Below are 43,354 nucleotides of genomic sequence, written 5' to 3'. Positions count from 1 at the left end.
GGAACTGCTGCTCGCTTCGACGCCGTCGTTCTGGCTCGGCATCATGCTGCTGTTCGTGTTCAGCTTCACGCTCAAGCTCTTCCCCGTGGCCGGCGACCGCGGCTTCTCCTCGCTCGTGCTCCCGGCGCTCTCGCTGGGGCTCGCGCAAGGCGCGGTGATTGGCCGCGTATTGCGCAAGGGCATCGAGCACGCGCTCGACGAGCCGTACGCGCTGACCGTGCGCGCGTGGGGCATTGGCGGCTTCGCGCTGCGCCTGCGCCATGCGCTGCGGCACGCCGCGCTGCCGGCAGTCACGCTCGCCGGCTGGCTCGTGGGCGGCTTGTTGAGCGGCGCGGTCATCACCGAGCAGGTGTTCGGGCGCCCGGGGCTCGGCAAGGTGACCGTCGATGCCGTGCTCGCGAAGGACATGCCCGTGATCCTCGCGATCGCGATCCTCTCCGCAGCGATCTACGTCGTCCTGAGCACCGCCGTCGACCTGCTCTATCTCTTGATCGATCCGCGCCTGCGCGACCCGCGCGCGCGGCGCTGAACCGGAGGCTTCACGATGTCAGTTCCTCTCGACCTGCCATTGCGGGCGCGCGCGGGTTGGCGTGCCGCCAGCTGGATATGGCGTCATCCCGGCCTTGCGCTTGCGGCGCTCTGGCTCCTTCTCAACGTCATCGCCGTCGCCGCGCCCGAATGGCTGACCCGCTATGATCCACTCGCGGCGGACCCAGTCTCCGCGCAGCTCAGCGCCAGCGCCGAGCATTGGCTAGGCACCGACCAGCTGGGCCGCGACATCTTTGCGCGCGTCGTCTACGGCGCACGCTACTCGCTTTCGATCAGCGCGGCGGCGATTGCCATCGCGACGCTCGCAGGCACCGTGCTTGGGCTGATCGCCGGCCTCGCGCGCGGCTGGCTCGACGAACTGATCACGCGCTTTCTCGACGTGGTGTCCGCCTTTCCGGACCTCCTGCTTGCGCTCATGCTGATCTCGTTCACGGGCCCCGGCGCCGTCAATCTCGTCTTCGCGCTTGGCGTCGCCTCGATTCCGCGCTTTGCGCGCGTCGTGCGCGCGCAGACCTTCGTCGTCGCCGAATCGGGGTATGTGGAGCAGGCGCGCACGTTCGGTCTCGCGCCGGCCGTGCTGGTCTGGCGGCACGTGTTGCCGCACGCCATTGCCCAGGTGCCCGTGCTTGCCACGATCGGCCTCGGCACCGCGATCATCGGCACATCGGGCCTGAGCTTTCTCGGCATGGGGCCGCAGCCGCCTACGGCCGAGTGGGGACTGATGCTCGCCGAGGGCCGCAACTATCTGTACAACGCATGGTGGATCGCGGTCTGGCCCGGCGTGGCGATCACGGCCGCCGTCATTGCTGTGAACGCGCTCGGCGGCTACTGGCAGGCGCGTTTCGAACGCCGGGAGGTCGCATGACAGCCGCCGCCACTGCCAATCTCGCCGCCCGCGTGCGCGTTGGGTCCGCCACGGAAGGCAGCCCCTCAGCGCCGGTCCCGCTACCCGCCGTGATTCATCCGTTCACCGCGCCGCCGGGCGAACCGCTCGTGCGTATCAAAAACCTTAGCATCGCGTTTCATGAGCGGCACGCCGCGCGCGCCGCCGTCGAATCACTGAGCCTGAGCGTGCATGCGGGCGAGTGCGTCGCGCTCGTCGGCGAATCGGGCTCCGGCAAATCCGTCACCGCACGCAGCCTCGTCGGACTGAACGGCCCGAAGGCGCAAACACAGGCCGAGCGCTTCGAGATCGCGGGCGAGGACGCACGCCGCTACCGCGAGCGCGACTGGCGCGGCATACGCGGCCGCCGCATCGGCTACGTGCTCCAGGATGCGCTGGTCTCGCTCGATCCGCTGTGGCGCGTGCGCGACCTCGTCGCCGAATCGCTGCACAGCGTGCGCTCGCGCGACATCCACCAAGACAGCGTCGAGATCCTGCGGGCGGTAGGCATCGACGAACCTGAGCGCCGGCTGCCGCAATACCCGCATCAACTGTCGGGCGGCTTGCGGCAGCGCGTACTGATCGGCACGGCCATCGCGGGCGGCGCTTCGCTGCTGATCGCCGACGAGCCCACCACGGCGCTCGACATGACCGTGCAGCGTCAAATCCTCTCGCTGCTGCGCGCCCGCCGCGACGCCGGCGACGCGCTGCTCCTCATCAGCCACGATCTCGCCGTGGTCGCGGAACTGGCAGACCGCGTGCTCGTCATGCGCGCGGGCCGTATCGTCGAAGAAGGGCCGACGCGCGACGTGCTGGGGCGCCCCGCGCATCCCTATACGCGGCAGTTGCTCGCCGCGATCCCCGTGCCCGCGTCGCGAGGCTACCGGCTCTCGGGCGATGCGGGAGCTAGCGCCGCCACGGGCGACACGCGGGTTGCGCTGCCCGCGAAGCAGATCGTCGATGACGTCCGTGTGCTATCGGTCGAAGCGGTCACGAAGCGCTACGGCGGCGACGATACCGCGCCCCCCGCTGTCGACGACGTGTCGTTTTCGCTCGCCAAAGGCGAAACGCTCGGCATCGTCGGCGAATCCGGCTCGGGCAAGTCGACGGTCGCGCGCATCGTGCTGGGCCTGACCACTCCCGACAGCGGCCGCGTGACGCTCGACGGCCAGCCCTGGAGCGGCGTGCCCGAATCCGCTCGGCGACATCGGCGGGCCGGCCTGCAGCTCATTGCGCAGGACCCCTATAGCTCCTTCGACCCGCGTTATACGGTCGGCCAGCTCATCGGCGAGAGTCTCGACGCGGTCGGCATTCGCAGCGACGCGCGGCGACGCCGTGTGCTGCAACTGCTCGACGAGGTGCGGCTCGGGGCGGGCTGCTACGACCGCTACCCGCGCGAACTCTCCGGCGGCCAGCGCCAACGCGTGGCGATTGCGCGCGCATTCGCGCCGAACCCGGCGCTGCTAGTTGCCGACGAACCGGTGAGCGCGCTCGACGTATCGATCCAGGCGCAGGTGCTCGACCTGCTTGCCGACATGCAGTCCGAGCACGGCACGGCCATGCTGTTCATTTCGCACGACCTCGGCGTGGTTCATCACGTTGCCGACCGCGTGCTCGTGATGCGGCGCGGCCGCCTGGTCGAGAGCGGACCTGTCGGGCAGGTATTCACTGCGCCAACGCATGCCTATACCGCCTCGCTGCTCGATGCGCTGCCAAAGCTGCCCAAGTCCGCTCAGCAGGGCCAGCCGGCCACTTCCGCGTGACGTCCCACACGCCCTCTATCTTGCACACCATGAGCCAATCGACCACGAATCCCCAACGTCAGATTCACCTCGGCGCGATCATCCAGGGCGCTTCGGGCAACATGTCCGCATGGCGGCATCCCGATGCGATCGCCGATGCCAGCATCAACGTGAGCTTCGTTCGCGAGCTGGCGCGCGAGGCCGAGAACGCGAAATTCGATCTGCTGTTCGTCGCCGACGGGCTGCACATTAACGCGAAGTCGATCCCCCACTTCCTGAACCGCTTCGAGCCGCTCACGCTACTTTCGGCGCTCGCGTTCGCGACCACGCGCATCGGCCTCGTTGGCACGCTCTCGACTTCGTACAGCGATCCGTTCACCGTCGCGCGCCAGTTTTCGAGCCTCGATCACCTGAGCGACGGCCGCGCGGGCTGGAATGTGGTGACCTCGCCGCTGGAAGGCTCCGCGAAGAATTTCTCGCGTGACAAACACCCAGAACATGCACTGCGCTACCGGATCGCCTCCGAGTTTCTGGACGTGACGAAGGGGTTGTGGGATTCGTGGGAGGACGACGCCTTCGTTCGCGACAAGGCGAGCGGCGTGTTCTTCGATCCGGACAAGCTGCATGCACTCGATCACGTGGGCGAGTTCTTCTCGGTGGCCGGGCCGCTCAATATCGGCCGTTCGCGCCAGGGCCGCCCGATCCTGTTCCAGGCGGGCGCTTCCGACGACGGAAAGGCGGTTGCGGCGAGCCATGCGGACGCGATCTACACGCGCCAGGAAACGATCGGACTTGCACAGGCCTTCTATGGCGACGTCCAGAAGCGGCTCGCCGCCCACGGCCGCGCAGCCGGCAGCCTGAAGATCTTCCAGGGCATCAGCGTGATCGTGGCGGATTCGGCCGTGCAGGCCGAGGACCAGTATCGCGAAACCGCACGGCTCGTGACGATCGAGAATGCGCTCGACTACCTTGGCCGCTACTTCGATCACCACGATTTTTCGCAGTACCCGCTCGACACTCCATTTCCCGACATCGGCGAACTGGGCAGCAACCAGTTCCGCAGCACGACCGACGCGATCAAGCGCAACGCGGCCGAGCGCCGGCTGACGCTGCGCGAGGTCGCGTTGGAAGCCGCAACGCCCAGGCCCAGCTTTCTCGGTACGCCCGAACAGGTCGCCGATGGCTTGCAGGCCTGGGTCGAAGCGCGCGCGACCGACGGCTTCATCGTGCGCGGCGGTACACCGCTCGCGTTCACCGAATTCGCGCGTAAGGTGGTGCCGATCCTGCAGGAGCGTGGTGCCTACCGGCGCGACTATGCTGGCACGACGCTGCGCGAGCATCTTGGGCTCGACTATCCCGTGAACCGCTATGCGCTGACCGCATGAATAACCATATGAAGTTTCATTCTTTTCCAAAAGCGCGCGTGGTGACTAGCGTGAAAGAATCATGAGCGACGTTTCCTCTTCTCTTCCCGCTTCGGTCGCATGGATTGCCGGGGTGGGCGCGAGCGCCGGCCTGGGCGCGGCGCTCGGGCGACACTTCGCCCGAGCAGGTTACACGGTCGTGCTGACCGGACGCACGGCGCCGCGTGTGGAAGCGCTCGCCGCGGAAATACGCGCGCAAGGCGGCCGCGCCCACGCAGCACCCGGCGACGTGGCAAACGAGCAGGATCTCGCGCGCATCGCGCAACTTCTGACGAGTCACGGAATTCTGCGCAGCGCGATTTTCAACGCGGGCAACGCCGTACGCGCGCCAACGCTCGAACTCGAAGTCGCGCAGTTCGAGTCCGCATGGCGCACGAACGTGCTGGGTGGCTTCGTGTTTGCGCGCGCCGCCTTACCGCTTCTGCTGGACGCCCCGGACGCCGCGACCAACACCTCGGGCGCCGGCAGCCTCATCTTTACTGGCGCGACCGCCTCGCTGCGCGGGCGGCCGCCGTTCGCCGCGTTCGCAGCGGCGAAAGCGGGCTTGCGCTCGCTGGCCCAAAGTCTCGCGCGAGAATTCGGACCGCGAGGCGTGCACGTGGCCCACGTCGTCATCGACGGCGGCATCGACGGCGAACGGCTGCGCAGCGCCGCGCCCCAGCGTGCGCAAGACGCAGGGCCGGACGGTCTGCTGCAACCCGAAGCCATCGCCGAAAGCTATTGGCAGTTGCACCGCCAGGCCCGCAGCGCCTGGACACAAGAGCTGGATCTGCGCCCGTGGCGCGAACCGTTTTGATCAGGATGACTTATGAGCACAGTGCTATCGGCCCCCTCGCCTCTTTCGCGAACGTCCGCCGTCGAGGCGGAGCTCAACTATCTCGCGCCAGGCAACGCCCGCCCGGTCAACTACGCGTTCGAGCCGCCGGAGGGAACGCCATGGAGTTCGGGCACGCTCGACCCGCGCCGTGTGACGATACGCAACGCGCGTCCGCTTGCGGAGGCCGGCGAAATCTCGCTCGACCGCAATGGCTTTCAGCTCGTTTCGCATCGGAGCGCAGTGAGCGACTACAGCGACGAAAGCCTGATTCGCCTCGTGTATCGCCCCGAGGCCGAGGCGTTGCTGCGCGACATGACGGGAGCCGAAAAGGTCGTCATCTTCGACCACACGCTGCGTGACAGCGCGAGCGGCTCACGCGGCAACGCCACACTTCGCGAGCCTGTGCGGCGCGTGCATAACGATCAGACTTTCGTGTCCGGACCGCGCCGGGTGCGCGATCATCTCGATGCCGAAGAAGCGCAACGGCGGCTCGGGCATCGCTTTGCGATCGTCAACCTGTGGCGCCCGCTCAGCGTGGTGGAACAACTGCCGCTCGCGCTGTGCGACGCGCGCTCGATCGCGGCCGGAGATCTCGTGCCGACCGACCTTCTCTACCGCGACAAAACCGGCGAGACCTATTCGTTTCTCGCGAACCCGCAGCATCGCTGGTACTTCTTTCCCCGTCTGCGCCCCGACGAAGTACTACTGCTGAAAATCTACGATTCTCTGGAGGACGGCACGGCGCGGCTCACCGCTCACACCGCATTCGAGGACCCCACCAGTCGTGCGGACGCGGCGGCGCGGCGCAGTATCGAATTGCGCGCGCTTCTGTTCTGGCCCGCGGGCTCAGACACGCATTGACGAATGGCGCTGCGAGTCGCGCCATTCGTCTGCGGCCACCGAAGGCACGCGGCCGGCTCGCCACCCTCGCTAGTACCTATTGCAACGACACGCCGTCGAAACGGTGGCTGCCCAACGGCGAGAACACGAGCCCGTCAACGCGCTTCGAAGCTGGCAGCGAGACGATCGAGTGCGCGATCGGCGTAAATGGCACCTGTTCCTTGAAGACGACCTGGGCGCGCTCATAGAGCGCCGCACGCTCGCTCACATTCGCATCCGCACGCGCCTTCTCGATGAGCGAGTTGAACGACGGGTCGCACCACTTCGAGACGTTGCTGCCATGCACCGCATCGCAGCCGAGCAGCGCGCCTAGCCAATTGTCCGGGTCGCCGTTGTCACCCGACCAGCCGTAGAGCAACGCGTCGTGTTCGCCGTCCTGCTTGGCGCGGCGGTTGTACTCGCCCCACTCATAGCTCACGATCCGCGCATGAACGCCGATCTTCTCCCAGTCCTGCTGGATGAGCTGCGCCATCAGTTGGGCGTTCGGGTTATAGGGGCGCTGCACCGGCATGGCCCAAAGCGTAATCTCGAAGCCATTCGCCAGCCCTGCCTGCGCAAGCAGTGCGCGTGCCTTCGCAGGATCATACGGCGCGTCCTTGAGCGTATTGTTGTAGGACCATTGGGCAGGCGGCATCGGGTTCGTCGCAATCTTCGCATTGCCTGCGAACACGGCCTGAATAATGGCGGGCTTGTCGATCGCCATGTCGAGCGCCCTGCGCACTTCCACACGATCCAGTGGCGGATGCTGCGTGTTGTACGCCACAAAGCCCACGTTGAAGCCGACGCCGGAAACGACCTTGAGCGCCGGATTGCGCTTGACGACCTCCAGATCAGCCGGACGCGGAAACACCGATACCTGGCACTCGCCGCTCGCGAGCTTCTGGATGCGGGTCGCCGGATCGGGCGTGATGGCGAACACGAGGTGTGCGAGCTTGACGTCCTGCGTTCGCCAATAGTCGGGATTGGCGTCGTAGCGGATCAGTGCGTCCTTCTGGTACGAACGGAACGCGAACGGACCGGTCCCCACGGGCAACTGGTTGATATCGGCCTCGCGGTGCTGCGTACTCAGCTGCGCGGCGTACTCGGCCGAGAGGATCGACGCGAAGCTCATGGCAAGGTTGCGCACGAAGATCACGTCGGGCGTCTTGAGGTCGAAGCGCACTGTGTAATCATCGACTTTTTCGATGCGCGCGATATTCTTGTCGAACCCGAGATCGCTGAAATAGGGAAAACTCGTCGGATACGCCTTGCGAAACGGCAGCTGCGGATCGAGCATGCGCGTGAAGGTGAAAATCACATCATCCGCGTTGAAGTCCCGCGTGGGATGAAACCACGAGGTCGTCTGAAATTTCACACCGTGGCGCAAATGAAACGTGTAGGTGCGTTGATCCGCTGAACTCTCCCAGCTTATTGCGAGCGCGGGCTCGAGATCGAGTGTGCCGTTGCGGAACTGCACCAGCTCGTTGTAGACCGTATTCGTGCTCGCATCGAAATCAGTGCTGGTGGTGTGCTGCCCCGGGTCGAATCCCGCCGGGCTGCCTTCACTGCAGAAAACCAGTGTCCCTTTGGGCGTGGCTTGCGCCGCATGAGGCAAAAGGAGCAGCGCCGCGGCGTTGCAAAGCGATATGGCGAGAGCCAGCGCGTGGCGCCGCGTGCGCGAGGGGATGGCGGCAAAAAGACGAAGTGGCATGATGTTGTGTTGTTCGAACGCCGCTCAATGCACCTTGGGAAAGCCGTGCCGTTCGGCAAGCAGCGCGAGAATCCGGTTCGTGTCGGTCACGAAGTGACGGCCGTTCACCGTTTGCACGTCTTCGGGAACCGCATGCTCGTCGCCGAGCACGAGCACGGGCAGCCCCTGATGCGCCTCGTCAAGCACCTCGATCACCACCGCGCGCGGGCGCGCGAACGGCAGCCGCTTTACGTCGATGCGCGCGACGCGCTCGGGGTCGCTCGCAAGCAATCCTTCTATTGGCGCGCCGTGCGGACAGATGAAACGTTCGCCGGGATGGGCAGGGTCGGTAAAGCCAGGTTGCAGCAACAGCAGCAAGTCTCGACTCATGGTGTACTTACGCTCCGCATTTGAAAGGGAAAATGTCCAAGGGCTGTCGTGTTCGTCCGCGCGCGGCTGCCATCCATGAATCGAGCCAGCCGCGCCGTTGAGTCAGCGCGTCGAGGCGAGCGCGTAACGGCTAATCCGTCGCGGCAAGCCAAGGTGGTCTCGCAGCGTCTCCCCGCTCAGGCGCCGGCTGTATCGGCCACGTGCTTCGAGCACAGGAATCACGTGTCTGACAAAGTCGTCGAAGCCCTCCGCCTGCACCGGAAAACCGAGGATGAAGCCATCGGCGGCGCCGGCGTCCAGCCATCGGATCAGTTCGTCGGCAACCTGCTCGCCTGTGCCGAGGAAATGCGTCTTTGGCGTGGCGACGGCCAGCGCGACTTCGCGCAGCGTCGAGCCGTTGCGGCGTGCATCGGCCTTGATGCGGTCCGTGGTCGAGCGAAAGCTGTTCTTGCCGAGGTCGCCAAGCTCCGGAAACGGCGCATCGAGCGGGTATTGCGTGAAGTCGTGATGATCGAAGTAGCGGCCAAGGTAAGCGAGCGCCTCGTCGACGCTCAGCAAGTCGCGGATCAGGCGGTACTTCTCTTCGGCTTCGTCGTGCGTCGTGGCGACGATTGGGCCGATACCGGGAAAGATCTTCACATCGCTCGGGGCGCGCCCGTGGGCCACGGCGCTGCGGCGCACGCGCCCGGCGAACTCGCGTGTCTCTTCGAGCGAGGGCGAATGTGTGAACACGGCGTCGGCGTATTTGCCGGCGAGATCGATGCCGGCGTCCGACGAGCCGGCCTGAAAAATCACGGGCTGGCCCTGCGGCGAGCGCTGAATGTTGAGCGGCCCGGCCACTTCGAAGAAGCGGCCCTTGTGGTCGAGCGTGTGAAGTTTCTCGCGATCGAAAAAGCGCCCGGTTTCGCGCTCGCGCACGAATGCGTCGTCGTCCCAACTATCCCAGAGCCCCTGCACGACGTCCAGGTATTCGTCGGCAATCTCGTAGCGCAGCGCGTGATTGGGGTGCTCGCCGCCATAGTTCTTCGCCGAGCCCTCCAGCGGGGACGTCACCACATTCCAGCCCGCGCGGCCGCCGCTGATGAGGTCGAGCGAGGCGAGTTGCCGCGCCACCGTGAACGGATGGCTGTATGAAGTCGAGATCGTGCCTGCGAGCCCGATCTTCGATGTCGCAGTCGCCAGCGCCGAAAGCACGGAGATCGGCTCGAAGCGGTTCAGAAAATGGGGGATCGACTTTTCGTTGATGTAGAGGCCATCTGCCACGAAGGCGAACGCCAGGCCGTTGGCCTCGGCCTTCTGGGCAATTCCGGTAATGAAGTCGAGGTTGACACTGGCATCCACCGGATTACTTGGGTGCTTCCATGCGTTCATGTGGCCGCCGGGGCCATGCAGCATGATGCCGAAGGTGAGATTACGCTGGGTCATAGTCGTGTCCGGTCATCAGAGTGGCATGAAGCAGTCAGCACACGCGGCGTCGAACGAAGCGTGGCCGCCGCCCGCCGCGCAATCAACGATGCTCGCCTAGCGGTTCACGCGGGCGCAGGTCGTCGAGCGCATCCGTGGAAAACGGCTTCCGCAGGTCCTTGGCGAAGGGCAGACGCACGTGGACTTCTGGCGCAATCGAGCGATTGAACAAGGGGACGTAGCCTGAATCTATGTATAAGCCCCAGGCTTCCGGCTGCTTGAAGCCGGTGGTGAGATAAACACGGCGATACCCCTGGCTCAACGCGCGCGCCTCGAGTTCTTCGACGATGCGGCGTGCAAGACCCTGGCGGCGCTGGTCGGCGCGTGTCCAGACACGCTTGAACTCCGCTGTCTGAGCGTCGTAGCGCTTGAAGGCCCCGCCGCCAACGGTCTCGCCGTCGCGCACGAGCACGATGAAGGCACCCTCGGGCGGCGCGAACAGCGCGGCCGGATAACGCGCCAACTCCTGCGCAGCCGAAGCCTCGCTGTCGGCGCGGTGATCGCGGTAGCGTGTTGCATATTCCCATTGCAGGCCGTCGATCAGCGGCTTTGCAACGGCTTCGAGCGGCGAGGTATCGATAATGCGATAGGTCATCGTTGCGGCGTTCCCGTGGGACGGCAGATCCGGCTGCCAGATTACCCCCACCGCGTGCGCCATATAACCAAGCAATTCGAATATCGTTATCCAGATGAATTGCGCCTGTGAGGCATTTTCGTGCATCCAGCACAGACCCGTGCGTCTCGCCTCTCCGCTTCACGGCTCGTCGGGCTCGGCCAGATGAAAGAGGCAATCGCCGCGCTGCACTGAGGCAACCGCCCGTTGACACACCACCTCGCCCGAGGCCGCAAACGCCACCGTCAGCGGCTCGCGCAGAGGCGTTTCGGGAAAGTGAATACGCGCCGCAGGCTGCCCCGAGTACACGTGATCGCCGAGGTCCACGAGCGGCTCGTACACGCCGCGTTCATACGCGTAGACATAGTGCTGCGCAGCCACGCGATAAAACCGCGTTTGGCCTGGCGGTTGCGGCGGCACGAGCGGCCCGGCCAGCACGCCAATCGCGCCAAGCAGGTGCAGCAGCCCTTGCCGCGCTTCGTGCAGGAGGCCCCGCTGAACGACGCCGGCACCACCAAGCTCGGTGACGATCGACACGGCACCCTGGCGGCGTGCAGCCGTCGCCGAATGGACCGGATTGGGCGTGTGAAGAAAGGCGCGCGGCAAGCCAAATGCGCCAAGGAGTGCCCGCAACTGCCGGCCTTCTTCTTCGTCGCGCGGCTCGATCGCGAGCATATTCGCACCGTGATAGAGCAACGAACTACCGCCTGAATGCAGATCCACGAGATATTGCGCACGCGCGAGCAAGGTGTTCTCGATGTAGTCGGCGATCATCTCGGTCGGCGTACCTAGTGGATTGCCCGGGAACGTGCGGTTCAGGTTGCCGCCGTCTAGCGGCGACGTGCGTGTTCCAGCCTCGGCTGCTGGAAAGTTGGCCATAGGCAGGAAAATGAGTTGTCCATGTATCCATTGTGGGTCGATTTCGCGCAGCAATTGCGAAACGAGCACCTGTCCCTCGTACTCGTCCCCGTGATTGCCGGCCATGAGCAGCACGACGGGCCCTTCGCCGTTGCGCACGGAACCGATTGGTATCGGAATCCAGCCGTACGCCGAGCGATGAACAGAATGCGGCAGTCGCAGATAGCCAAAATGAAGGCCTTGCGCCTCGAGATCGATTTCGCTGCGAATTGGATTGACCATGCGTAATGCTCCGTGGCGCGTGGGCGAATGGACGTTATGGCGGCGACAACTTCACTCCGTGGAGGGCGGCAGATCCCATCTCCCGTCAGGAAGCACCCTTACACACGGTCGCGCTGGGGTCGCGCTTTCGTGAAAGATGTCGTCGAGATATTGCAGCAATTCATCCGCAGCGATGAAGGCTGGGATCTGGATGTCGGCTCGGCGACGTTTGCCTTCCTCTCCAATATCAAAGACCGTCCATACCTCAGCTTTGCGTGCGACGGCAATAGCCCGGCCAAAGACATCGAAGCGATATTCCTCGGGCATGATGAAATCTGTCTCCAAAAGCAACTGCGTTCGCCGGACTCCCGCGGCCAGCTAACGGAACTTTCCGGGCGATCGAGCAGCACGCGGCGCAGGCGAGCCCGGCGGGATCCTCGCAGTAGCGGGGGCGGTTGTAGCATATGCAGCAGACTCGTCGAGCCTGCCAGCATAGGAAACACAACCGCGATACGGAACCAAGAATCGCTCAGAACGTAAGAAGCGGAATAAATATTCTCGCGTTGCTCATTGGACGTTATCTGCGCAGTCGTCAAGCTTGTTCGCGAGCTCGTTCAGACATGACCGACAGCTCGCCGCCCCGGACGCAGCGCAAATGGACATCCCGGGTTGCGACCTGCCGTAGTCCTCGCATGAATCGCATAGGGGTTGTCGCGAAACGCCTTCTGCGTTTGTCCCTAATAGCGAATCCCCCGGATTGAAGGACGCGTCGAGCGCGACGCACCGCTTCGATGCACGGTCGGTAGCCCACATCGGCTCACCTCCCCTGCGAGTCAGATAGGCCGTGAAGGCGTTGCGCTAGATTGCCTTGTCATCCGCCAAAGTTCGAACACTCGCTTATGCGGGTAACCCGCACACTCCTCGAACGGGTGGGTGTGCGGTGTAGCGGCGCGCTACAGTAAATTTTGAGTGAACGAGCGCCCCTCGGTCTCCAAACCCATCGCGTCTGGATCCTGGGCGTGCCCCGCAGCGCAATGCACAATGCCAGCCCGCTCAAGCCAGGTGGGAGCGGCCCCAACGTGACAGGAGCAATCAGTGGCGGTTTGGCCCCTGGCGGTTATCGTGGAGTGTTGAGGAGTGCGACGATGGTAGTGCGTGGCCGTTTCCTGCCGCCCAGCCAGCCGGGTCGTTTTCCAAGTTCATTCCGGGTAGAAAGGCACCAGGCTGACAGGTATGCGATTCGCCCCCGCGCAAAGGACGCAGCAAAGTCGTCGCCATGAAAACGCCTGCCTCATGCTGCTTACGCCACCTTGCCGGGGGAGTCGACCTTGCAGCATTGCGCGGCCGGTATGCCGACATCAACGCGCGAGAGGCGGTTTCCCGCTATCTCGACCATCCGGGCGCGACCGGCGCCGCCTGGCTACGCATGCGCGTGAGCGCAATCGGGGGCGAACAAGGCAAGCACTTATACGCTTCAGGGCACAAGTGCTTACCTTGCCGCTACTCGCAGCGGGCTTGCAGGTGAGCGCGCATCGTGTTTGCCGTGCTCATCCGCAGATACCTGTCGCGACGGCGCTCTCCAACACCGCGTGCAGCAGCACGTTCGCGCCCGCCTCGGCCCATTCGGGCGTAATCGCTTCGGTTTCGTTATGGCTGATGCCATCCACGCACGGAATGAAGATCATACCGGTGGGGAATATGCGCGCGAGATGGCATGCGTCGTGGCCAGCGCCCGACACGATGTCTGCATGAGGTAGTCCGAGCGCCTCTGCAGCACGCCGCACCGCGCCGACGCATCCAGCATCGAAATTCACCGGTGCGTAGTCGAAAATCTGTTCGACGCGCGCCTGCAATCCACTCTTTTCTGAAACGCTCGACACTTCGTCGCGCAGCGCCGAGTCCATCCGCTCCAGAGCCGCGATGTCCGGATGACGGAACTCGACCGTAAAGAAGCATCCGCCTGGCACCGTATTGCGCGAATTCGGCCGCGCCTCGATCATGCCGACGGTCGCACGCCCGTGCGGCGCATGGCTGCGTCCCAGCGATTCCACGAACAGGATCAACCGAGCCGCGCCTGCCAGCGCGTCGCGCCGCAAATCCATCGGCGTGGTGCCCGCATGCGCATCGGTGCCTTCGAGCGTCACCTCGTACCAACGCTGGCCCTGGCCCCCGGTGACGACGCCGATCGTGTGACCGCCGCGCTCGAGAATCGCACCCTGCTCGATATGCAGTTCGTACGCGGCATGCACCGGGTGGCCGCCGACGTCTTGCTCGCCCGCATAACCGGTCTGCGCGAGCGCCTCGCCGATCGTCACGCCCGCTGCATCCGCACGCGACAGGCCGTAGTCGAGCGAATACGCGCCTGTGAACACACCCGAGCCGATCATCGCAGGCGCGAAGCGAGAGCCTTCCTCGTTGGTCCACACGACGATATCGACCGGATGCTCGGTGACGACGTGCGCGTCGTTCAGTGCGCGCACCACTTCGAGCGCGCCGAGTACGCCGTAGATGCCGTCGTAGCGTCCGCCGGTGGGCTGCGAGTCAGCATGCGAGCCAGTGAGCACGGGGGCCGCATCCGCACGACGGCCGGCGCGGCGCGCGAAAATATTGCCCATGCGGTCAACCCGCACGCTGCATCCGGCAGCATGCGCCCATTCGACAATCAGATCACGCGATTCACGGTCGATCTCGGTCAGCGCGAGGCGGCACACGCCGCCTTTGGGCGTTGCGCCGATCCGCGCCATCCGCTCGAGCGAGTCCCACAGTCGCGTGCCGTTGACGCGTGGCACGACGAGCGTGCCGGTTGCTTCATTCATCTCGATGTTCTTCCGTCTGATTGTGCTGCAGCGCGTAGCGGAAGTCGCAGTGACCGCCGCCTTGCATGATCGTGGACGTGCGCGTCAGATGCAGGCGCGGCAGATAGCCATCGATGAAATGGCTGTCGCGCGCGCAACTGAGCAGATGGCCGATCTCGCCCAGGCCCATCGCGTGATACATCTCTGCGTACCGGCAGCGCTTCACGTCATAGTCATAGCGCTCGAGATCGGAGCGCAGCACGTCGACGACTAGCGCATCATCCTTCTCCCACAGCGCCTGCAACGCAACGAAAGACTCGACGCTGGCGCCATTCGGCTCGCGCGCGGCAAACTGTCGGCCGGCGTCGACGGCCGCGCCGCGCACCGCCTCGCCGATCACCGCCTGGGCCCGCTCGATACCCAGGTCGCGCTTCAGGATCTCGTAGATCGGCTTGATGATCTCGGCTTCGATTCGGCGCCGAGCGAGAATCCCGAGTTGATTTTCGAACGCTTCCGGCGCTTGTGGCGATTGCGGCGACTTGCCTTCCATTGTGCTTCTCCCGATCACTTTGCCGCGGTCTGCTGGCTGTTGCCGATGACGTCGACCACCGCCCATGCGCCCTTGTGCACCTGATAGATCGTATAGGCGGGGTTGTCCAGGTTGCCTTGATCGTCGAACGAGATCAGACCGGTCACGCCATCGCGATGGATTGAATGCAGCGCGGTGACGAGCTTGGCGGGATCGGTAGAATTCGCCTGTTGCGTCGCGGCGATCAGCGTTGCGGCTGCATCGTAGGCGAAGGGCGCGTACAGTTCGATCGGCTGGTGATAACGCGCCTCATATTGCTTGTCGAACGCCTCGCCGCCAGGCATACCGCGCAGCGGGCGGCCAGGATCGAGTGCGGTCACGCCGTCGCCGTCCGCGCCCGCCAGTTTCAGGAAGGTCGGACTCACGAAGCCGCCAGCGCCGAGCAGCGTCGCGTGAATCTGTAGTTGATGCATGCGGCGCACGAGCGGCGCCGCTTCCACGTCAACGCCACCAAGAAAGATCAGATCCGGATTCTTCGACTTGATCTCGGTAAGCACGCCGCTGAAATCAGTGGTCTTATCGTCGACATATTGATGATCGACGACCGTGCCGCCGTTGTTCTGCACACCCTTGATGAACTGCGTCGCCAGCCCCGAGCCGAATGCTGTGCGATCGTCGATCACGGCGATGCGCTTCGCCTTCAGCGTGTTCACCGCGTATGCCCCCGTGTACGCGCCGCCAATGTCGTCGTGCCCAATAATGCGGAACGTGTTGTTGTAGCCCTGCAAGGTGTACTGGTGTCCGGTCGATACCGGTGCGATTTCAGGAATGCCGGCATCGTGATAGACCTTCGATGCCGGCACGCTGCAGCCCGTATTCCAGTGACCGACCACGCCGATCACGTGACGGTCCACCAGGTCCTGGGCCACGGTGACTGCCGTGCGCGGATCGGCCTGGTCATCGGCGGTAACGAGTTTGTAGACGACCGGTTTGCCGTCGATGGTCGGGTGCTTGCTGTTGGCGTCATCGAGCGCGAGTTGTGCGCCGTTCTGCAGGTCCTTGCCGGTGCGGGCCGAGGGACCCGTGAGCGGGCCGGTAAGACCGATCAGCACGACGTGCTCGTTCTGTGCGTGGGCGGCCTCGTTCGAGCCGAGCGTGAAAGCGAGAGTGAGCGCGGCGAACAGCGCGGAATGGCGGTTTTTCATGACGTTGGCCGAAGGTGGGAAGCGGTGGGTATCGTGAATTCGTAACAATCAGAGACATGAATAATACTAAGCAGTTGCTCCGAACCGGCTAAATAGCGAAACGTCAGATGCTTATGCCTCAATGCGGCGATAGTGCCTTTAACCCCTATGCAGACTGGGTTTTGCGAATCAATGAAGGGCGCCGCAAGCTTCGATATAATTTGATACATGAAAAATATCGAACGATTCAACGATCCACCGCTGCGCGCGCTGCGCGCTTTTGAAGCCTTTGCGAGGCACGCGTCGGTGACAGCGGCAGCCGCCGAACTCGACATTACGCCATCCGCGGTGAGCCATCAGTTGCAGTTGCTGGAGTCGTTCCTGCAAACGCCGCTAACCGCGCGCGCAGGACGTGCGCTTGCCCTGACGGACGAGGGCCGCGACTACTATCGTTCGATCAGCACCGCATTCTCGGTGCTGCGGAGTGCAACTGGGTTCGTGCGTGACCGCTCGTCACGCCGGCAGATCACCATCAGCCTGATTCCGCTGTTCGGCATGGGTTGGTTCATTCCGCGGCTGCACGACTTCCTCGCCGCGAACGACGACGTCGACGTCACCGTGCTGTACGCGAACCATCGAAACTATCGGAGCGACGCAGCCGATCTGTCGATCCGCTTCGGTACCGGCGAGTGGCCCGGCTACGCGAGCGAGCGCCTGATGTCAGGCGCGGTCGTTCCGGTGTGCAGCGTGCCGTTCCGGCGTCGTTACGGGCCGTTCAGAAAGCCCGCCGATCTTGCGTCGGTGCCGCTCGTGCACGACGAGGACCGCAGCACGTGGGCCAACTGGCTGCAAAGCGCGGGCGTGCGGCACGTGGCGCGCCTCGTCGGGCCGCTGTTCGAAGATGGTCAGTTGACGTTGAGCGCCACGCGCGCGAGCCTCGGCGCGGCGCTGCTACGCGCGCCGTTGATTGCGCGCGAACTGGAATCGGGCGACCTGGTGAAGCTATTCGACCAGGAACTGGACGACGGCCGCCACTATTACCTGTGCCGCCGCCTCGACACCGATCAGCCTGAGGGCGCGCAACGGCTTGCCGCATGGCTCTCGGAGCAGATGAAAGACAAACGCACTCGTTGAGGGGTCGCGCCTATGCCATGGACAATTTAACAAGGGTGGTCAGTGGCTTGTCTCCCGTGTCGACCACGAACACCGCAAGGAGCGTCGCTGGCTTCGTCTTGCTCGCAGTGCGGCTGATACGGAACTTTTGGGATAATTTTCGTATCGTAAGAATTGCGTCATCAAAACAAACTCAAGCAGAGGCAAATCTGAGCAGACGGTCCGCGGCCCCTGTGCCGCCCGACGCCAGCGAACTGACCGGTCTGTCGTCGTAAAGCACACTCAATCTGGTCCCCCTATTTTGCAACCCTGATCCTCGCCTTGCGATTGACAAGGTTATCGAACTGATTCGCCGGCGTTTGAACCGGTGCTGCGTTCGTATGCATTCGCAACCGCCCTCAAGGCCGCATCAAGATCCACAGAGAAACGCAATTGCTCGAGCGCTCGCCCCAAAGCCACGACGTTCGAGCGGACCGAAGCCGCGTTCGCGTTCAGGCCCGTGTGATTGAGCCGCACGATGTGCCCGGCGACATCGCCGATCCCGGGCGCGAGTTCGGCGCCATAACGCGAAGCTTGCGCGATCAGATCCGGTCCGTCGACGCCCCGCGGCACCGAGGCCGACGTGACAAGCGCCGAAGCGGCGTCATCGCGCGCGATCCACGGCGATACGCCGAGCGCCCGCAGTGCCGAGCGGGTCGCGCGCGAAGCCTGCTGATGGCGCTCGATCACGCGCTCCATTCCCTCGGCTTCGATACGGTCGATCGCCGCTTCGAGAGCCCAGAATTCCAGCGCTGACGGCGTTCCCGGCAAAGCGGGCCTTCCACAGTCCAGCCAGTCTCGCTTGAGCGCCGCCAAGGACAGGCTCGAAGGCGCAAAGTCGGGCAGCGCGGCGATGTGGTCCCAGGCGCGCTGACCGAGTACAACCGCCGACACACCAGCGGGACCGGCAAGCGCCTTTTGCGGACCAATTACCGCGATATCGATCCCGATTCTATCCACGTCGATGACATGCCCACCGATTGACGCGACGGCGTCGACAGCGAAAAGAGCATTGCGCGATTTTGCGAGCGCCGCCAGCTCCGCGAGCGGATTCAATGCGCCGTTGGACGATTCCGCGTGAACGGCCGCTACGATATCGACATGTTCCAGCATCTCGAGACAGCTCGCGACGGCGGATGAATCGACGGGTTGTCCCATTGCCACCGCCACATCGTGGACGGTCGCCCCGCCCCGCCGCAACCAGTGGCCAAACCACCTTCCATAGGCACTCGTCACGACGTTGACGGCTACGACACCGTGCCTCGCGATACTTGCGGCAACGGCTTCAAGCGCGAGCACCGCCTCGGCCTGAACGAACACAACATCGGCAGATGTGCCCAGCAAGCCTTTGATGCGGTCGGCCAGCAGCGCATAGCCGTGATCCGGATAACGGGGCACATCGACGAGCCCGTGCCGGTCGAACGTTCGCATTGCGTGAACTCCGCGCTAAAAGGAGGAAAGTAACCCGGCGAACGCGTGCGGGAAAGGCGAAAAGAAAGATTGGTGCAGTGTTGCCCTTTTCTCAAATCCGTTGTCGCAAAGGCTTGCGGAAACTATGGCGCGCCGAGATAAGCATCTGACAATATCTTCGTTGCATCGTCACCAGAACGGACTATGGTGAGGGGCCGTGCCCATCGTACGAGCACCTTCCCAGCATTGTGTAACGTATGCCATCCCAAGTCGATGCATTCTCCGCGTGGCTGCTCGATGACCTCGAGCTAAAGAGCACGCTCTTTCATGTCGGCCAATATTGCGGCAACTGGCAGGCCTCGACGAGCGGGCATCGCCGCGCAAGCTTCCATGTCGTTCTGCACGGAGAGTGCTGGCTTCATCTCCCCGCGCGGCCCGGGCGAGCGGCGCGCAGCGTGGCACTCAGTGCCGGCGACGCCGTTTTCCTGCTCGCCGACCAACCGCATTGCCTTTCACCTGACCCTTTGCCGCCCGAGCGCGGGCGCGAAAGCGCGCGCGAGGGCACGATGACGCCGCTCGATACGAGCGGTCGCGAAGCGCCCGGCAGCCTCGGCCTCGCATGTGGATTCTTCGAGTTCAAATCGGGACTCGACGATCTGATGCTCGGTCTGCTGCCCGACCACGTAATTGCGCGTCACGATCAGCCCGCGCAGCATGGCGCGCGCCAGATCTTCGAGCTGATTCGCGCCGAGGCGCTGCACGATCCGCAAGCGCCCTCGCCGCTCATTGCGCGTCTGACCGGGCTGCTTTTCGTCTACACGTTGCGCTCGCTCGACGGTAATGAAGAACTGGCGCCCTGTTTCTGGGCGCTGATGCGCCGCCCCGCGCTCGCGCCGCTCGTCGCCGCCATCGTCGCGGAACCCGGCAAGCGCTGGACCACGGCAAGCATGGCGGAATTCAGTCACATGTCGCGCGCGCGATTCTGCAAGCTGTTTGCCGAACTCTCGGGGCAACCGCCCGCACAATTCGTGACGCTCGTGCGCATGAAGCGCGCGGCATCGATGTTGAGCACTGGCGTGAGCACGCCCGAGGCCGCCGAGCAGGTCGGCTATCAGTCCGAATCGGCCTTCGCGCAGGCCTTCAAGCGCGTGACCGGGGTACAGCCCGGCGCGTGGCGCCGTATTTCGGGCAAGAATGCCGAGCCGGCCGCGCATGGTGCGCTCCATTGAACGCGGCGTGAGACAAATCCGCATGAATGGCAGACGGGCTCGCATTGCCGGCTAGCGGTGCGCCTCACCATAATCGATGCATCTTTTTGATTTTGTGAGGAACCGTCATGAGCCGTCTGCCGCTGCATACCGTCGAAAGTGCGCCTGAAGCGAGCCGCCCGTTCCTGGAACGATCGCAGGCGGCGAACGGCTTCCTGCCCAATCTCGTCGCGTCGCTTGCGAATGCCCCCACCGCGCTCGAAGCGTACCTGAGCGTTGGCGAAATCAACGCGCGCAGCGGACTCACGCTCGCCGAACGTGAAGCCGTGCAGATCACCGCCGCGGCGATCCACGGCTGCGGTTTCTGCGTGGCGGGTCACACTGCCGTGGCGCTCAAGAAAGCACAACTGCCCGAGGCAGTCGTCAATGCGCTGCGCGAAGGGCGCGCCAGCGGCGATGTGCGTATCGATGCTGTCGCTGCATTGGCGCGCGAAGTGATCGCCAAGCGCGGCGCCGTCTCTGATTCCGCCCTCGCCGCGTTTCGCGCCGCCGGTTTCGCGCAGGCCAACGCGCTCGAAGTCGTGCTGGGCGTGAGCCTCGCGACGCTGTGCAACTTCGCGAACAATCTCGCGCAAAACGAGCTGAATCCTCAATTGGCCGCATACCGCTGGGAAGCGGGCGCGCGCGCGGCATGACGACCCTGCAGGCGCAGGCGTTGCCGCCGGACCTCGTGTCCTGGCTCGACGCGCACGCACAAGCGCTTGACACCGGTGCGGAGCACGCAAGTGAAGTCGTGCCGCAGCTCGCGCAAGCGGGACTCTTCCGCATCGGCGTGGAGCGCGAATCCGGCGGCTCGGGCGGCACGACCGTCAACGCGATCGAGGCAATCGCAGCGGTTGCCCGTCATTCACTTGCCAGCGCGTTTGTGTTCTGGGGCCAGCGCACGTTCATCGAGTATCTGCTACAGAGCGAGAACGGTGGCTTGCGCGAGCGCTGCCTGCCGGCGCTGCTTGCCGGCGAGCAGGCGGGCGCGAGCGGACTCTCCAACGCCATGAAGTATCTTTCGGCGCTCGAGCCGCTACAGATGCATGCTGCGCCGCTCGATGCCGGGGCGACGCGTTTCAGGCTCGACGGCGCCCTGCCGTGGATCACGAATCTGCGTCCGCAAGGCTTTGTGGTGGCCGCCGCGTTCGATCGCCCGGACAACACGCCACCCGCGATCTTCGCCGTGCCGCACGATGCGCCCGGCGTGAAGCGCAGCGAGGACCTTGATCTGATCGCCCTACGCGGCAGCAACACGGCCGCACTCACGCTTGCCGGCACCGAGATCGACGCCAGCTGGATGATCGCCGCCGATGCGCGCGCATTTCTCGTGCGCGCGCGGCCCGCGTTTCTCGGCCTGCAATGCGGCATGTCGATCGGGCTTGCGCGCCGCTCGCTCCACGCCGTGGAGGCGAGCGGTCCCGCCGTGCGTGCCGCGCTCGCGGACGCCGCCGCCGCGCTGCGTCGTGAACTGGATGCGCTGACCGCGCGCCTCTATGAAGGTGTGGCGAGCGGAGCCTTCATTGCGCGGCCCGCTGCACAGTTCGAAGTGCGAATCGGCCTCGCGGAAATCGTCGCGGCGGCGGCGCAACTCGACTTGCAGGCGGCGGGTGGTCGTGGCTATCTGCGCTCGCACGACACCTGGCCTGCCGCCAACGACACCGCGCGACGCAACCGCGAAGCCTCGTTCGTGCCAATCGTCACGCCAACGCTCGTGCAATTGAAGAACCAGCTCGCCGAGCACCGTCGCAGCGAGGCCGCATGAACGACGTGGCCACGGCGCGCAACGGCGAGGCGTTCACCCGCCAGAACGGCTCGTCCGCGCCGCGCACCGTACTGCGTGGCATCCGCATGGGCTGGCAGCAGCGCAACGTGCTCGACGGCGTCGATCTCGCCGTGTGGCCAGGCGAACTGGTGTCGATTCTCGGCGCGAGCGGCGCGGGCAAGTCTACGCTCCTGCGCATCGCCGCGGGGCTGATCGAGCCTGTTGCAGGCGAAGTGCATGTGGACGGCGCACGGCTCACCGGCACGCGCCCGGACGTGGCGCTCGCATTCCAGGACCCGTGCCTGCTGCCCTGGCTCTCTGTCGAACGCAACGTCGCGTTTGGACTTGGCTTTCGCCGTCAGCCCAAGCTCACGCGCAGCGTGCGAGAGGCGCGTGTCGACGCCGCACTGCGAGCCGTGGGCCTCACGCACGCCGCCCATTTCGCGCCACGTGCGCTCTCCGGCGGCATGGCACAGCGCGCGGCGCTGGCTCGCGCGCTGGCTCGCGAACCGCGCACGCTATTGCTCGACGAGCCGTTCGGTGCGCTCGACGAGGTCACGCGCGCCGAGATGCAACGCCTGCTCGTGCAGGTGGTGCGCGACACGCAGGCCGCCACGTTGCTCGTCACGCACGACATCGACGAGGCGTTGCTCGTTTCCGACCGGGTCGTCGTGCTCGGACGCGGCGGCATCGCGCTCAATCTCGCGATCGAGGTTCCCCGGCCGCGCGAGCGACAAGTGCAAGCGCTCGGCGCGCTGCGCGTACGCCTCGTCACGGCGTTGCACGAATCGATGGCGCGCACGCTCGCGCCAACACCCTGAACCCCGGCCCTACCGACGAGGACACCCATCGCATGTGCCAGCTTCCCATGACCCGCCGCGAGTGGCTCAAGCTCGCCTCCCTGTTTACCGTAGCGGGCGCGGCGCCGCTGCTCGGCGCGCTCAACGCGCGTGCGGCAACCGAGGCGGACGCGCCGCTGCGCATCGGCTATCTGCCGATCACCGACGCCGCCCCGCTGCTGGTCGCCCACAACAACGGCTATTTCGCGCGGGCAGGCCTTCAGGTCGAAAAGCCGACGCTGCTGCGCAGTTGGGCGCAACTCGTCGAAGCCTTTCTCTCGGGGCAGGTCAACGTCGTCCATCTTCTCTCGCCGATGACGATCTGGGCGCGCTACGGCAGCCACGCCCCCGCAAAGGTGGTGGCCTGGAACCACGTGAACGGCTCGGCGCTCACGGTCACCCCCGAGATCGACAAACTTACCGACCTTGGCGGCAAAACGGTGGCCGTGCCCTTCTGGTATTCGATCCATAACGTCGTCCTTCAGGACATGCTGCGCGCGCAGGGACTTGTACCGGTGCTCGCCAGGGACGGTGCACTCAAGGCAAACGAGGTGCGTCTTGTCGTGATGGCGCCATCGGACATGCCACCCGCACTGGCCGCGCGGCAGATCGCCGGGTTCATCGTCGCGGAGCCGTTCAATGCGGCGGCGGAGGCGCTCAAGGTCGGCAGGATCCTGCGCTTTACCGGTGACGTGTGGCGCGATCACGCGTGCTGTGTTGTGTTCATGCATGAGCGCGACCTGAACGAACGACCCGCATGGTCGCAAAAGGTGGTCGATGCAATCGTGCAGGCCCAGGTGTGGACGCGCGCCCATCCGGAGGAAGCGGCGCAACTGCTCTCGAAGAGCGGCGCGAATCACTACACGCCGCATGCCCCCGGCCTCCTGCAAAGTGTGCTGGCGCCCTCGCCAGCCGACGAAGCGCGTTACCTCGCCGACCGCGCGGTCATTCACGCGGACTGGCACGAAAGGCGCATCGACTTTCAGCCGTATCCGTATCCCGCCTATTCGGAGGAGCTCGTGCGCCGTTTAAAGGCGACGCAGGTCGAAGGCGACGGCAAATTCCTCAACGCGCTTGACCCGGCGTTCGTGGCGCGCGATCTCGTGGACGACCGCTTCGTGAAGAAGAGCATCCAGAGCGTCGGCGGCATGAAGGTCTTCGGATTGCCGGAAACCTATGCACGCTCGGAGACCATCGTTGTCTAGCCTGCCCGCCTCAACCCGCTCAGCGGGCCGCACCCGCGAGCCGAACGAGCCCATGGAGGGCGTGCGCGGTCGGCGCCGTCTTGCGAGCGTATTGCTTGGCGTTGCGGGCCTGGCGGCCATTCTCGTGCTTTGGTGGCTCGGCGTCGCGGCGCTCGCGCGCCACAATCCGCTCGCCGCCCAGTTCGGGCCGATTGCCGCCGTGCAGACGCTGCCCGCACTCGTCACCGAAGACCGCCTGCTCACGCACATCGGTGCGAGCCTGCGCCGCATTGGCGTGGGCCTTGCCTTCGCGCTGGCGATCGGCGCGCCTCTCGGCTTTCTGATTGGCCGGGTCAGGACGCTCGAAACGGCGCTTTCGCCCGCGCTGCAGTTCCTGCGCATGATCTCGCCGCTCTCATGGATGCCGATCGCGGTCATGTCGCTCGGTGTGGGCGATCCTCCGGTGTACTTTCTGCTCGCCTTCGCTGCGGTATGGCCGATCGTCATGGCCACCGCTTCCGGTGTCCAGCAAATCGATGCGCGCTGGGTGCAGCTCGGTGAAAGTCTCGCGGCAACGCGCGCCGAAATGCTCTGGCACATCTACGTGCCGGGCATCGCGGCCAATGTACTGACCGGCGTGCGCGTCGCCATCGGCGTGCTGTGGATCGTGCTCGTCCCCGCCGAAATGCTGGGCGTGAGTTCGGGCCTCGGGTATCTGATTCTCGATACACGCGATCGGCTCGCCTATTCGGAGCTGATGGCCGTGGTGCTCGTGATCGGCGCGCTGGGCTTCTTGCTTGACGCTGCCGCGCGGCGTCTCTATCGGTGGTTCGGCATGCAGTAATAGCGAAACCGAGCGGCGTGGCCGGCGTTGGCAAGCACGCCAACGCCGCCGGCCAAGTCGATCGGCAACCTTACTTCGTCAGCAGGTCGTCTTCCAGCTCACTCAAACGCCCGGGATAACGGGCGCGCAACACGAGGAACCAGGCAAGCCCAAGGGCCAGCAGAGCGAGAAACACGTAGGGAAGCGACGCATAGACGCCATCCGGCACCGGGTACACGCTGCCTGCGAGCGGAATCGCCAGCAGCACCACCGCGACGATGCTGATGAGCACGTGCACGGCCTTCAGCTTGCCCCGACGACGCAGATACAAGGGAGCGCCGATGGCGACCAGCACATAGGCGAGCAACCACCCGTAGGTCGCAATCGAGCTCAGATAGCCATACGAATCCAGCAGCGCGGTGCCGTGAGCCGTAAACACCAGCGCCGTCGCCAGCGACAGCAGCGCAACGAGCGCGACCGCGATATGCGGCGTGGCGTTGGTCTGATGCGCGCGCCCCGTTACCTTGTGCAACACGCCCTGACGGCCAAACGTATAGATGATGCGTGCCGCCGCATTGATCGACGAGAAGAACGCGGCGAAAAAGCTCAGCGCCACGCCGGCATCGATCAGCACGCCGATCCAGCCTGCGCCGAGCCTGTGCGCGAGCACCGCCAGCGGACCGTCGACGTGATCGAGCGCCGGTGTCTGCCCCTGGAACGCGCTGACGAGTCCGTATGCGCCCACCACGAAGAAAATCGCCGGCCCGACCACACTGATGAGCACCGCGCGCGGAATCGCCTTGAACGGGTTCTTCGCCTCTGCGCCAAGCACGGTCGCGCTCTCGAATCCGGTGAAGCTGAAAAACGCCAGCACCATGCCGAGCTGCAATTGAGCCGGTTTCACACCTTGCAGCGTGACCTGAGCCTGATCCACGGGATGGTGGCTGATGGCGATCGTGCCGATCACGACGCCCGCGATCAACACGAGCGTTGCGAGCTCGACCAGCAGCGTAAAGCGTGTCGACAGTCGGATGTCACGAAACGTGATGTACCACGCGGCGAATGCGGTAACGACGGTGAGACCGAGTGTCGTGGCGAGCGCGGTCGTGCTGCCAAGCAGGCCCACCTCACGACCCAGCACGAGGAACGCGCTGATGGTGCCTTGCAGGATGCCCGCTGCCGCAACCGCATACGCGATCAGCAGCGACCATCCGCAAATCGCCCCCCAGATTGGACCGATGCCAACTGACACATAGGAATACAACGAACCCGGCGAGGCGGAATCGCGCGCAAAGATCGAGATGCTCCACGAGGAGAACAGCAAAGCCACGATGGCGAACAGGTAGGCAAGCCAGGTGCCGTTCCCGGCGGTGGTGTAGACAGCGGGAATCAGCACGCCAATGCCGCCCGATACCCCCACGAGGCCGATAGACTGCGCGATCAGTTCGGGCAGATTCAGGTAGTTGCGCCGCAGTCCGGCAGTGTGTGGCCCGTCGGCCGGCAGTTGCGTTGCCGGCGCGTTGATCGCTTCAAAAGTCATGGGTAGGCTCCCTGTACGAACGATAATGAGTGTGGTTTCAGATACGGAATCGTGAGCCGTAGTGGCTTTCCGCTAGCCCAGCCTCGCGGCCAAACAGCTTCTCGCGCAACGTCCCTTCGCGGTAGGCGCGCTTGTACACGCCTCGTCTCTGCAGTTCGGGAACCAGCAGGTCGGTGATGTCGGTGAAGCTGCCAGGATTGACGACGGCCGCGATGTTGAAGCCATCGGCATCGGTCTCCTCGATCCACGCCTGCAATGCGTCCGCCACCGTGGCGGGCGAGCCGACGATAACGGGCCCGTCGCCGCCAATCCCGCAGTAGTCGGCGATCTCGTTGACGGTCCATGTCCGCCCGGGGTCTGCGGTGGTGAACGCCTCCACGGCAGACTGGATCGCATTGCTCTCTACGTGCTCCAGCGTCTGTTCAGGATCGAAGCCGCTCAGGTCGATGCCCGTCCACCCCGACATCAGAGTCAGTGAGCCGTCCCGGCTGATATGGCGCCGATAGTCGTCGAACTTCGCGCGCGCCTCGCCATCGGTCGGCGCGAGCACCACCGTGATCTGGTTGAAAACCAGAATGTCGTCTGCGCGACGGCCCTGTCGCACGGTTTCCGCCCGCAGCGACGCCACCTGACTGCGCAGGATGGCGCGCGTTGGCGCTGCGACGAAGATACATTCGCCGTGACGCGCGGCAAATTGCTTGCCGCGCGCGGACGCGCCCGCTTGAAAGAGCACCGGCGTGCGCTGCGGGGAAGGCTCGCTCAGATGGAAACCGGGCACCGTGAAGAACTTGCCCTCGTGTCCGATCTCGTGAACCTGCCGGGGATCCACATACATGCTGCGCTCAGCATCCCGCTTCACGGCACCGCGTTCCCAGCTCCCTTCCCAGAGCTTGTAGCAAACCTCCAGGTATTCGTCCGCCAGCTCGTAGCGGTTGTTATGTGTCAACTGCGCCGCCTGCCCCAGATTGCGCGCGCCGCTTTCCAGATAGGAGGTCACGATGTTCCAGCCGATGCGCCCTCCGCTCAGGTGGTCGGCGGTTGACATACGGCGTGCGAACGGATAGGGATGCTCGAACGATACCGACGCAGTCACACCGAAACCCAGATGGCGCGTGGCCGCCGCCATGGCCGAAACCAGTTGCAGCGGATCGTTGATCGGCACCTGGGCCGCGTTGAGCAGGGCCGCGTCGGGGCTTCGGCCATACACGTCGTACACACCGAGCACGTCGGCGATGAACACCCCGTCGAACAGGCCGCGTTCGAGCGTGCTCGCCAGTTCGACCCAGTAACGCAAGTCCGTGTAACGGTGCGACTGGTCTTCAGGGTGTCGCCACAGGCCTGCGGAAAGATGGCCCGGACTATTGATCGTAAAGGCGTTGAGCCTGATTTCCTTGCTCATCCGCTTCAATTCCAGGAGTGACGTGCAGGCTTGATGTCATTGAGGTAGTAGTTGCCGATCGCGTGATACTTCCAGCGCACCGGGTCGTGGAGCGTATGCACGCGCGCGTTGCGCCAGTGGCGGTCGAAGTTGTATTTGGCCAGCGTGGATTTGCTGCCACCGAGTTCGAACAACTTGCTCGCGGCGAGCAGCGACACCTCGGTTGTCGCGATCTTCGCTTCACCTACTGCTATGGCCGCCTGCGCGACCGTTTCCTCGTTGGGATCGCGCTTCGCGATATCGACGAAGCGCCCCGAGCGTTCGAGCAACGCTTCGGCGGCATGCACCCGCCAGACGATGTCGCCGATCTGCGCGACCGTCAGCGGATCCTGCGACGCGCGCTCGACACCGCTGTCGATCCACGGGCGCGCATGTTGCTGGACGAACTCGATCGTGTCCTGGAGCGCGGCGCGTGCAATGCCGAGATCGATCGCGGCCGTCGTGATCTGGGCGAACGGTCCGGCCAGCGTCGGACGATCGTAGGAGCGCTGCGTATGGAAGATCTCGAACGGGCTGACACGCACGTTCTCCGCGATCACGGTGCCGCTTGCCGTCGTGCGCTGACCAAAACCGCTCCAGTCGTCCACGACGGTGAGGCCCTGGGCTCCCTGCTTCACGAAAACCAGCACCGCCTGGTCCTGCTCGTCGAGCGCGAGCACCGGAATCCAGTGCGCGAAGATCGTGCCGGTCGAATAAAACTTGCGGCCGTTCAGTACGTAGTCGTCTCCGTCGCGGCGAACTCTCGTCTGGATATCGAGCACGTTCTTGCCGCCAGCCTCGGAAAACGCGTTGCCGTAGCGTGTCCCCTTGAGCACCAGGTCGAAGAAGAAGCGTTTTTGGGCTTCGCTGCCTTCGAGACGGATGTCTTCGATCAGGCAGAAGTGATTTTGCGGAATCTGTCCGATCGAAGGATCGGCTTCGGAAATGATCGCAATCACCTGCGCGAGCGTGACGTTCGATACTTCGGCGCCGCCGTATTCCTTTGGCACCGTAATCGCCCAGAGTCCTGTCGAGGAAAAGAGTTCGATTTCGTCGTGCGGAAGCTTGCGATCGCGATCGCGCAATGCCGCATTCTCCTTGAGCTTGATGGCGACCTCACGCGCTACGGCGAGCGCCTCAGCGTCGGAACCAATGACCGGAACCGCCTTGTGTTCCTGCGCCTTCAGAGTGGGTTCGAGAGTGTCCGTAGTCATTTTTCTTCAAGCCTAGATAAAGCGGCCGGATCGACAATCCGGCCTGGATGATTCTTTCAAAATAAATCAGGAGTACGAGATAGCAAAGCAACAAATTCTTGTATGCTATTCAGCACTCAAACGACATCGATTCAGCCAGCCTTCAGTAGCTGCGACGCATTCGTATAGAGCAGTCGTTCGAGCCGATCTTCGCGAAAGCCGATTGCGAGAAAATCCTCAATGCTTTGGTCAATCGGCCGGAATGGGTAGGACGATCCAAACAGCAACTGATCGCCCAGGAAGCCATTGGCCGCTTCCACGTACGCCGTGCTGCCCGCCACGAAAAGGTACATGTCCGGCACGAGGAAAACATTCGGATAGCGAAATGCCAATCCGAGCGCCTGCTGCACGTTGGGCCAGAATCCGTGGTAGCACACGATGCGAAGTTGTGGAAATGCGCGAGCCACCGCCGCGACGGGGCCTGGATCGTTGAAGCGCGGGTCGGGCGTGGTGGGCCCGGTCATCAGAAAGACCGGCACGCCGAGTTCGCTGCACCGTTCGTAGATCGGGAAATATGCTTGATCGTCGGCAAAGCGCGCCGGTTCGCCAAAGCCCGGCTCGATGTCGATGCCCGCGAGCCCGAGTATCCGGACCGCGCGTTCGACCTCCTCGAGCGCCTGCGTTTCGCCTTGCAACACAGGATCGACCGATCCGATACCGATCAGCTCCTCATGCCCATGCACGATTTCGTGAATCCGGTCATTCGGCAGATGCTGAGCCGGCGTGTGGCGGCCAACCACCACCGCGTGCGCCAGGCCCGCGGCCCGTACCTGCTGCAGAAAGCCTTCGGGCGTACGCGACGCCGCGTAATGCTCCTGATCACCGCGCGTTCCCACGCGGGAATTGAGCCATCGGGCAGTCTCGTTCTCCACGCTGCCCGGTGTGGCGCCGAAAAAATCATGGAGATACGCCGGCCGGCAACGCATGTCGATGACGCGATGGCCGGTGTGCGACAACGTCGGTCCTGCTTTGGCAGGTTGGCTCATAATCTGTTTCCCTGGATAGGTGTTGTGCGGCTACGCGCCGTCCCCGGATAGCGTGTCGCGCCGGGCGCTGGCAGGAACCAGAACATCTCGAGGTTCATGCATCGCTCTTCTTCAATGCCGGTTCTGACTGAGGCGCGACGCGCCGCGGTTCGCCAATGTCGCCGGATCGTACGAGACGGGCCCGGACCACGTTGCGGCTGATTCCCAGCAAACGCGCGGCTTCGCTCTGGCTATGGTGGCCATAACGGAACACCTCGCTGAACACGGCCTCTTCGATCACCTGATGAAGGTTTCCGGTGCCCTCGTCGCAGAGCCGGCGCACTGCCGCGCGCAGCGCGTCGAGCCCCGAGGCCGGCGTTGCGGGCGCGGGTGAGCTGACTTCGGGCGCGGCGCCCGGCGCGTGCCCGGCACGCGTGCCGCTGTGGCGCGCCGGGAAGCGCAGGTCATCGGCGCCGATTTCGCCACCGTTCGACATCAGCAATGTGCGATGCACGACGTTCTCGAGTTCGCGAACGTTGCCGCGCCACGCAAAATCGGTCAACACGCGTTCGGCGTCTTGTGTAAGCGACGCGCCCGAGTAATTGAGCTGCCGGCTGTATTCCTTGATGAAGTAACGCGCGAGCGGCACGATATCGCCGCGCCGCTCGCTCAAGGGCAAGACCTCCATGTTGACGACATTGAGCCGATAGTAGAGATCCGCCCGGAACTGGCCCGCGGCGATACGCTCCTCGAACCTGGCCGTGGTGGAAGCCAGCACGCGAACGTCGACGGGAATGCCCTTGCTACCGCCGTGACGAATCACCTCGCGGTCTTTTAGCGCCCGCAGCAGCTTCGTCTGCACAAGCATCGGCAAGTCGTCGATCTCGTCCAGAAACAGCGTGCCGCCGTCCGCCTGTTCGAAGCGCCCGCTCTGCGTGCCGAACGCGCCCGCGAAGGCGCCGCTTTCATGGCCGAACAACTCGGCGTCCACCAGCGCTTCGGAAAATGCTCCGCAGCTCACGGTCAGGAAGGGGCCGTGCGGACGCAGACTGCGGCTATGAATGTAACGCGCGACCAGCTCTTTTCCTGTACCCGGTTCGCCGCTGATCAATACGCTCGCCTCGCTTGGCGCGACCTGCTCGATTTCGGCCAGCAATGCTTTCGAGCGCGGGTCCTCGAAGATCCAGTCCACCAGTGCGGACTTGCTTTCCGGCTCCCCCGGCCAATGCGACAGGATTTGCATTGCGCCCACTCAGGAATAGAAGGAAGGTGCAGGGATCTCGTCGTTGACGGCCCAGTCGCCCAGTTCTTGCAGCTTGTAGTCGACCGGGTCGTGCAACGTCTGCGTGCGCAGATTGCGCCAGAACCGGTCGAGCCGTAGCGCGCCATGCGTGGCGCGCGCCCCTGCAACCTCGAACAGCCCGCTGCTCAGATCGAGCCCGACGCGGGTCGCGGCGACCTTCGCCGTCGCAACCGCGACCGCTACCCGGCCGCGCGCGTTCGCATCGAGGGCGTCACCGCGCGACCATGCCTCGTCAAACAACCGTACGGCCTGTTCCACCAGCAACCGGACGCTCTCCAGCCCGACCCACGCTTCACCGTAGTGCCGCAGCGTATGCGGGTCCTTGCCCGCCTCGTGCGCGGGCGACCGGAACCACGGGCGAGATTCGTGCCGCGTGTAGTGTTTCATCTCGGCAAACACCCCCTCGCCGGTACCGAGGAACAGGTGCGCGAAAATCAGTTGCGCGAGCAACGGACGCAGACAGGCAAAAGGCGTGCTCAACGGCCCGGGTTCGAGCAGAAGCTCGCTTTCCTCCACTCGCACCCTTTCGAACAACGCGCTGCCACTGTCCGTCTGGCGCTGTCCAAAACTGTTCCAGTCGTGGTGAAGCGTAATGCCCGAACGCGACGTCGGAATCGCGCCGATCAGCAGCTTGTGGCTCTGTGCGTCGAGGCCCGAGGCCACGAGCATTTCCGAATCGATGGCGCCGGAGCAAAAGCTCTTCTTCCCCGAGAATTCGTACCAGTCATCGAACCGCTGGACGACGGTGCGTGTATCGAGCGGATTGAGCGCGTTGCCCCAGAACCAGTTCTTCCGGGCGGTCTGCTCGAACCAGCGCTCCCACTGCTCCGGCCGGCCAAAGAGGCGCACGGTCGCGAGCAACAAGTGATGAAACCCGAACACGTGGGCAATCGAGCTATCGACGCGCGCGAACGTCCTCACGACGTCCAGTGTCGCCGCCCAGTCTGCGCCCTGACCACCGTACTGCGTGGGAATCGAGAGTGCGAGCAGGCCGCTGCGGCGAATCGCTTCGCGCTCGGCTTTGGGCGTTCCACCCTGTTCGTCGCGCTCGATTGCGCTTGCCGCAAGAAGCTGCGTCAACTCCTGCACTGACTGCGAAGCGGTCGTGGAAAAGGATTCAGTATTCGCTAACATGATGGGATCGACCGAACGCGTCAGGCAGCGAGACTCTCGGGCGCCCCGAGACTCGCCTGCGGAAAGAGCCCCGCGATGATGGGCAACGCCTGCCCGACCACCAGCGCAATGCGCGCTTTCAGCGCCGGGTCCGTGATCTGGTAGTCGGTGAAGTCATCCGTGCATGCGTAGACGCCAGTGGGCAACACGAGCGACTGGAAGAAACTGAACAGGGGGCGCAATTGATGATCGATCACGAGTGCATGCCTCGCGCTTCCGCCCGTTGCCGCCAGCAGCACCGGCTTGCCGATGAGCGCGTCGACCGCGACAAGATCGAATAGATGCTTGAAGAGTCCCGGGACGGAGCCGCGAAAGACCGGCGCGCCGACCAGCAGCACGTCGGCTTGCTCGATTGCGCGCAATGCGTTGTCAGCCTGCGGGGATAGCTGGTCGCGCGACAGCGCCGTGCCGATGTCGGACACCAGGTCGGCGACTTCGATGACACGCGTACGCACGGAAAGTGCACCGGCCAAAGAATCACCCAGCGCGGCGAGCAAAGTCCCGGTGCGCGAAGGACGATAAGGACTGCCGCTGACGACAACCAGATTGATGGATTGAGACATGGGAGGCCCTCGTTGAGGCGCTGCGGCGCAGGGTCGGCGGAACACGATGAGACCAACACCCATCGGCCCGCAGCGTCGACACTGCGCGAGGCAAGTTGCTTGAATAAACGTTGTATCGGCAACCTCTGCTACAGAGGTTGTTGTCTGATACACAGTTTACGAAGCCGCCTCCAACCCTCCCTACCATCAAGTTTTCAAATGCTTATGCCATTTTTCTCATTTACCCTACGCGCTTGTTTTTATTCGCATTTCCAGACATGAGCGGTGAAGCCGAAAGCGGTTCCGACCCGAAGACAAGACTCGGCGGTTGTGACGGCTGCGTCGCCAGCAGCAAATTGCACGCGGAGCGTTTCTGGAGAAACGGAGAAAGCACTTGCAACCGATCCGGACAACGCGTGGACAACCGGATGCGTTTGCACGGCGAAAGGGTAACTCACGGTCAAACAGCATTTCAGCGTACAAGACACCCGCATGATTCCCGGCGCTATGTTGCCGTTTCATCGCCCGCGGTCACCCGGACGGGATCTCTAACGCGTACGCCAAGCTGTGCCGCAGCGCTGCCGCGATTCACGGCGATCTCGACGAGCCCGATCGAGTTCTCGTACCAGAAGGCCTGACCGGCCATTGCTTCGGAAAAGACGCGGGCATAGTCGACAACGGCATCCGCTATGTCCAGCCGTGCGGACCCCGGCACAGTGCCAGCCCGCAACCCAGTCAGCGCATTGCCGTAGTGATCGACGTAAATCACTTCGGCTACATTGCCCGCAGCCAGTTGCACGCGCAACCCTGTCGTCTCAACAAGCTTGTCGGCAGGTAACTCGCCGCGGCTGAGCCATGCCGCCATCGGGGCGAACAGATCGCGACCATGAAATGAGGCGGAGAGCGCGGCGGGACGCCATGTGATGCGCCAGGTCTGGGTGCGAGCCGCACGCGCCGCAACGACCGAGAGCAGCCCGTTGTCCGGCCCGACGAACCACTGCCCGTCAGCTTGCAGCACGACTGCATCCCGCTCGCTACCCACGCCCGGATCGACCACGGCCAGGAAGACACAATCCGGTGGATACCACGGCGCCAGCGCCGCGAGTAGATGCGCGCCTGCCTGCGCGTCATAGTTCGGGGCATCATGCAGCACGTCGATAATTGAGGTGCCGGTTGCTGCGTGTTGCAGCAACGCGACCCGGACCTGCCCGACATAGATGTCGTCGGCCCCGAAATCGGTAAACAGTGCGAGCGTCATATAGGTTCCTTGCAATCCTGTGCCGCCTCGTCGGTCACGGGGCGCGCAGCGATCCTGTGCTCGTGTGCCGTGCAACATGACGGCGGCACCACGCTTGCATCATGCCGCAAACGCTCCCGCCTGATGCGCGACGAGCCGCGCATAGGCCCCCTGCCGCATCAGCAATTCGCCATGCGGCCCGGCCTCGACGAGGCCTGCCCTGTTCGACGACGAGGATCGTGTCTGCATTGCGGATGGTCGAGAGCCGGTGCGCGATGATGATCGACGTGCGCTGCGCCATGAGCGCTTCCAGCGCGTCGCGAATCTGTTGCTCGCTGATCAGCGTCGTGCGTCCACGCGTCAGCCGGTCGAGCGCCTTCTGGACGATGGCTTCGTTTTCCGCGTCGACCGACGAGAGCGCTTCGTCGGGGTATTCGTCCTTTTCGTGAATTTTCTGGCGGTAACGGCGTTAGAAGCCGCTGGTAGCTAGGCTGAGCGGCCTCACACGCTTTTGCAACTTGACGGTTTTTCAACTGGTTGATCTGAAATCGTTTTCTCGTGCAAACCGCCAGAAAATGCACGGAAAGGACGAATACCCCTATTTGGGAGGCACGACTCCCCCGCCGGGCGTCGCACGCGTGCCCCTCCGGCGTCCGAAGACGTCCCGCTCGGTAAACCCATAGTCGGCTACCTTGGCCCTGATGTCTGCGAGCACTTCTTCAATTTCTGCGAGTCGGGCCGACGCCGCCTGCTCCTCCAAGGCGGCCATTTGCGCTTTCAGTTCCCTGAGCGTAGCCATGATTCCCCCAAGCCGTCGAATATGGTCAGCGCGATCTTAGCCTGCTTCGGTTTTGCGCGATTGACAGCTGGCCCCGAAGCAGCGTGGCGGCCCCCGAAAAACCGCATCAGACAATCCTGCCCGCGGCGAGACGTGCAGGGACCGACGTCGCGCCCGGTCGAGCAACTGGGCTGGGCACGGCTCATGGGTCATACGCAGCCACGAGCGCCGCGACGGGCGGCGCAAGCGATTCTGACCGGCAGCGCGAAGGCAACGAATTCGAAGTGGTGATTCATACCGTGTGGGATGCTGGTCAGAATTTCCGCCAGAATCATAGTGGCGCCCCAAGTCGTCGCGCAAAGCGTATGTGAAGATAAGTTTTCTTATCATAAGGCGCCTGTTTGCGATTGAAACTCTGTAAGATCAAAACGCGCCCGTCCTCTTTGCCGGGCAAGCGCGATGGAATATGAGCACGGTTCGTGCGGAAGGCCACAGACGAACACAGTCCTTATCGGTTAAATCACCAGCAAAGATCACAAGAATCCGCTCACCACGTACCGGCATATCCCATGCCACCGCGTTCTCGAGGCCACATCCGCGCACTCGTATCGATGAGCATCGCCATCGTCGTTCACGACACCGGCACCCGCTGCGTTCGGGAGCCTTTCTATTTCGAGCCATGATTGACTAGACTGGGCTCAGGAGTTCAGTCCCGCTCCAACCGCTCGAAAACGTGCACTGCTTCCACTGTTCAACCGATCAGCAGGGGAATAGCGAAGATGAATCAACTGGTCTATGTGCATGGCGTCGATGGTCCGCGCTCGGACGCCGCGGGCGACGCGCAATACGTCGAGTATCAAACGGCGCTCGCAGCCCGCAACCAGATGTTCCAGAACGAGACGTTCGAAAAATCGGTGACGATCCGAAATCCGCTCTGGAGTGTCCATGCCGCCCACCCCGCGTGGAATCTCGCGTGCGTTCCGGGACACGTGCTGAAAGCCGAAGCAGGCAGCGCACCGCTCGCCATCGGCGGCATCCTGGGCGGGACGACGGGCGCGTCGCCGCTTCAGCCCCCCGGCGATACGCTCGCCAGGGCAGCGAAGAGCGATCTGGACGCCGTCGTCGGCTCGCTCTCTTCTATCGCAATCGAGCAAGCGCAAAGCTCCGACCCCGCCGCCGTGGAAAACGCCGTGCGTTTCTGGAGCGCGGCGGCAAGGGCGCTCGAAAATCCGGAAGCGCGCAAAAGCCTGACCGGCGCGACCGACGACAAGGATTTTCTCGACCGCTTGCAGGTTGCCGCGCGCCCCTTCCTGCAGGACCAGTCGCTCTCGCTCTTCGACAGCGTGCGCAGCGCCGCGACGCAGCTAAAGGGCGCGACCACCGACCTCGTGAACAGTCCGGCCGTGCTCGCGGTACGCGGCAAGCTCACTCCGCAGTTGGCCATCTTCATTGGCGACGTTTTTACGTATCTCAAGGCGGGCGCCGCGCGCGATGCCATCCGCGCGGAGATCCGCAAGTATTTGATTCCGGCCGCAAGCGCGGCGAACGCCGCGCACAGCCGGCTCATCGTGTGCGGGCACAGCATGGGGGGCGTCATTTTGTACGACCTTTTAACAGACGTGCCCTTCGTGCAAGGGCTCACCGACGAGCTGGGCGCACCCTTCAAGGCCGATCTCTTCCTCACCGTCGGTTCCCAGGTGGCATTGTTCGAAGAACTGAAGGTCTTCACGGCGTCGAGCGCCGGCTGTGGTGCAAACCAAGGCAACAAGGTGCCGAAGCCCGGCTGCGCGGAACGTTGGTGGAATGTCTATAACCGGCTCGACGTGTTGTCGTTCCTCGCAAAGCCGGTTTTCGAAGACGTCGAGGATCTCGAAGCGAGCACCACCGCCGGCATCACCGACGCCCATAGCGCCTACTTCACGAACCTCGTTTTCTATAGGCGGCTCAACGCACGCATGAAACAAGCGGGGTTTTTGCCATGACTCAGATCTTTCAGCGCGCGCCCGGGGCCGCGCCCGCGACGCATGCCTTCGTGATCGGCTGCGGCCGGTTCCCCGAGCTTGGCGAGGCCGCTACGCGGCAATCGACCGTGGCCGGCGCGCGTGCGATTGTCCGCTATCTGCTCGATCACCAGGACGAATTGACGGCGCCGCTCGCATCGATCGAATGTTTGCTGTCCGATCCGGACGCCGACGCCGGTGCCGATCAACTGGACATCGGCAAGTTCGCCAACGATCCACGCGCCGATGACGGCGTGAGTGCCGCGACGCGCGTCAACGTCGAAACCGCTGGCAACGCATGGCTCGCCCGTTGCCGCCCCAATGACAGCATGTTTTTCTACATGTCGTCGCACGGCGTTGCCGAGGCGGATCTCAGCGTGTCCGGGCTGCTGGAAGACGTGCTCACCAATCCGTTCAACCAGTGGGGCGCCTCGCTCAACATTGGCAACCTCGCGACCAATCTGCCGGTGATCGGCGCGAGCGCGTGCTGGGTCTTTCTCGACGCGTGCCAGGAACTGGTCGATAGCGTGCTGTCCGAGTACGACGGCCTTGACGGCGTCGTACTGGTCAAGGCGAAATTCGGGAAGATAGCGTCAACCCGGGTTAGGTCGCTCGCGCTTGCGGGTTCGCGTTTCGGCCAGCTCGCGTGGGGCCCGGACAGCCACGACCCGCCATACTTCACGCAGGCCTTGCTGCGCAGCTTCGAAGCGTGCGTTGACCGTGACAGCAACGGCGCATGGGTCGTCACCGGCGAACGGTTGCTCTGCAACGTGCCGAAAGTCGCGGACGCGGCCTTCGGCTATTCGACGCTGGACGTGGAGGCGCTCACTAAATTCGCGAACCAGGCGACGCTGGTCACCGTGCCGCATGCCCGCATTCCTGTGGTCGTGCGTACCGACAATCTCGCCGACATGGCGTACCTCACGCTGATCGAAGCCTCGGATGGCCTCACGTTCATCCAGTCCGCGCCACTGCAAACGAACTGCTTTCTCGAAGTCGCGCCAACCGGCACCGAGTTCGAGGCAAGACCCACCTTCAGCGGTGCGCAAGCCTATCGTCCGGCGAAGTTTCACGCCAATCCCTGTGCACAGATAGTCAGGTTACTGCCATGAACGATGAAACGGCGCGCACCGTCGTGATCCAGCCGCCGGGCCAGGGGGCCTATCGCATCACCGTCGTCGGCACGCAGTCGCAGACGGTAAACCGCGTTTTTTCCGCGGCGGGCGAGCCCGTCGAGATCGCGCTCGGACCGGACAGTTACAACGCGACCATCGAAAGCGCGAGCAGCGGCGGCATCACCTCTCAGGCATTCACAGTGGCACCGGCCGGCGAAGGCGATGCGTCCGCCTCGGTCCAGCTTGGCTCAGACCCGGATTTTGCGCCGAGCAGCGCGTTGACCTCGCTGCCAAGACCGCGCCGGAGCGGGCTGCTGAGCGTCCTGAGCGACCTGAGCGAAAGCGCATCGCAACGGGTGGTGTCGCCGCAGGATTGGTCCGGCCTCTCCAGCCCCTCGCCCGAGAATGCGCCCAGCCGGGGCTTGCCGGCCGGCAACTTGCCGCTCTCGTTGCCGGAACACGCCACGCGTTTTCAGGAGCCCGCGCCGTTCCCGCTCAACTTCCCGTTCCTGACCCAAGCGAACCTGGAACAGCGCACCTTCACAGTCAGTCTGTCGAGCGCGGATCTCGCCGATACGGAGCAGCCCGACGTGGTCGAATGGCATGCGGCGCAAGCGCAGATCGAAGTCGCGCAGTCCTGCGACAGCGAAGTCATGTTCAAGCTGGTGCACGGCCAATGGCCGTGCCGCGCGGCGCTGCGGCTGACGATTGCCGTGGAAGGCCGCGCTCCCTGGCGTGTTGGCGTGCCGGTGATGGACGAAGGCGTCTGGCTGACGTTGCGGCCCGCTGTCGCTGCGTCGCGCCCCGATCTCGTCGTGACGATGCGCCCCGTGAACGAACTGACGGCCACGCTGATCGGCGCGGTGCAGCGCGCCCTGCCGAGCGAGGTCGATTCGCTGCTCGTCGCGTCCGCGAAGGCGATTGCCGATAACGATTGGCACAGCGGCGATAAAGACACGGCAGCCGCTCTCGAAGCGTTGATGACGCACGGCGCCGCACCGTGGGCAAGCGTCGCGGCAGCATTGCTCATGGCGCGCACCGGCCAGATCGCCGACGCGGCGCAGATCGCGCAAACGCTCGGTGCGGCGTACGACTGGGTCGCGGATGCCTCCGTTGCCGCGGCCTGGGCCTTCGCAGCGGTCGCCGACAACGACGCCGATAGCGGCAGCGACGATGCCGGCATCGCGGCGCACTGCCTCTCGCTGCTCGCGCATGCGCGCAGACTCGGACCACCCTGCCTTGCTGCTAGCAACACGCTGGCGCTTCAGATGCTCTCGTCGATGGCAATGAACGCCACACGGGAAACCGACGCCAAAGCATGGCGCGATGAACGGCGCCTCTGGAGCACCCGAAGCCGGCGCGCCGTGCCCATCGGCGCCTTTTTTGGCTGGGAAATCGAAGCCGCTTCGCCTCCGCTCGCACTCCAGGCGTCGAGCGATAACGTGATTGCGCAAGGCAGCGTCACCGGCAAAGATCTGCGGTGCACGGTGGCCGAGACGGCATAGGCGCGTGCGATCACGCGTCGAGCGCGGTCGCGATGATGGCTTTCATGAGTGCGCCCTCGCGCCCCGGCGCGAGGCGCGCCATCAACGCACGAAAAGTCACGCCGTCTATTGTCTCGACGATCGCGCACAGTGCGTCGAAATCGCTGGCCAGTACGGCGCTCGCCTGTCCACCGCCTTGGGCGAGGTGCGCTTTCAGCGTCGCCGCGTAGTACCCGGCACGATCGGGATCGTTGGCGGCCCGGATGAGTGCCGCGGCCAGGCGATGCGCCACGCCGATCTCGGACTCCGCGTCCGCGGGGAGATAGCGGTTGGCGAGATTGAAATGGCTGATGGCGACAAGCCGCGCGTCGCCGCCCTGGTATTTGTAGCGCAGCGCCCTGGCCTCGAATTCGCGCGCCTGCTTCATGTGCTTACGCTTCTGTTCGAGGGTGCCGAGCGCCGAATAAAGATTGCCGAGTTCGGCAACTGCATTTTCCGACTCGAACACGTTCTTGCATTCGAGAAGCATCGCGTACGCCTCGGCGTAGCGCCCCAGATCGATCAGCGGGCCATTATCGTTGAATCGGTTGCGCGCCAGTTCGAGCGGCAGGGCGCCACGCCGGCGATGGGCGGCGCGCGCCTTGCCGTTGTACTTCAGGGAAGCGCGCCACGCGGCGCGCGCGCGGGTCTCCCAGTCGAGCGCTTCCGTGCCCTCGTGGCTCATTGCCGCAGCGAGGCAAGCTCTGCCGTATTGAGACGCGGCGTCGCTCGCCGTATCGAAAATCACGTTGCGCACGTTCCAGTCCAGCATGGCTTCCAGCGGCCCCGGCTTGCCCGCCGCGATCATTCGCCGGCGCAATTCGGGCAGGTGCGTCAACACCTCGCCGTACTGTGCCTTTTGCGCGAGCAACTGAAGCTGCTGCCCGAGCGCGGACAACTCGCTCCACGTGCCGGCCCCGGCCAGGCTCGCATAGCGGTGATGCAGCTTCGCATAAGCCTGCGCTTTCTCGATGTCTACGGACTGCCAGGCATTCGCAAGATCTTTGCACACCGGCGCCGCCACCGCGAAGTTGTCCGCGCGCTCGGCCGCATCGAGCACGGCCTCCCAGCGCTCCACGGCTTCGCGCCAAAAGCCGGCCCGATCCAGCACGCTTGCCAGTAGAGTCTGGGTGATCAACGCCTTCGGTGTTTTCGCGGTGGCGGCCGCCATGCGCGTGACGACGGGAAGCAACATCGCGGTCGCGCGCGGCGAGTCGTCCACGCGCATCACCCGCTCGATCATCTGCGAGGCAAGATCCCATTCGCCGTTGCGCAGCAGATAGGGAAACGCGGACCAGCCTGCCAGCGCGACCGTGGCGCCGGCACTCGCCACCCGCGCCGCATTGTCCATGGTCACGCGCATGAGGTGATACCAGTAATTCACCATCACCTCGTCAACGCGCGTCTGGAATTGCACGCCCGCCTCGGCCCGCCCGGCGCGCGCCACCTCCGGGTGAATCGCGAAGGCGGCGTGGGCACGTTGCCCCGCGGCGGCGCGCAGCTCGACGAGCCCGCAGCTTTCGAGCCGTGCGATCGCCGCGCGCATGTCCACATGCTGTGCGCCGTGAGATGTTTCGCGCCATAGCGTCGGCCAATTGGCTTCGACGACCGCCCTGCGCCGGTCGTCCGGCTCCATTGCGCAAAGCAGATGGAACACCGTTCTCACGGACTTCGAGAGCGCGCGAGACAGCGCGCGCGTCCAGCTATCGAGCTGATCGAGGAACGCCTGAACGTCGCGGTGGGTTTCGCCGCGAACCAGGTAAGCGTCGGCTGCGTCCGCATCGGCCTGCCCGGGACCTCCGATGTCTCGCAACCGCCGTGCGAGGCGTTCCGGCTCGGCGGCGAGCCGCTCCGCGAACGCGATCAGCTTCGGGTGGCCCTGCACCGCCCGCAAGGTGTCGCGCAACAATTCGCGGCCGCGCGCGGCACGGACAGTGGGCGAACGGCCTTCGAGCAGCGCCCCCAGATTGGGTAGCTCGCGGATCAGCAGCAAGGTTTCGTCGAGCGGCAAGGCATGCACGGTCAGTAGAACGAAGGAAGCGGGCATGCCGGTGGGGACGATGCGGCTCGACATCGCCACGCGCGACGCACCTCCGTGATCGTGGAAGGCGCGCATCAGCATCGACCAACGCTGGTCACACCAGTGACCACTGGCCGTCAAAAGCGTTTCCACGTTGTCGATCACGATCAGAACGGTGCTCGTCTCCAGCGTTTGCCGAAACACCGGCAGCCATTGGGCCAGCGCGGCCTCGCTCGCCACGGCATGAAGCATGGCGATGCCGGGCAACTGCGTTTCCATCGCGAGCGCGAGCGCGCTCAAGGTCATCGAAGCGTCGGCGTTCAATTCGGGCGCCCTGTACCAGACGACCCGTTCGAAGCGAGCCGCCCGGAGATGATGCCAGGCAAGTTCCACCACGCAGGCGGTCTTTCCCGCTCCCGCCATGCCGTGAAACAGCACGCCCCGGCTGGTGGCATGCTCCGCGAGCGCTTCGCTCGCTTGCGTCATCGCCCGCACGCGGCCAACGAAGTGCCGGGGCTCCGCCGCAAACGGCGGCACCGCAGGCACCGCATCGCGAGCCTCCAGACTCGCGTGCGGGTGCACGGCAAACCTCAAGTCGGCAGCGTGCCTGCCGAGCAACATCGGCATGGTCATGGATAACGGAGGGTCCGGCGCAGAGCCGCTCCGGCCGAGCGCACGCAGCGCGTGTTCCGAAGCGATACTCGCGGCGCGCGGCAGCGCCTCGCCGCGTTCGAGGAGGCGCTGATAGAGCGCGTTGGTCAACAACGCGGCGTATTGATCGTCGACCGCGTAACGCGTGGCGAGCACGGCGCAGTCGAGGCCGCGCTCCAGCACCCACGCGGGCATTTGCGCGAGACCCTGCTCGACGCGGCCGGCGGCCTCTGCATCGGCGTCGGATTCGCCAGGTGTGTCGGGCGCGCCAAGCCAGCTCAGCGTCGCGCCCACGCTCGCCGAAGCGGAATGGCACGCAACGAGCACGACCAGCTTCAAACGCCCGGTGGTCACGCTGAGCATGCGCACGATCGCGTCGGGCGTCACGGGGTCCGGCGCCCCATCGGACCGCTCGAGGAGCAGCGCGCCGCTCGTTCCGTGGCCAGCGAAATGGACGATGTCCCAGCCGCCATCCTCGCCCAGCAGTTGCTCCAGCCGTTTGCGCGTGACGCCGTACTGTAGCGCCCGCAGTTCGACGCGCCGGCCTTGTGCAGCAAGCCGGCTCACGAGCGACTGCAGGTGTTGCCGCTCACCGCGCAGGTTGAGCGGGCTGCCCGCGGGCGGCACGCTGAACAGCGCGAGAATGCGCAGCGACCCGCCAGGCGCCGGCGTGCGCGCGAGCCCCTCTCGCGCGACCTCGAAAACGAAGCTCACGCCACGCTGGCCGAGGGGCCGCCCGCTCGCATGCGCCAACTCCAGCGGCAACGCAAGCAAGGGCGCGGCTACGAGCGGCAAGACGACCCGGACCAGCGCGTCCGGATTGCCATGCGCAACGATATGGCCTGCGATTGCCGGCCCGAGAACGATCTCGCCCAGCCATGCGCCGAACGCCTGGAGATGACGCTGCTCGTCTTCGTCAGCAGTGTCCGGCGCGCAATGGTAGCGAAGCCACGCGGGCAGGTTGAACAGCCCCTCGCGGCGCCAGTCGCTGTGCGCGAGGGTCACGGCGTGCGCAGCCAGCGTGGCGCCCCCGGCATCCTTGAGATGCCAGCTCCAGTGATCAGCGTCGGTGTAGCCGCTAACCTCGAGAACAAGAGGCGGACGGTGCATGGCAAGGGTCTCCGCGCAGAGTGCGGCGTGTGTCGTGCTGCCAGCATAGGTCATGCGCGGCGAGAGGTTCGATTCCTCGCTCTGTCTGACGCTAACCGCGTTTGCGCAGCGGATCGAGCAAACCCTTCAGGTCGTTGTGGTCCATCTCCTGCATCAGTGCGAGCAGGCGGCCGATTTCCCCTTTGGGAAACCCTTCGCGGGCAAACCAGTTGAGGTAATGCCCGGG

General features: G+C 64.5%; 38 protein-coding genes and 2 pseudogenes (1 of these 40 running past the window's edge). 17 read left to right on the top strand and 23 right to left on the bottom strand.

Annotated elements, in window-relative coordinates; genetic code table 11:
• From AB4Y44_RS25230 to AB4Y44_RS25205, 6 genes are all read left to right on the top strand, one after another.
• The coding region (locus tag AB4Y44_RS25230) for an ABC transporter permease (protein WP_368701172.1) at positions 1 to 529 on the top strand (529 nt) is incomplete at its 5' end.
• A gap of 15 nt (positions 530 to 544) precedes the next feature.
• Positions 545 to 1,414 carry an ABC transporter permease gene (locus AB4Y44_RS25225; RefSeq protein WP_133190547.1) on the top strand — a complete coding sequence of 290 codons (870 nt, stop codon included), beginning with the start codon at positions 545 to 547 and terminating at the stop codon, positions 1,412 to 1,414.
• Positions 1,411 to 3,195, top strand: a complete 1,785-nt coding sequence (locus AB4Y44_RS25220; protein ID WP_342924200.1) for an ABC transporter ATP-binding protein — start codon at positions 1,411 to 1,413, stop codon at positions 3,193 to 3,195. Before AB4Y44_RS25225 ends, AB4Y44_RS25220 begins: the two co-directional genes overlap by 4 nt.
• Before the next feature lie 29 nt (positions 3,196 to 3,224).
• Positions 3,225 to 4,559 (top strand): LLM class flavin-dependent oxidoreductase, encoded by a 1,335-nt coding sequence (locus AB4Y44_RS25215; RefSeq protein ID WP_342924199.1) that lies wholly within the window; start codon positions 3,225 to 3,227, stop codon positions 4,557 to 4,559.
• A 61-nt stretch (positions 4,560 to 4,620) separates the two neighbouring features.
• Positions 4,621 to 5,394, top strand: coding sequence for an SDR family NAD(P)-dependent oxidoreductase (locus AB4Y44_RS25210; RefSeq protein ID WP_342924198.1), 774 nt, complete (start codon positions 4,621 to 4,623; stop codon positions 5,392 to 5,394).
• A gap of 12 nt (positions 5,395 to 5,406) precedes the next feature.
• Positions 5,407 to 6,276, top strand: coding sequence for a CmcJ/NvfI family oxidoreductase (locus tag AB4Y44_RS25205; RefSeq protein ID WP_342924197.1), 870 nt, complete (start codon positions 5,407 to 5,409; stop codon positions 6,274 to 6,276).
• Positions 6,277 to 6,352: 76 nt separating this feature from the next.
• On the opposite strand, the gene AB4Y44_RS25200 is transcribed toward AB4Y44_RS25205, so the two are convergent.
• The 9 genes from AB4Y44_RS25200 to AB4Y44_RS25160 all read right to left on the bottom strand — a co-directional run bounded on the left by AB4Y44_RS25200 (position 6,353) and on the right by AB4Y44_RS25160 (position 16,099).
• Positions 6,353 to 8,005 (bottom strand): ABC transporter substrate-binding protein, encoded by a 1,653-nt coding sequence (locus AB4Y44_RS25200; RefSeq protein WP_342924196.1) that lies wholly within the window; start codon positions 8,003 to 8,005, stop codon positions 6,353 to 6,355.
• A gap of 24 nt (positions 8,006 to 8,029) precedes the next feature.
• A complete protein-coding gene (locus AB4Y44_RS25195) occupies positions 8,030 to 8,374 on the bottom strand; it encodes a DUF3088 domain-containing protein (RefSeq protein ID WP_342924195.1) in 345 nt (114 codons plus the stop codon).
• Between the two features lie 102 nt (positions 8,375 to 8,476).
• Positions 8,477 to 9,799: an LLM class flavin-dependent oxidoreductase gene (locus tag AB4Y44_RS25190; protein WP_368701171.1), complete on the bottom strand. Its 1,323-nt coding sequence runs from the start codon at positions 9,797 to 9,799 to the stop codon at positions 8,477 to 8,479.
• Between the two features lie 82 nt (positions 9,800 to 9,881).
• Positions 9,882 to 10,433 (bottom strand): GNAT family N-acetyltransferase, encoded by a 552-nt coding sequence (locus AB4Y44_RS25185; protein ID WP_342924193.1) that lies wholly within the window; start codon positions 10,431 to 10,433, stop codon positions 9,882 to 9,884.
• Positions 10,434 to 10,592: 159 nt separating this feature from the next.
• A complete protein-coding gene (locus tag AB4Y44_RS25180) occupies positions 10,593 to 11,591 on the bottom strand; it encodes a succinylglutamate desuccinylase/aspartoacylase family protein (protein WP_342924192.1) in 999 nt (332 codons plus the stop codon).
• A 51-nt stretch (positions 11,592 to 11,642) separates the two neighbouring features.
• Positions 11,643 to 11,897, bottom strand: coding sequence for a hypothetical protein (locus tag AB4Y44_RS25175; protein ID WP_342924191.1), 255 nt, complete (start codon positions 11,895 to 11,897; stop codon positions 11,643 to 11,645).
• A gap of 1,220 nt (positions 11,898 to 13,117) precedes the next feature.
• Positions 13,118 to 14,386 carry a Zn-dependent hydrolase gene (locus tag AB4Y44_RS25170; protein ID WP_342924190.1) on the bottom strand — a complete coding sequence of 423 codons (1,269 nt, stop codon included), beginning with the start codon at positions 14,384 to 14,386 and terminating at the stop codon, positions 13,118 to 13,120.
• Complete coding sequence (locus AB4Y44_RS25165) at positions 14,379 to 14,915, bottom strand: L-2-amino-thiazoline-4-carboxylic acid hydrolase (protein ID WP_368701173.1); 537 nt, start codon at positions 14,913 to 14,915, stop codon at positions 14,379 to 14,381. Before AB4Y44_RS25165 ends, AB4Y44_RS25170 begins: the two co-directional genes overlap by 8 nt.
• Before the next feature lie 14 nt (positions 14,916 to 14,929).
• Positions 14,930 to 16,099 (bottom strand): branched-chain amino acid ABC transporter substrate-binding protein, encoded by a 1,170-nt coding sequence (locus AB4Y44_RS25160; RefSeq protein ID WP_368701170.1) that lies wholly within the window; start codon positions 16,097 to 16,099, stop codon positions 14,930 to 14,932.
• Positions 16,100 to 16,306: 207 nt separating this feature from the next.
• Here AB4Y44_RS25160 and AB4Y44_RS25155 point away from each other — a divergent pair, with 207 nt between their 5' ends.
• The gene (locus AB4Y44_RS25155) at positions 16,307 to 17,212 is read left to right on the top strand and encodes a LysR substrate-binding domain-containing protein (protein WP_342924188.1); all 906 of its coding nucleotides are present in this window, start codon (positions 16,307 to 16,309) and stop codon (positions 17,210 to 17,212) included.
• A gap of 10 nt (positions 17,213 to 17,222) precedes the next feature.
• Here the strand turns inward: AB4Y44_RS25155 and AB4Y44_RS25150 are convergent.
• Positions 17,223 to 17,330 (bottom strand): annotated as a pseudogene (locus AB4Y44_RS25150) (cupin domain-containing protein); the annotation flags it as partial.
• 197 nt (positions 17,331 to 17,527) lie between these two features.
• Positions 17,528 to 18,661 (bottom strand): aminotransferase class V-fold PLP-dependent enzyme, encoded by a 1,134-nt coding sequence (locus AB4Y44_RS25145; RefSeq protein WP_342924187.1) that lies wholly within the window; start codon positions 18,659 to 18,661, stop codon positions 17,528 to 17,530.
• A gap of 236 nt (positions 18,662 to 18,897) precedes the next feature.
• Between AB4Y44_RS25145 and AB4Y44_RS25140 the strand changes: the two genes are divergently transcribed.
• The 6 genes from AB4Y44_RS25140 (at position 18,898) to AB4Y44_RS25115 (ending at position 24,522) form a co-directional block, all read left to right on the top strand.
• Positions 18,898 to 19,869, top strand: coding sequence for an AraC family transcriptional regulator (locus AB4Y44_RS25140; protein ID WP_342924186.1), 972 nt, complete (start codon positions 18,898 to 18,900; stop codon positions 19,867 to 19,869).
• Between the two features lie 107 nt (positions 19,870 to 19,976).
• Positions 19,977 to 20,543 carry a carboxymuconolactone decarboxylase family protein gene (locus AB4Y44_RS25135; RefSeq protein ID WP_342924185.1) on the top strand — a complete coding sequence of 189 codons (567 nt, stop codon included), beginning with the start codon at positions 19,977 to 19,979 and terminating at the stop codon, positions 20,541 to 20,543.
• Positions 20,540 to 21,655 carry an acyl-CoA dehydrogenase family protein gene (locus AB4Y44_RS25130; protein WP_342924184.1) on the top strand — a complete coding sequence of 372 codons (1,116 nt, stop codon included), beginning with the start codon at positions 20,540 to 20,542 and terminating at the stop codon, positions 21,653 to 21,655. The genes AB4Y44_RS25135 and AB4Y44_RS25130 overlap by 4 nt, the downstream gene beginning before the upstream one ends.
• Positions 21,656 to 21,741: 86 nt before the next feature.
• On the top strand, positions 21,742 to 22,476 hold the full coding sequence (locus tag AB4Y44_RS25125) for an ATP-binding cassette domain-containing protein (RefSeq protein ID WP_342924224.1): 735 nt from the start codon (positions 21,742 to 21,744) through the stop codon (positions 22,474 to 22,476).
• A 32-nt stretch (positions 22,477 to 22,508) separates the two neighbouring features.
• Complete coding sequence (locus AB4Y44_RS25120) at positions 22,509 to 23,699, top strand: ABC transporter substrate-binding protein (RefSeq protein ID WP_342924183.1); 1,191 nt, start codon at positions 22,509 to 22,511, stop codon at positions 23,697 to 23,699.
• 52 nt (positions 23,700 to 23,751) lie between these two features.
• Positions 23,752 to 24,522 (top strand): ABC transporter permease, encoded by a 771-nt coding sequence (locus AB4Y44_RS25115; RefSeq protein WP_342924223.1) that lies wholly within the window; start codon positions 23,752 to 23,754, stop codon positions 24,520 to 24,522.
• A gap of 70 nt (positions 24,523 to 24,592) precedes the next feature.
• On the opposite strand, the gene AB4Y44_RS25110 is transcribed toward AB4Y44_RS25115, so the two are convergent.
• The 9 genes and pseudogenes from AB4Y44_RS25110 to AB4Y44_RS25070 all read right to left on the bottom strand — a co-directional run.
• On the bottom strand, positions 24,593 to 26,041 hold the full coding sequence (locus tag AB4Y44_RS25110) for an APC family permease (RefSeq protein WP_342924182.1): 1,449 nt from the start codon (positions 26,039 to 26,041) through the stop codon (positions 24,593 to 24,595).
• A gap of 37 nt (positions 26,042 to 26,078) precedes the next feature.
• Positions 26,079 to 27,440, bottom strand: a complete 1,362-nt coding sequence (locus tag AB4Y44_RS25105; protein WP_342924181.1) for an LLM class flavin-dependent oxidoreductase — start codon at positions 27,438 to 27,440, stop codon at positions 26,079 to 26,081.
• A gap of 5 nt (positions 27,441 to 27,445) precedes the next feature.
• A complete protein-coding gene (locus AB4Y44_RS25100; protein WP_368701169.1) occupies positions 27,446 to 28,672 on the bottom strand; it encodes an SfnB family sulfur acquisition oxidoreductase in 1,227 nt (408 codons plus the stop codon).
• Between the two features lie 131 nt (positions 28,673 to 28,803).
• Positions 28,804 to 29,697, bottom strand: coding sequence for an amidohydrolase family protein (locus AB4Y44_RS25095; RefSeq protein WP_342924179.1), 894 nt, complete (start codon positions 29,695 to 29,697; stop codon positions 28,804 to 28,806).
• A 94-nt stretch (positions 29,698 to 29,791) separates the two neighbouring features.
• Positions 29,792 to 30,919: a sigma-54 dependent transcriptional regulator gene (locus AB4Y44_RS25090; RefSeq protein WP_342924178.1), complete on the bottom strand. Its 1,128-nt coding sequence runs from the start codon at positions 30,917 to 30,919 to the stop codon at positions 29,792 to 29,794.
• A 9-nt stretch (positions 30,920 to 30,928) separates the two neighbouring features.
• A complete protein-coding gene (locus AB4Y44_RS25085) occupies positions 30,929 to 32,113 on the bottom strand; it encodes an acyl-CoA dehydrogenase family protein (RefSeq protein ID WP_342924177.1) in 1,185 nt (394 codons plus the stop codon).
• Positions 32,114 to 32,133: 20 nt separating this feature from the next.
• On the bottom strand, positions 32,134 to 32,715 hold the full coding sequence (msuE, locus tag AB4Y44_RS25080; protein WP_342924176.1) for an FMN reductase: 582 nt from the start codon (positions 32,713 to 32,715) through the stop codon (positions 32,134 to 32,136).
• 484 nt (positions 32,716 to 33,199) lie between these two features.
• Positions 33,200 to 33,952, bottom strand: coding sequence for an SAM-dependent chlorinase/fluorinase (locus AB4Y44_RS25075; RefSeq protein ID WP_342924175.1), 753 nt, complete (start codon positions 33,950 to 33,952; stop codon positions 33,200 to 33,202).
• A gap of 99 nt (positions 33,953 to 34,051) precedes the next feature.
• Positions 34,052 to 34,277: pseudogene (locus tag AB4Y44_RS25070) on the bottom strand (lipid ABC transporter permease/ATP-binding protein); the annotation flags it as partial.
• Here AB4Y44_RS25070 and AB4Y44_RS25065 point away from each other — a divergent pair.
• Complete coding sequence (locus AB4Y44_RS25065; protein WP_368701174.1) at positions 34,200 to 34,421, top strand: hypothetical protein; 222 nt, start codon at positions 34,200 to 34,202, stop codon at positions 34,419 to 34,421. The pseudogene AB4Y44_RS25070 and the gene AB4Y44_RS25065 overlap by 78 nt on opposite strands.
• A gap of 108 nt (positions 34,422 to 34,529) precedes the next feature.
• On the opposite strand, the gene AB4Y44_RS25060 is transcribed toward AB4Y44_RS25065, so the two are convergent.
• A complete protein-coding gene (locus AB4Y44_RS25060; protein ID WP_342924174.1) occupies positions 34,530 to 34,730 on the bottom strand; it encodes an H-NS histone family protein in 201 nt (66 codons plus the stop codon).
• Positions 34,731 to 35,488: 758 nt separating this feature from the next.
• Here AB4Y44_RS25060 and AB4Y44_RS25055 point away from each other — a divergent pair.
• The 3 genes from AB4Y44_RS25055 to AB4Y44_RS25045 are packed head-to-tail and all read left to right on the top strand — an operon-like array spanning position 35,489 to position 39,329.
• A complete protein-coding gene (locus AB4Y44_RS25055; protein ID WP_368618937.1) occupies positions 35,489 to 36,691 on the top strand; it encodes a hypothetical protein in 1,203 nt (400 codons plus the stop codon).
• Complete coding sequence (locus AB4Y44_RS25050) at positions 36,688 to 37,821, top strand: hypothetical protein (protein WP_368618938.1); 1,134 nt, start codon at positions 36,688 to 36,690, stop codon at positions 37,819 to 37,821. Before AB4Y44_RS25055 ends, AB4Y44_RS25050 begins: the two co-directional genes overlap by 4 nt.
• Positions 37,818 to 39,329 carry a hypothetical protein gene (locus AB4Y44_RS25045; RefSeq protein ID WP_368701168.1) on the top strand — a complete coding sequence of 504 codons (1,512 nt, stop codon included), beginning with the start codon at positions 37,818 to 37,820 and terminating at the stop codon, positions 39,327 to 39,329. Before AB4Y44_RS25050 ends, AB4Y44_RS25045 begins: the two co-directional genes overlap by 4 nt.
• Before the next feature lie 10 nt (positions 39,330 to 39,339).
• On the opposite strand, the gene AB4Y44_RS25040 is transcribed toward AB4Y44_RS25045, so the two are convergent.
• The gene (locus tag AB4Y44_RS25040; protein ID WP_368685332.1) at positions 39,340 to 43,128 is read right to left on the bottom strand and encodes a hypothetical protein; all 3,789 of its coding nucleotides are present in this window, start codon (positions 43,126 to 43,128) and stop codon (positions 39,340 to 39,342) included.
• A 91-nt stretch (positions 43,129 to 43,219) separates the two neighbouring features.
• Positions 43,220 to 43,354, bottom strand: the 3' portion of a protein-coding gene (locus tag AB4Y44_RS25035; RefSeq protein WP_368619012.1) for a DUF3820 family protein. It continues 48 nt past the right edge of the window; the window shows 135 of its 183 coding nt (coding positions 49-183); the start codon falls outside the window, past its right edge; its stop codon occupies positions 43,220 to 43,222.

This window comes from Paraburkholderia sp. BR10937 (assembly GCF_040965695.1).
Classification (GTDB): Bacteria; Pseudomonadota; Gammaproteobacteria; order Burkholderiales; family Burkholderiaceae; genus Paraburkholderia.
Note: the sequence above shows the minus strand (reverse complement) of the source record. Positions and strands in the feature narration are given on the sequence as shown.

Bases quoted from the DNA above. Each gene is read 5' to 3' on its own strand.
- AB4Y44_RS25225 (WP_133190547.1), top strand. From the start codon at position 545: ATGTCAGTTCCTCTCGACCTGCCATTGCGGGCGCGCGCGGGTTGGCGT.
- AB4Y44_RS25220 (WP_342924200.1), top strand. From the start codon at position 1,411: ATGACAGCCGCCGCCACTGCCAATCTCGCCGCCCGCGTGCGCGTTGGG.
- AB4Y44_RS25215 (WP_342924199.1), top strand. From the start codon at position 3,225: ATGAGCCAATCGACCACGAATCCCCAACGTCAGATTCACCTCGGCGCG.
- AB4Y44_RS25210 (WP_342924198.1), top strand. From the start codon at position 4,621: ATGAGCGACGTTTCCTCTTCTCTTCCCGCTTCGGTCGCATGGATTGCC.
- AB4Y44_RS25205 (WP_342924197.1), top strand. From the start codon at position 5,407: ATGAGCACAGTGCTATCGGCCCCCTCGCCTCTTTCGCGAACGTCCGCC.
- AB4Y44_RS25200 (WP_342924196.1), bottom strand. From the start codon at position 8,005: ATGCCACTTCGTCTTTTTGCCGCCATCCCCTCGCGCACGCGGCGCCAC.
- AB4Y44_RS25195 (WP_342924195.1), bottom strand. From the start codon at position 8,374: ATGAGTCGAGACTTGCTGCTGTTGCTGCAACCTGGCTTTACCGACCCT.
- AB4Y44_RS25190 (WP_368701171.1), bottom strand. From the start codon at position 9,799: ATGACCCAGCGTAATCTCACCTTCGGCATCATGCTGCATGGCCCCGGC.
- AB4Y44_RS25185 (WP_342924193.1), bottom strand. From the start codon at position 10,433: ATGACCTATCGCATTATCGATACCTCGCCGCTCGAAGCCGTTGCAAAG.
- AB4Y44_RS25180 (WP_342924192.1), bottom strand. From the start codon at position 11,591: ATGGTCAATCCAATTCGCAGCGAAATCGATCTCGAGGCGCAAGGCCTT.
- AB4Y44_RS25175 (WP_342924191.1), bottom strand. From the start codon at position 11,897: ATGCCCGAGGAATATCGCTTCGATGTCTTTGGCCGGGCTATTGCCGTC.
- AB4Y44_RS25170 (WP_342924190.1), bottom strand. From the start codon at position 14,386: ATGAATGAAGCAACCGGCACGCTCGTCGTGCCACGCGTCAACGGCACG.
- AB4Y44_RS25165 (WP_368701173.1), bottom strand. From the start codon at position 14,915: ATGGAAGGCAAGTCGCCGCAATCGCCACAAGCGCCGGAAGCGTTCGAA.
- AB4Y44_RS25160 (WP_368701170.1), bottom strand. From the start codon at position 16,099: ATGAAAAACCGCCATTCCGCGCTGTTCGCCGCGCTCACTCTCGCTTTC.
- AB4Y44_RS25155 (WP_342924188.1), top strand. From the start codon at position 16,307: ATGAAAAATATCGAACGATTCAACGATCCACCGCTGCGCGCGCTGCGC.
- AB4Y44_RS25145 (WP_342924187.1), bottom strand. From the start codon at position 18,661: ATGCGAACGTTCGACCGGCACGGGCTCGTCGATGTGCCCCGTTATCCG.
- AB4Y44_RS25140 (WP_342924186.1), top strand. From the start codon at position 18,898: ATGCCATCCCAAGTCGATGCATTCTCCGCGTGGCTGCTCGATGACCTC.
- AB4Y44_RS25135 (WP_342924185.1), top strand. From the start codon at position 19,977: ATGAGCCGTCTGCCGCTGCATACCGTCGAAAGTGCGCCTGAAGCGAGC.
- AB4Y44_RS25130 (WP_342924184.1), top strand. From the start codon at position 20,540: ATGACGACCCTGCAGGCGCAGGCGTTGCCGCCGGACCTCGTGTCCTGG.
- AB4Y44_RS25125 (WP_342924224.1), top strand. From the start codon at position 21,742: ATGGGCTGGCAGCAGCGCAACGTGCTCGACGGCGTCGATCTCGCCGTG.
- AB4Y44_RS25120 (WP_342924183.1), top strand. From the start codon at position 22,509: ATGTGCCAGCTTCCCATGACCCGCCGCGAGTGGCTCAAGCTCGCCTCC.
- AB4Y44_RS25115 (WP_342924223.1), top strand. From the start codon at position 23,752: ATGGAGGGCGTGCGCGGTCGGCGCCGTCTTGCGAGCGTATTGCTTGGC.
- AB4Y44_RS25110 (WP_342924182.1), bottom strand. From the start codon at position 26,041: ATGACTTTTGAAGCGATCAACGCGCCGGCAACGCAACTGCCGGCCGAC.
- AB4Y44_RS25105 (WP_342924181.1), bottom strand. From the start codon at position 27,440: ATGAGCAAGGAAATCAGGCTCAACGCCTTTACGATCAATAGTCCGGGC.
- AB4Y44_RS25100 (WP_368701169.1), bottom strand. From the start codon at position 28,672: ATGACTACGGACACTCTCGAACCCACTCTGAAGGCGCAGGAACACAAG.
- AB4Y44_RS25095 (WP_342924179.1), bottom strand. From the start codon at position 29,697: ATGAGCCAACCTGCCAAAGCAGGACCGACGTTGTCGCACACCGGCCAT.
- AB4Y44_RS25090 (WP_342924178.1), bottom strand. From the start codon at position 30,919: ATGCAAATCCTGTCGCATTGGCCGGGGGAGCCGGAAAGCAAGTCCGCA.
- AB4Y44_RS25085 (WP_342924177.1), bottom strand. From the start codon at position 32,113: ATGTTAGCGAATACTGAATCCTTTTCCACGACCGCTTCGCAGTCAGTG.
- msuE (WP_342924176.1), bottom strand. From the start codon at position 32,715: ATGTCTCAATCCATCAATCTGGTTGTCGTCAGCGGCAGTCCTTATCGT.
- AB4Y44_RS25075 (WP_342924175.1), bottom strand. From the start codon at position 33,952: ATGACGCTCGCACTGTTTACCGATTTCGGGGCCGACGACATCTATGTC.
- AB4Y44_RS25060 (WP_342924174.1), bottom strand. From the start codon at position 34,730: ATGGCTACGCTCAGGGAACTGAAAGCGCAAATGGCCGCCTTGGAGGAG.
- AB4Y44_RS25055 (WP_368618937.1), top strand. From the start codon at position 35,489: ATGAATCAACTGGTCTATGTGCATGGCGTCGATGGTCCGCGCTCGGAC.
- AB4Y44_RS25050 (WP_368618938.1), top strand. From the start codon at position 36,688: ATGACTCAGATCTTTCAGCGCGCGCCCGGGGCCGCGCCCGCGACGCAT.
- AB4Y44_RS25045 (WP_368701168.1), top strand. From the start codon at position 37,818: ATGAACGATGAAACGGCGCGCACCGTCGTGATCCAGCCGCCGGGCCAG.
- AB4Y44_RS25040 (WP_368685332.1), bottom strand. From the start codon at position 43,128: ATGCACCGTCCGCCTCTTGTTCTCGAGGTTAGCGGCTACACCGACGCT.